General features: G+C 49.5%; 59 protein-coding genes and 1 other annotated feature (1 of these 60 only partly in view). Of the genes, 20 read left to right on the top strand and 39 right to left on the bottom strand.

The window, feature by feature from the left end:
* Together BBB58_RS05470 and BBB58_RS05465 are read left to right on the top strand one after the other, a co-directional pair.
* On the top strand, positions 1–1601 hold the 3' portion of the coding sequence (locus tag BBB58_RS05470; protein ID WP_074036026.1) for an alginate lyase family protein. It extends 481 nt beyond the left edge of the window; 1601 of the gene's 2082 nt are visible here — the last part of the coding sequence; its start codon lies off the left edge, out of view; its stop codon occupies positions 1599–1601.
* A gap of 119 nt (positions 1602–1720) precedes the next feature.
* On the top strand, positions 1721–2827 hold the full coding sequence (locus tag BBB58_RS05465; RefSeq protein WP_074036024.1) for an acyltransferase family protein: 1107 nt from the start codon (positions 1721–1723) through the stop codon (positions 2825–2827).
* Between the two features lie 106 nt (positions 2828–2933).
* On the opposite strand, the gene BBB58_RS05460 is transcribed toward BBB58_RS05465, so the two are convergent.
* The 13 genes from BBB58_RS05460 to BBB58_RS05405 form a co-directional block, all read right to left on the bottom strand.
* Positions 2934–3350: a hypothetical protein gene (locus tag BBB58_RS05460; RefSeq protein ID WP_143180226.1), complete on the bottom strand. Its 417-nt coding sequence runs from the start codon at positions 3348–3350 to the stop codon at positions 2934–2936.
* Positions 3351–3585: 235 nt separating this feature from the next.
* Complete coding sequence (locus BBB58_RS05455; RefSeq protein WP_074036020.1) at positions 3586–4539, bottom strand: SH3 domain-containing protein; 954 nt, start codon at positions 4537–4539, stop codon at positions 3586–3588.
* On the bottom strand, positions 4496–4954 hold the full coding sequence (locus tag BBB58_RS05450) for a hypothetical protein (protein ID WP_074036017.1): 459 nt from the start codon (positions 4952–4954) through the stop codon (positions 4496–4498). Before BBB58_RS05450 ends, BBB58_RS05455 begins: the two co-directional genes overlap by 44 nt.
* Complete coding sequence (locus BBB58_RS05445; RefSeq protein ID WP_074036015.1) at positions 4955–6400, bottom strand: hypothetical protein; 1446 nt, start codon at positions 6398–6400, stop codon at positions 4955–4957.
* A complete protein-coding gene (locus BBB58_RS05440; protein WP_074036013.1) occupies positions 6381–8495 on the bottom strand; it encodes a hypothetical protein in 2115 nt (704 codons plus the stop codon). Before BBB58_RS05440 ends, BBB58_RS05445 begins: the two co-directional genes overlap by 20 nt.
* Before the next feature lie 145 nt (positions 8496–8640).
* Positions 8641–8790: a hypothetical protein gene (locus tag BBB58_RS15160; protein WP_167365507.1), complete on the bottom strand. Its 150-nt coding sequence runs from the start codon at positions 8788–8790 to the stop codon at positions 8641–8643.
* 345 nt (positions 8791–9135) lie between these two features.
* Positions 9136–10473: a trypsin-like peptidase domain-containing protein gene (locus tag BBB58_RS05435; protein WP_074036011.1), complete on the bottom strand. Its 1338-nt coding sequence runs from the start codon at positions 10471–10473 to the stop codon at positions 9136–9138.
* A 234-nt stretch (positions 10474–10707) separates the two neighbouring features.
* Positions 10708–12363 carry a hypothetical protein gene (locus BBB58_RS05430; RefSeq protein WP_074036009.1) on the bottom strand — a complete coding sequence of 552 codons (1656 nt, stop codon included), beginning with the start codon at positions 12361–12363 and terminating at the stop codon, positions 10708–10710.
* A gap of 188 nt (positions 12364–12551) precedes the next feature.
* Positions 12552–13925, bottom strand: a complete 1374-nt coding sequence (locus BBB58_RS05425; protein WP_074036007.1) for an Ig-like domain-containing protein — start codon at positions 13923–13925, stop codon at positions 12552–12554.
* A 550-nt stretch (positions 13926–14475) separates the two neighbouring features.
* Complete coding sequence (locus BBB58_RS05420) at positions 14476–17196, bottom strand: hypothetical protein (protein WP_244150682.1); 2721 nt, start codon at positions 17194–17196, stop codon at positions 14476–14478.
* Positions 17197–17947: 751 nt separating this feature from the next.
* On the bottom strand, positions 17948–20581 hold the full coding sequence (locus BBB58_RS05415) for a S8 family peptidase (RefSeq protein ID WP_074036005.1): 2634 nt from the start codon (positions 20579–20581) through the stop codon (positions 17948–17950).
* Between the two features lie 204 nt (positions 20582–20785).
* Entirely contained in the window at positions 20786–22096 is a 1311-nt protein-coding gene (locus tag BBB58_RS05410) for an Ig-like domain-containing protein (RefSeq protein ID WP_074036003.1), read from the bottom strand.
* Positions 22097–22270: 174 nt separating this feature from the next.
* Positions 22271–22645 (bottom strand): nuclear transport factor 2 family protein, encoded by a 375-nt coding sequence (locus BBB58_RS05405; protein WP_143180225.1) that lies wholly within the window; start codon positions 22643–22645, stop codon positions 22271–22273.
* A 169-nt stretch (positions 22646–22814) separates the two neighbouring features.
* On the opposite strand from BBB58_RS05405, the gene BBB58_RS05400 reads away from it, so the two are divergent.
* Genes BBB58_RS05400 through BBB58_RS05390 form a run of 3 tightly spaced genes read left to right on the top strand, consistent with a single transcriptional unit; the run spans position 22815 to position 25639 of the window.
* Positions 22815–25040: a C40 family peptidase gene (locus BBB58_RS05400; protein WP_244150681.1), complete on the top strand. Its 2226-nt coding sequence runs from the start codon at positions 22815–22817 to the stop codon at positions 25038–25040.
* A gap of 12 nt (positions 25041–25052) precedes the next feature.
* Positions 25053–25313: a DUF2651 family protein gene (locus BBB58_RS05395; RefSeq protein WP_074036001.1), complete on the top strand. Its 261-nt coding sequence runs from the start codon at positions 25053–25055 to the stop codon at positions 25311–25313.
* Positions 25314–25372: 59 nt separating this feature from the next.
* Positions 25373–25639 carry a hypothetical protein gene (locus BBB58_RS05390; protein ID WP_074035999.1) on the top strand — a complete coding sequence of 89 codons (267 nt, stop codon included), beginning with the start codon at positions 25373–25375 and terminating at the stop codon, positions 25637–25639.
* A 49-nt stretch (positions 25640–25688) separates the two neighbouring features.
* Positions 25689–25920 (top strand) — a binding site (T-box leader).
* Here BBB58_RS05390 and BBB58_RS05385 read toward each other — a convergent pair.
* Complete coding sequence (locus BBB58_RS05385; RefSeq protein WP_074035997.1) at positions 25917–26495, bottom strand: DUF3885 domain-containing protein; 579 nt, start codon at positions 26493–26495, stop codon at positions 25917–25919. It overlaps the preceding feature by 4 nt.
* A 44-nt stretch (positions 26496–26539) precedes the next feature.
* Here BBB58_RS05385 and trpE point away from each other — a divergent pair, with 44 nt between their 5' ends.
* Both trpE and BBB58_RS05375 read left to right on the top strand, forming a co-directional pair.
* Positions 26540–27871 carry an anthranilate synthase component I gene (trpE, locus tag BBB58_RS05380; RefSeq protein WP_074035995.1) on the top strand — a complete coding sequence of 444 codons (1332 nt, stop codon included), beginning with the start codon at positions 26540–26542 and terminating at the stop codon, positions 27869–27871.
* Positions 27868–28443: an anthranilate synthase component II gene (locus tag BBB58_RS05375; RefSeq protein ID WP_074035993.1), complete on the top strand. Its 576-nt coding sequence runs from the start codon at positions 27868–27870 to the stop codon at positions 28441–28443. The genes trpE and BBB58_RS05375 overlap by 4 nt, the downstream gene beginning before the upstream one ends.
* Positions 28444–28446: 3 nt before the next feature.
* Here BBB58_RS05375 and BBB58_RS05370 read toward each other — a convergent pair whose 3' ends face one another.
* From BBB58_RS05370 to BBB58_RS05340, 8 genes are all read right to left on the bottom strand, one after another.
* Positions 28447–29142: a ferredoxin--NADP reductase gene (locus BBB58_RS05370; protein ID WP_074035991.1), complete on the bottom strand. Its 696-nt coding sequence runs from the start codon at positions 29140–29142 to the stop codon at positions 28447–28449.
* A 17-nt stretch (positions 29143–29159) separates the two neighbouring features.
* The gene (locus BBB58_RS05365; protein ID WP_074035989.1) at positions 29160–29912 is read right to left on the bottom strand and encodes an iron ABC transporter ATP-binding protein; all 753 of its coding nucleotides are present in this window, start codon (positions 29910–29912) and stop codon (positions 29160–29162) included.
* Positions 29909–30967, bottom strand: coding sequence for an iron chelate uptake ABC transporter family permease subunit (locus tag BBB58_RS05360; protein ID WP_074035987.1), 1059 nt, complete (start codon positions 30965–30967; stop codon positions 29909–29911). The genes BBB58_RS05365 and BBB58_RS05360 overlap by 4 nt, the downstream gene beginning before the upstream one ends.
* Entirely contained in the window at positions 30964–31968 is a 1005-nt protein-coding gene (locus BBB58_RS05355) for an ABC transporter permease (protein ID WP_074035985.1), read from the bottom strand. The genes BBB58_RS05360 and BBB58_RS05355 overlap by 4 nt, the downstream gene beginning before the upstream one ends.
* Positions 31969–31977: 9 nt before the next feature.
* A complete protein-coding gene (locus BBB58_RS05350) occupies positions 31978–32988 on the bottom strand; it encodes a siderophore ABC transporter substrate-binding protein (RefSeq protein WP_031422513.1) in 1011 nt (336 codons plus the stop codon).
* Positions 32989–33264: 276 nt separating this feature from the next.
* Entirely contained in the window at positions 33265–33438 is a 174-nt protein-coding gene (locus BBB58_RS15155; protein ID WP_167365516.1) for a hypothetical protein, read from the bottom strand.
* A 5-nt stretch (positions 33439–33443) separates the two neighbouring features.
* Positions 33444–33731, bottom strand: a complete 288-nt coding sequence (locus BBB58_RS05345; protein WP_074035983.1) for a hypothetical protein — start codon at positions 33729–33731, stop codon at positions 33444–33446.
* Positions 33728–34294 carry a zinc dependent phospholipase C family protein gene (locus BBB58_RS05340; RefSeq protein ID WP_074035981.1) on the bottom strand — a complete coding sequence of 189 codons (567 nt, stop codon included), beginning with the start codon at positions 34292–34294 and terminating at the stop codon, positions 33728–33730. Before BBB58_RS05340 ends, BBB58_RS05345 begins: the two co-directional genes overlap by 4 nt.
* Positions 34295–34410: 116 nt before the next feature.
* On the opposite strand from BBB58_RS05340, the gene BBB58_RS05335 reads away from it, so the two are divergent.
* The 6 genes from BBB58_RS05335 (at position 34411) to BBB58_RS05310 (ending at position 37200) form a co-directional block, all read left to right on the top strand.
* Positions 34411–34938 carry a TetR/AcrR family transcriptional regulator gene (locus BBB58_RS05335; protein WP_074035977.1) on the top strand — a complete coding sequence of 176 codons (528 nt, stop codon included), beginning with the start codon at positions 34411–34413 and terminating at the stop codon, positions 34936–34938.
* A gap of 1 nt (position 34939) precedes the next feature.
* Positions 34940–35248, top strand: coding sequence for a DMT family transporter (locus BBB58_RS05330; protein ID WP_074035976.1), 309 nt, complete (start codon positions 34940–34942; stop codon positions 35246–35248).
* 11 nt (positions 35249–35259) lie between these two features.
* Entirely contained in the window at positions 35260–35592 is a 333-nt protein-coding gene (locus BBB58_RS05325) for a DMT family transporter (protein ID WP_012727175.1), read from the top strand.
* Positions 35589–35948, top strand: coding sequence for a nuclear transport factor 2 family protein (locus BBB58_RS05320; protein ID WP_074035975.1), 360 nt, complete (start codon positions 35589–35591; stop codon positions 35946–35948). The genes BBB58_RS05325 and BBB58_RS05320 overlap by 4 nt, the downstream gene beginning before the upstream one ends.
* A 69-nt stretch (positions 35949–36017) precedes the next feature.
* Positions 36018–36617 carry a short chain dehydrogenase gene (locus tag BBB58_RS05315; RefSeq protein ID WP_074035974.1) on the top strand — a complete coding sequence of 200 codons (600 nt, stop codon included), beginning with the start codon at positions 36018–36020 and terminating at the stop codon, positions 36615–36617.
* A 118-nt stretch (positions 36618–36735) separates the two neighbouring features.
* Entirely contained in the window at positions 36736–37200 is a 465-nt protein-coding gene (locus tag BBB58_RS05310) for a hypothetical protein (RefSeq protein ID WP_047794923.1), read from the top strand.
* A gap of 41 nt (positions 37201–37241) precedes the next feature.
* Here the strand turns inward: BBB58_RS05310 and BBB58_RS05305 are convergent, their stop codons facing one another.
* From BBB58_RS05305 to BBB58_RS05290, 4 genes are all read right to left on the bottom strand, one after another.
* The gene (locus tag BBB58_RS05305) at positions 37242–37604 is read right to left on the bottom strand and encodes a VOC family protein (protein ID WP_047794922.1); all 363 of its coding nucleotides are present in this window, start codon (positions 37602–37604) and stop codon (positions 37242–37244) included.
* A gap of 3 nt (positions 37605–37607) precedes the next feature.
* Positions 37608–38375, bottom strand: coding sequence for an ABC transporter permease (locus tag BBB58_RS05300; protein WP_074035973.1), 768 nt, complete (start codon positions 38373–38375; stop codon positions 37608–37610).
* Positions 38375–39076 carry an ABC transporter ATP-binding protein gene (locus tag BBB58_RS05295; protein ID WP_047794920.1) on the bottom strand — a complete coding sequence of 234 codons (702 nt, stop codon included), beginning with the start codon at positions 39074–39076 and terminating at the stop codon, positions 38375–38377. The genes BBB58_RS05300 and BBB58_RS05295 overlap by 1 nt, the downstream gene beginning before the upstream one ends.
* 212 nt (positions 39077–39288) lie before the next feature.
* Positions 39289–40005: a GntR family transcriptional regulator gene (locus BBB58_RS05290; protein WP_012727186.1), complete on the bottom strand. Its 717-nt coding sequence runs from the start codon at positions 40003–40005 to the stop codon at positions 39289–39291.
* A gap of 174 nt (positions 40006–40179) precedes the next feature.
* Between BBB58_RS05290 and BBB58_RS05285 the strand changes: the two genes are divergently transcribed.
* The 5 genes from BBB58_RS05285 to BBB58_RS05265 are packed head-to-tail and all read left to right on the top strand — an operon-like array spanning position 40180 to position 44122.
* The gene (locus BBB58_RS05285; RefSeq protein ID WP_074035971.1) at positions 40180–41499 is read left to right on the top strand and encodes a 6-phospho-beta-glucosidase; all 1320 of its coding nucleotides are present in this window, start codon (positions 40180–40182) and stop codon (positions 41497–41499) included.
* Positions 41496–42815, top strand: coding sequence for a PTS sugar transporter subunit IIC (locus BBB58_RS05280; protein WP_012727188.1), 1320 nt, complete (start codon positions 41496–41498; stop codon positions 42813–42815). The genes BBB58_RS05285 and BBB58_RS05280 overlap by 4 nt, the downstream gene beginning before the upstream one ends.
* Complete coding sequence (locus BBB58_RS05275) at positions 42812–43144, top strand: PTS sugar transporter subunit IIA (protein ID WP_084156011.1); 333 nt, start codon at positions 42812–42814, stop codon at positions 43142–43144. Before BBB58_RS05280 ends, BBB58_RS05275 begins: the two co-directional genes overlap by 4 nt.
* Positions 43141–43434 (top strand): PTS sugar transporter subunit IIB, encoded by a 294-nt coding sequence (locus BBB58_RS05270; RefSeq protein WP_012727190.1) that lies wholly within the window; start codon positions 43141–43143, stop codon positions 43432–43434. Before BBB58_RS05275 ends, BBB58_RS05270 begins: the two co-directional genes overlap by 4 nt.
* A complete protein-coding gene (locus BBB58_RS05265; protein WP_074035970.1) occupies positions 43427–44122 on the top strand; it encodes a carbohydrate deacetylase in 696 nt (231 codons plus the stop codon). Before BBB58_RS05270 ends, BBB58_RS05265 begins: the two co-directional genes overlap by 8 nt.
* Positions 44123–44157: 35 nt before the next feature.
* On the opposite strand, the gene BBB58_RS05260 is transcribed toward BBB58_RS05265, so the two are convergent.
* Complete coding sequence (locus BBB58_RS05260) at positions 44158–44718, bottom strand: AAA family ATPase (RefSeq protein WP_074035969.1); 561 nt, start codon at positions 44716–44718, stop codon at positions 44158–44160.
* 102 nt (positions 44719–44820) lie between these two features.
* Positions 44821–45951, bottom strand: coding sequence for an AI-2E family transporter (locus BBB58_RS05255; protein ID WP_074035967.1), 1131 nt, complete (start codon positions 45949–45951; stop codon positions 44821–44823).
* Between the two features lie 170 nt (positions 45952–46121).
* On the opposite strand from BBB58_RS05255, the gene BBB58_RS05250 reads away from it, so the two are divergent.
* Complete coding sequence (locus tag BBB58_RS05250; RefSeq protein WP_074035965.1) at positions 46122–47279, top strand: S1 family serine peptidase; 1158 nt, start codon at positions 46122–46124, stop codon at positions 47277–47279.
* 11 nt (positions 47280–47290) lie between these two features.
* On the opposite strand, the gene BBB58_RS15150 is transcribed toward BBB58_RS05250, so the two are convergent.
* Together BBB58_RS15150 and BBB58_RS05245 are read right to left on the bottom strand one after the other, a co-directional pair.
* Entirely contained in the window at positions 47291–47455 is a 165-nt protein-coding gene (locus tag BBB58_RS15150; RefSeq protein WP_012727200.1) for a hypothetical protein, read from the bottom strand.
* A 19-nt stretch (positions 47456–47474) separates the two neighbouring features.
* Positions 47475–47699: a hypothetical protein gene (locus tag BBB58_RS05245; RefSeq protein WP_074035963.1), complete on the bottom strand. Its 225-nt coding sequence runs from the start codon at positions 47697–47699 to the stop codon at positions 47475–47477.
* A gap of 119 nt (positions 47700–47818) precedes the next feature.
* Between BBB58_RS05245 and BBB58_RS05240 the strand changes: the two genes are divergently transcribed.
* Positions 47819–48694, top strand: coding sequence for a hypothetical protein (locus tag BBB58_RS05240; RefSeq protein WP_074035961.1), 876 nt, complete (start codon positions 47819–47821; stop codon positions 48692–48694).
* 35 nt (positions 48695–48729) lie between these two features.
* On the opposite strand, the gene BBB58_RS05235 is transcribed toward BBB58_RS05240, so the two are convergent.
* The 9 genes from BBB58_RS05235 to BBB58_RS05190 form a co-directional block, all read right to left on the bottom strand.
* The gene (locus BBB58_RS05235; protein ID WP_074035959.1) at positions 48730–49479 is read right to left on the bottom strand and encodes an SDR family NAD(P)-dependent oxidoreductase; all 750 of its coding nucleotides are present in this window, start codon (positions 49477–49479) and stop codon (positions 48730–48732) included.
* A 113-nt stretch (positions 49480–49592) separates the two neighbouring features.
* Positions 49593–51257, bottom strand: a complete 1665-nt coding sequence (locus BBB58_RS05230; RefSeq protein WP_084543040.1) for a methyl-accepting chemotaxis protein — start codon at positions 51255–51257, stop codon at positions 49593–49595.
* A gap of 233 nt (positions 51258–51490) precedes the next feature.
* Positions 51491–53335 (bottom strand): methyl-accepting chemotaxis protein, encoded by a 1845-nt coding sequence (locus BBB58_RS05220; RefSeq protein ID WP_074035957.1) that lies wholly within the window; start codon positions 53333–53335, stop codon positions 51491–51493.
* Positions 53336–53459: 124 nt separating this feature from the next.
* Complete coding sequence (locus tag BBB58_RS05215) at positions 53460–54437, bottom strand: hypothetical protein (RefSeq protein WP_074035955.1); 978 nt, start codon at positions 54435–54437, stop codon at positions 53460–53462.
* Positions 54438–54455: 18 nt separating this feature from the next.
* On the bottom strand, positions 54456–56192 hold the full coding sequence (locus tag BBB58_RS05210) for a hypothetical protein (protein WP_074035954.1): 1737 nt from the start codon (positions 56190–56192) through the stop codon (positions 54456–54458).
* Between the two features lie 124 nt (positions 56193–56316).
* Entirely contained in the window at positions 56317–56529 is a 213-nt protein-coding gene (locus tag BBB58_RS05205; protein WP_074035953.1) for a DUF2922 family protein, read from the bottom strand.
* A gap of 27 nt (positions 56530–56556) precedes the next feature.
* Positions 56557–56769 carry a hypothetical protein gene (locus tag BBB58_RS05200; RefSeq protein WP_074035952.1) on the bottom strand — a complete coding sequence of 71 codons (213 nt, stop codon included), beginning with the start codon at positions 56767–56769 and terminating at the stop codon, positions 56557–56559.
* 26 nt (positions 56770–56795) lie between these two features.
* Positions 56796–56936: a YvrJ family protein gene (locus tag BBB58_RS05195; RefSeq protein ID WP_074035951.1), complete on the bottom strand. Its 141-nt coding sequence runs from the start codon at positions 56934–56936 to the stop codon at positions 56796–56798.
* 68 nt (positions 56937–57004) lie between these two features.
* The gene (locus tag BBB58_RS05190) at positions 57005–57214 is read right to left on the bottom strand and encodes a hypothetical protein (protein ID WP_074035949.1); all 210 of its coding nucleotides are present in this window, start codon (positions 57212–57214) and stop codon (positions 57005–57007) included.
* Positions 57215–57250 lie beyond the last annotated feature (36 nt).

Below are 57250 nucleotides of genomic sequence, written 5' to 3'. Positions count from 1 at the left end.
GGCACCGGGACATCCCGAGCTCGTCGAGCAATTCCTATCCGTTCCAAATTCATTATTTGACGGTGCTCAATCAATTGACCCAGGCGTATAACGAGACCGGCAATACCGCTTATTTGAAGTACGGGGTACGGGTCGTTAAAAGTTGGACGAAAGCCCATCCGATTGCGAACTACAAACAGTACCGTTGGCCATATAACGACCACGGCACGTCGATCCGGACGTTCCATCTCTTGAATTTTTGGGATGCCTATAAATCTTCTTCACTCTATAAAGATACGGCGTTCACCGGTCTGATGTTGCGGACGCTCCACGACCATGGCACGTTACTCGCGACGTCTAGCTTCTATAAAAATGATCACAATCATGGGATATTCCAAGACATGGCGCTCACCGCCATCGCGCAGACGTTCCCACAGTTCGACCGGAGCAGAACGTGGAAGACGCTCGCAGATAGCCGCCTCGACAAACAGATCCGCCACAGCATCACGTCGGACGCCGTCCATCTCGAGCATTCACCCGGCTATCAATCCTATATGTATCATGTGCTCGACCGCTTCCTCATCTGGGCAGAAGCGAACCGTTTCTCACTCCCTTCGAGCATGGCACGGGTCGAACAGATGCCGAAGCAACTGACGTATATGATCAAACCGAACGGGACACTCCCGATCTTTGGAGACACGTCCGGTGTCAGACGGAACACCTCGATCATTCCGCATATCGAGGATTTCCCCGAGCTCGTCTTCGCCCTCACCCAAGGGAAGGAAGGGACACGCCCGCCGGTCACGGCGAAACGGATCAGCAACCAATACAGCTTCATGCGCGAATACTGGGCATCTCCACCTCGCGCGTTCAATCAGGCGACCCAGGTGATGATGACAGCCGGTTATCACAGCAGTGCCCACAAGCATGCCGATGATTTGAGCATCGACCTGTACGGCCTCGGCCGCGACTTCATCATCGAGACGGGTCGCTACGGCTATACGAATCGCCCCGAACGTCAGCGCGTCTTCGGTGTCGATGCCCACAATACCGTCCACCGTGACGGGGCGAATCTCGACCTCCGTTCTACGATGCGTGGGAAGAGCAACATCAAGACCGTACAAAATCTTGGTTCGACCCTTCTTACGATTGGGGAGAGCCAGCTCATCGGGAACGGGGCGACGCATCGACGGACGCTCGTCTACGACAGAGAACAGACACTCATCGTCTACGACCGGATCAGTTCACCCGCAACCACGAAGTTCGTGCAGCGGTTCCATCTCGCCGAAGGTTTGAAACTCCTTCAGAGTTCGATGGCGACCCAGAACGTCGTCTACGGTGATACGAACGGGCGAACGATCCAGCTCATGCAGCTGAACCTTAAAAATTCATCGATGCGCAACAGCACGAGCTTCGTCGCCGTCGAGGATTACGAATGGAAGCCGCGTCCACAAGTCATCTCGTATAATACCGGGAAAGACGTGCGCTACCTCACGCTCATACGACTCGACCAGTCGAAGACGACGATTCGGTCGGCCAGTGTGAAAGTGTCCGGTTCGAACTACATCGTGACCTATACGCTCTCGAACAAAGAGACGAGACAGATTCGCGTGCCGATTTAACGAGAAGTATATTTTACAGTTTCAACACAAGTGTCTGAATCAAATAGACACACCGTCAACAGCGTGATAGATTGTTTAAAGAAAAGAAAAATAGGAATGTATAGAGGAGATTACATCAGTTGCAGAAGCTCAGTTTTTTAGATGCCCTTCGCGGTTATGCCATCCTCGGGGTCGTGTTGACGCACTCGACACGGTCCCTTCAACAATTGCCCGATTGGTTATACCATATCGGGATACAAGGGTCGCGCGGCGTCCAACTCTTTTTTATCGTCAGCGCCTTCACGTTGTTCTATTCATTGGAGCGCTATACGGTATCGCGCCAGATTCCGCTTCAGGACTTCTACACGAAGCGCTTCTTCCGAATCGCACCGATGTTTTACGCCGCACTGCTCTTCTACTTGAGTTTTGATCTAATCAATCAATTCATCGGGGTTTCGACGGCTTATCCAGACGTGACACTTTCCCTCTTGGTCTCGACGTTGACGTTCACGAACGTCCTGCATCCCGAGTGGTTATTCAGTCTCGTGCCGGGCGGTTGGTCAATCTCGAACGAATTTTTATTTTATGCATGTGTGCCGTTCCTGTTCAAATGGATCAAGACGGCGCGTCAAGGGATTGTGTGGACAACATCGACGCTCGTACTCAGCATCGTCCTGCACCTCCTGACCGAACAGCGTCAGCCATTCATGGACGTGAAGAGTTTCGCCTTTTATTGGTTCCCGAACCAGCTGCCGATCTTCTTGATGGGGGTCACGTTGTATCTCGTGTGGCGCGACCAATCGTGGTCCGTGCGAACGCACTATGCGATGACGTTCGGATCGATTGCGTTACTTATCATACTCGGGATTACTCCATATGATGTCTATAGCGCATTTCCGAAACATGCGCTGTTCGGTCTCGCCTTTTGTCTGTTGGCTCTCGGCTTATCCGGCATTCGGGGACGTATCCTCAATCATCCGGTGATGCAGTACATCGGGTATATCAGCTTCAGCCTGTACCTCGTCCACTTTTTCGTCCTCGATTGGGTCAATCATCTCTTCAACGAGACGTGGACCCAGCAATATAGCGTGACGACGGTATGGATGTTGACGTTCCTCGTGACGCTCGTCGTCTCTGGCGTGATTGCATCCGTCACGTATCAGGTTATCGAGCGACCAGGGATTCAGCTTGGACGTTCAATCATAAAGAAACGCCTTTCTCAGAAACAGAAGAACCAAGTCGCATGACAAAAGGAGCTCCAAAAAGAGCTCCTTTTGTCATGTATGTTTTAAAATGATTCCTGTAATTCCACAGTAAAGACACCTTCATCATTTTGTATGACAAACATTCACATCATTCTTCAAGCAACTGACTTTTAACTCCAATGGTAAGTAGTGAGGTGCCAAGCGCAACAATGGATAGAAAGTCAGTGTTCACCTGACTAAAACGTTCTTCTATCAAAGATGAATCCACGATGAGGAGCATAAACAAAAGTATCCCAACAAAAAAACAAAAAATAGTGATGAAACGACTGATCCATGTTTTATGGGATAAGTAGGTCGCCAGTAAATCTCCAATCACAATCATGATGGACAATATGGAGACAATAAAAATAATTTTAGAATCAATTACACCGTTGTCAGAGTTCACGTTGTTTGATGGTAGACTCCACCACCCCATTAAGAAGGTACCAAATGACACAATTAAAACAATCATCCCAACAATTGTTATGATATTTAATTTTCTATAAAAAACAAACAACTCCAACACTAAATAGATTACTAGAAACAACATACTGTAAGAAACGATAATTCCAAGTTTTATAGGAAACGCTGAAATCCAAAATAAGAAACCCCCGATTACCGCCAGAGCAATGAATCTATTTAAATCACTTTTAAAAAACTTAATCTTAATCTACCTCTTTCTGAATTTTCGATACACCGAAAGAGGACACCCCAATCTCGTACTGTGAAATGTCCCACATTCAATTCGATATCGAGTTTTTTTATATCACCTGTAATACAATTTGAGCTGCACCCAACACACCCAACCCAATCAAAATCCATCGATTCTGCTTGAATCGGGCTTCATTCTGCTTGGCAAGTGCCTCATTCTCTTCTCTCAGCTGGATGATCGCAGCTTCAGCAGTTGCGTTCACGTCATCGAGCAACTGTTTCCGCACCGCCGCTTCACTGACTCCTCGTTCGGTCATCTCTTCTGCGATTGCCTCCTCCCAAGTAAGGCGTGACGCATTACTATCGGCAACGGCTTGGAGGAACTCTTGTTTCGTCGTTTCACGTAACTCATTCTGTCGCTGTTCTAATCGATGCATTGTTGCGTCCAGTTCACTGGCTCGCTGGGATAGTTCTTCCTGTCCAGTTTGAAAATGAAGTTGTTGCGCCTCGTTCGCCGCATGGAAAGTCTTCGCCTGTTTGGCAAAATCGTCTTTCATTTCATTTAGTGCGAGAAGCCAGCTATCATATACCTGTTCTAGCTTTTCGAAACGTACATCGACATATTCCATTGTCGCCTTTTGCTGTACTTGTAAATCATGCATCCGACTCTCAGCATTGCTCATATACTTTGCAACTAGCTGTTCGGTTAAGGAAACCGAAGATGCCGACGCACTTTTCAACTGCTCGATCTCTGTCGTGAAATGACCATAGAAGTCACGAAAATACGACCGCACCTGCTCATCTAACTGCTCGACCCGTTCAACCGAATTTGTGCTATCTGAATGAACGACCTGCTTCAAATTTTGGATAGTCGAAGAAAGATAGAGTTGATCCTCTTCAAGTTTTGCTTTTAAATCATCTACTTCTTGTTGGATCATCAGGATGGTTTGTTTTAACTTCGTATCGAGATCGTTTAAGAATACCTCTTGATTCAATTGTCGCAGGGACGACAATGCTTGCTCATAAAGCGCGTCTTCCACTGTCGTGGCTTGTTTCGTTTCCATTCGGACACCCCAGTGCTTGTATAATTTCCTCGGCATCTTGTCCGAGCGTGTATAAATAAAGTCCAGCGCTGTAACGTTCTTCGGTATTGTCGGACGTTGCTTGTTGCAATAACGCTTGCTGACGTTTCACGAAGTGCTCAATGAAGAAACTTCGGTATTGTTGTGCGTGATTTATGTCTTCTTGCCAACGTTCTTTCGTCTTCGTCAATCGTTCATGTAGTTGGATCACGCTGTGCTCGGCTTCATTTAGTTCAGCCTTAAGCAAATCCATCTCATGCGTGAAACGAATAACCAATCGCACTTGATCATTCGAAAACGTTTCGGATATATCCTGCAATTGATCGTAGATATGTTTCACTTCGTGATACACTAACTCACTCAGTCGCGTTGACTCTTCGAGGAGGTGTTTTTTCATTTAATTCATCTGCGTCTCATAGTTCTTTTGGGACAAATAACGGTCTACTTTCGAGAAATCCCATGAAAAAAATTGAATCTCCCCCGGATGTGACACGTGTAATCGAGATGAGTCAACTTGATCGAGTTCGAAATAAATTGTATCTAGTAATCGATTCATGGTTTGTACGCCTTTAGTCAATGACTGATCTAGTACTGTGATTGCTCGAGAGAACGCAGTATTCAACGCCATTTTTGATTTGGCATACTTTGCATGTATTAACTCCGTTTCAATCATGGCTTCTTGGATTTCACGATGATGAATCCGTTCGAACGCCTTTTTGAAGACATCAATCTTTTCAGCCAACTGTATTTCTTGGCTTCCAAAATCCTCAATCCGCTTTTTTTTTTCTTCCTCTAACTTCTGCATTCGTTCCTTCAATCGAACGAGTTCCCGTTCTGCCACATCTAAATCTTCTGTGATATGGCGAATCTCTTCATCGCTCTGACGCACCACTTCCGCATAAAAAACTGTCAAAAAACTAAAGGACACATGCCGATAATCAGTCTGTTCAATTCGCTCTCGTAACTCATTCAAAATCGACTGGGCCATCTCACGCGTGTCCGGCTCAAGCCGATGCATGCTCGCCCCAATCTCGACCGGATACACTGTCCCGGGCGTTCGACCGAGAATGTCGCCAATTTCACGATGATAGTAGGCACGGAGGTCTGTCTCGTTTGAAATCGATTTGTCCCGCAATCGTCGTTTGACCGATTCCGGAGAGTACGCACGAGTCAAGACGACATAAAAATTATCCGGATAGTCATACCAATGCTGCAAGTGCGTCATACCGATGTCCCGAAGGAACGTCAGGTCACCTGCACCATTGACGATGAGACAGATATGCGATCGAGGAATCCAATGATTGACACAACGTTCGACGTGACGAAGTTCTCGTTCCTCCGCTGACTCAATCCCAGGCAGGTCAAGTAATTCGATGGCAACGTCTGCTTGTTCAAAGTAAGACTTCGGCAAGGCGATGCGCACAGGAGCGAGTGAATCAATTCGTCCCGCCTCGACATCGACTCGAAGTGTGGATAATCGATCTTCTAAGATGTCTGTCGACTGAATCACTTCGGGTTCTTGATTCGGCAAGGTAAGCACATAGTCTTCTGTGGCAGATACACTGTAACTCGTCACAGTTACCGTCGCAGATTGACCAATCTCCCGTTTTCCTCGTAAAAATGACGAGATCTCGTCAATCGCCTCTTCTTTCACCCTAAGTAAGTTCAAGATGAGTGTCGTTTTACCGACCTGTGTCGGTCCATATACCGATAGGACGACTTTCTCTTGGTCCGGCGTCACACCTTCAGCATCATATAGTTGAAATCGGCTCATAAAATCATGCTTGGCGTCAAATGCCCACTCATACCGATTCTTTTCAAATTCAATAAATAGCTCCCGCATTGCGGAACGCCTCTTCCCGGAGTTTGCCACACTCATTCTTCAAGCGATTCACGCGTACTTCAACTTCTTCATACAAACCAGAATTCACATCGTCCTGCCGACGGGCATAGTAGGCATGCACTAATTTGTCACGCATCTCATCCATAACGTTATTGACGAGCGCAATCGTCGACTCGCGTTGATAATCAGCTGTCGCCTTTAGCACTTGTGTCGCATAGTCATGACGCTCGAACTTGAATTTTTTAATCTTTTCCGAACCTCGCTTAATGGCAAGTAGACCAACCACGCCACTGACACCAGCTGCCGCAACGCCTGTTGCCACTCCGGCTGCCACACCTAACGCCTCAAGAGCCCCTACAATAGCTCCAAAACTGTTGAAGTTCCCATCGAGTGCATCGACACCAAAGAAAATGGCTGTCCCGGTCACCATGCGGTTGGCATCAAGCACGAGTCCTGAATACTCTTGATGAAATCCTTCCATGTTTCCGATTTTAGCTTTGAGTGTCTCATATTCTTCGATCCCACCAACAACAAGGTCCGCATCCCCCTCTTTCCCTTTCGTCAAGATCAGATGCTGTACAATCGCTCCAGCAATCACTGGGAGTTGTTGGGTATGTTGTCCCCCAAGTGAGACATCAAGAACAGTCGGATCTAAATAACGATCCACTTCCGTCAATGTCTCACTAAACGCTTCCTGCATCGTGTCCGTGGCTGCGATTTCGAGTTCAGGCTGGTTCGGCACGAGTTCATTTGGTTTCGGCTCCATAAAGCTGAGAGCCGGTTTTGGCACCGCCTGCTCAATTTGCTTCTTCTGAGACACATGCGGCTTATGGAGGCTAAGACGTTTCCTTGTCATTGTCTCAATCGACTCCATCATCAAAATGTCCAATACACGTGGATTTTCAGTCGTATAGACATGTTGGATGGATTCAAGCAACTCGTGTCGCTCATTGAACGTCATATCTTTTTTGAAAGAAGCTCGTGCTTTGTCCCATAACGTATGATTTTCTTGTCTAATAGTTTCCGTCACTTCATCGATACAGCGTTTTACATGTACCTCTAAACGTACTTTTAACGTTTCGTCTAACTCTTGAATGTATTTATCACGAGCCGCATCAAATAAACGTTGCATCGTCCGCAACTCGCGCTGATTGTTCTTTCGGTCCGATTGTGCGATGAGCACATGCTCAAGTTTCATGAGTTCACGTGTTAACGTCTCACCAATCATCATGAGTTTCTCGTGATGGAGTTGGAGTGAGTCTTGAGTGAATTGGCTGTTCGATTTGAGCAATCGTTCCATTTCTTGAGGGACGTTATCGATGTCTGTATCGGCTAAAATGATTTGTGACTCGTCTGCCATACTGAACTTTTGGAACAGGGCTTGTGAAATCATCGTTCTTTTCTCTTCTGTCAATTCACTCGCATGCGTGAGGACGAAGCCAGGTGCCTTGTCTTTATATGTCGAAGCGACTTTCTGTAGTAGCATCTCTTGATCCATCTGAGCGAGTCGAGCATGGTTCAAGACAAGAATCATTCCCGTCGAGCATTTGAGGAAAAGATCGAGGAACTTTTGTGAATCCGAGCGAGTGCTCCGTTCGAACCCCGGTAATAAAGCGAGCGTCAAATGACCGAGCACACGGTTGTTCGGTAAAATGATCTCGAACCAAAGCATATCGCCGCTTGGATTTTGAATACCGATATTGAGTTCTTCTTTCGTGATGGGTTCATCCTGCAATTCAAAGCTTCCCGAAGCTGTCTTGACAGTGCGGGTCACTCGATAAGCAATCGTTGTCGCAGTCGCGTCAGACGAAAGAAGGACAGGACGTTTTTCTCCGACTCCGACTTCTGACAACAAGAGGTCATCCGGTAAATCGAGCGTCCGCTTGACAACGAGCGTTTTGCCAGCACTCTGCAAACCAGCGACACTGACGATATGACGGTTAGAGAATAGGTTTAAGACGTTTAAATCCTTATACACGCCTTCAATCGTCGTCGTGTCGAGGTTTAGTCGATTCGCTTTCGCAATCAACTCGTGCAGTTCATGCAGCATCGTCTGCATCGTGAATTCTTGTTTAAAATCAATCAGGTGGTCCATCTCATCGTCTCCTTATATTGACTCTCGAATAGTGTCGTTCTATCCAAACACTGATTCGATTCCATACATAACTTCAAAAAGCGCGTCCTCAAAACCACTGAGAAACCCGCTCACCATGTACGTGCTTCCTTGCTCGATGTAGAATTTATTTTCGTTCAGACTCTTTACGAATCGTTCCGATTTTCTTATCGCTTCGCGTGTCTCTTCCATCTGGATTCCGAATTGTCCCAGGAGGAAGACCGTGCTTCTTCTCAAAAGTACCTACCGTGCAATCACTTCTTGTTTTACGCGCCATTCTCTCACTCCTCATTCTTCATTACTCGTTTCATTTTAATACATAATCTAACAATCAAAGATGATATTTTTTTTTTTTTATGGAAATGTTTCAAGACAAATCTAACTTCTTAATTACCTTTTACTGAGATGGCTACAAGTATGATTTTTTTTTGTTTTTTGATAGATAATAAAACAGAATGATAAGTGACCATTTATTAGTCCATTTCTGTATACTTTTTATGACTCCAGACAACACCAAAAAGCCATGTGCATTCGTCCTAAAACAAATACACATAGCTCTTGCGACTATTTTTATATTGATTTTTTTAAATACTCCCGATACTCATCCCACTAAAAAGATATGTTATTTCAATTCATAACTTATTCGATAGGACTGATTGTAATATTCCGAATCGGCCAAACCGGACAATGGGAACGAGGCCAAGTAGTACTCGCCGGCGGGAATGACGAGGTCTAACGTTCCATAATAGCGTCCTTCATTCGAGAACTCTTCACTGTAACGAATCGCATCACCGTTCGCGTCAAATAGACCGAACGCCCAGTATTCACCTTGCCGGTTGTTCATCCATCCTCCAAACACGGATAGCGTCATTCGTTTGTCGGTCCGGAAGACGAATGTATCGACATCTTCTAAATCATAAACAGAACCAATTAAATCACCCGAGGCATAAGAGATCACATCTGCATCCGCAAACGCATCATTCAATTCCTGTTCTCGTGTGTCACCTTTGCCTGATACGACGGGTAACTCATATCCGGGTTCGGTCGGCAGTTGTACATTTGCAATCGTATCGCGTCCGTATTTCAAATTGCCTAGCTCTTGAATGGGTACCGCATAGTTCATGTTTTGTGAGTCAGGAAGCCCCCACGTGACGACTCCGATGACCTGCCCGTACTCGTTAATGAGAGGACCGCCTGAATTTCCATGTGTCACACTGGCATTAAATTGAAGATATGGTTGACCACCAAAGAAGACCTCACGATTACTTAGAATCCCTTGTGTAATCGTATTATCGACACCCTTCGGACTTCCCAGTGCGTAGACAGTTGAGCCTGTACTTCCCGCTTTTGCCGTCGACAATATCGGAATAGATTGAAGGGAAGGAACGTCTAAGACTGCCAAATCTAGTGCGTCATCAAAGCGTTTTAACTTAAGCGTCTCAACCTCGGTGCCGTTTGCGAATCGAATGCGAGCGTATCGATTCGCTTCACCTGAGACGACGTGGAAATTCGTGATGACCTCCCCTTTCTTCGTCACGAATCCACTCCCTGTCGAGGTAAGTCGATCGGAAGCATCGTACATCTCAATTGTCGCAACCGATGGATTGACTAACTTAAACGCTTCTTGTGCGTTTAGTTTTTTCGGTTTCTTCGTCACACTAACGGTCGACTTCAACTTCGTCTTTTGAACAGTGACCGTGATTGTCACTTTCCCGACGGCCTTCGCTGTAATTTTCCCATTTTTCACAGTTGCTACTTTCGTGTTTGAAGATTTCCATACATACACCGGTTTTTTCACGCCACTCGCTTTCGCCTGTACCGTTTTCGATTGACCGACCTGTAACGCCACACTCTTCGGAGAAACCGTTAAACTTGCCGCGGCTGCCGTGGTAGGTAAGCATGTGCTCAATAACATGAATAGAATGGCAAAAAGAGAAAACTGTGTCACGAACCGTTTCAAATCTCTCGACCTCACTTTCATCTTTAGTCATTTCATATGAATCTTGTCTATCATCTTGATAGTATCAACTTAGTTCTTTTGTTGTAGTAAACATATGTTATTCAAGTCAATTAGAAATTTAAAATTGAAAAGGAATCGTTCGACATGAACTGACAATCATCAAAAAAAGTCATCCTTCTTAAAAAGAAAGATGACTCGAACCATTTTTAAAATTCGTTTCGTTACCTTTACACCTTATTTCGGTACTTTTTCAAACAGACGGAACATGCGTAACTTTCCACCCGTGTCATAATACATCCAGACCGTATGTTTTTTTTTTTTGCGATATGCCGTAATTTTTCCCACAGAGCGTTTCTCCCACGATTTACTTCCGTTAATTGTTTCAAATGTCTTAGATTTCTTGGTCCATGTTTGAATCGGTTTCCCGAAAGCACGTTGTACGCCCCGTTCAGTAATGTTTGGGCGCTTGTAGTTCCAAAATGAGAAGACAATCTCATTCACACGCTTTGAACGGTTCGTCGCAGCATATATCCAACTTCCTTGGAACTTTCCTCGTGTCGCTACCTTTTTGTCTAACAAAAGTTTGCCAGCAGTTCCTCTTACTTTTGCATATAAATCTCCGACACGATAATCCGCGCCTTCAAACGTTCCGTTTTGATCAAGTGCTTTCTTCTGTTCTTTCAACCATTCATGATCTGTTAGTTGAGGGGCCGGTACGACTTTTATATAAAGTGAGGCAGTGTGATCTTCATAGGTTGCGTTCACTACAACTGGCCCTGATAGTTTCCCGACAAAAAGACCGTTCTCAATCGCTAAACGTTCCTTCGAAGTCGTCGTCCACGCCACCCCTTCCGTGATAGTCTCTTTCTTACCGTCCGCTCGAATTACAATCAGACTCGGTCGGACCTTCGTGTCGGATTCGATTATTTTCAACTCTGGATTGACTGCAATGGAACGAATGCGTTGGTTGAGTGAAGACGTAGCATAGAGTTCGATGCGTTCCCCAATCGAAACAAACCGCGTTGAATCTGGTGTGAAGACGACACGCCCCGGTTGAATCGATGAATAGACTCGCTTGCCCGTCTTAAAGTCATAAAGAGATGTTTCGTTCGAGAAAAACGTTCCGGACGAACTGACCATGATTTCTCCATGGACTCCGATTTCTCGTAAAGTCCCTCTCTCTGTGCTCGGGTTATATTCATATAAACTGCCATCCGCTCTTATCATCACAACAATATTGTCGTCCGTCACATCGAACGATTCGATCGATTCTTCCATGTCGAACGAGGAGGTCATTTTCCCTTCATGAGTGTATAACGACATCATCCTCTTCTCCCCTACAGCGATGAGTTGTTTTGACACACGAAGCGTCTGAGACGATGGGGCAGAGCGCCCATCTCGAACAATAAAGGTTTGCTTTTTCACTTGATCGGTAGCAACATCATACCAAACGAGACCTGATGACTCCGTTAAGATGACGACGACCGAAGATTTCGGCAAAAAGCGGGCTTGTACGGTCTCATCTTTAAAGGATATCATCATGTGTTCCCATTTCGCTTCATCTAACGTATGATGTTCAATTCCCTCGCTATCGTATGTCACGAGTCCAGATGATTGTTTAGTAATGACCCACTGTTCATCATCACTAACATCTAACACATCAGTAGCTTGTCCTTTTACATCAAGATTTAGGGTCCCGTCCGACAAACGATATGCCCGATATCCCTCTTTCCCACCAATATACATTTGCTCGTTTCCTACGATATAGTTCGTTGGGCGACTCACGTCGATCGAACTTACCGGTTCGATGACGAGGGCTGCCTTTGCTGTTGAAAACGAGAAGAGACTAAACAAGACTATCAGTCCAGTTATGCGTAACCATCGTTTCATATTCCCCACATCCATTCTTTTGGTTTACGTTTTTACCATCTTTCAATTACCCAGCTCATGAATTTGAGAACAAATCATTCTTCTTTCAAAAAAGAGGATCCGACATGCTGCCGAACCCTCTCTTCATCTACACTCGTTCACAATTCACTTTACCTATTGATGCATCAAGTAATTCGACACACATGTACTCATTTCGATACCTTCACCGACTTCACAGATGTCCCATACTTATTTTTTCTCGAGATCTTGATGCTCGTCCCAGCCTTTTGCTTGCTGATGGAGAATGAATAGTTCCCTTTCGCATCGGCTGTACGCTTATAGGACTTCTTACCAATCGTCATCGTGACGGTGGCACCCTTCTCAGTCTTGCCACTTACTTTTGTGGAACGGGCTGTTACAGAGTTTACTGTCACAACCGGAAGCAGATGACTTGATGTGACTTTTAGCAAGTACTTCCCCGTTTCACTCTGCCACGGACCATCACTAATAGAGAGATAGTACGTACCGCGTGTGAGCGTCACGGATTTTTTAGCTCGTCCCGGTGCCTTTGTAGAACCATAGACATAGTCCTCAATCACTTTAATATTATCTACATCGTAAAGCGTAAGAATCGCTTTTTCATCAACATAAGATGTGAAATCAATTCCGACTTTGCTGGTCTTGGGAATCACAATTTTATACACATCGACGGAGTCGTTCCATGACAAAAATCCGGTACGCGATTGATAAAATGGGAATAATTTTGCTTCAACCGATCCGTTGTTTGGTTCGGCCTCTTGATTCAATGCAGGAACGAACGTTGATTTGAGTTGGTACATCCCTGTATCCGTACTGTAGGGTCCACCATCTTGAATGGAGATATGATAAGTACCCGCCTCTAAATCAATATAACGAACAAACTTGCCTGGATTTTTCTTCGATCCCGAAATCGATTCGTAGAATGCTTGCTGATTCATGTCATCCGTGAGGGACACGCGTAACGTGTCATCTACATATGTCGATAAATTGAGATGTAAACGTCCTGCTTTCGTCAGTTTGACTTCATAGACGTCCACCTCGTCTTGTACGGAAAGGAATCCTTTCGTTGTTTGTCCGAATTTCAACAGTTGTGCTTCAGCGGTTCCATTGTTCGGTTCGATGTCATCTGTTTTGACTGATGTGAACGAAGTCTTGATGGTGAATTTCCCTTGATTTGTCCGATAAGAATCATCGTATACGATAAATTGATACTCACCTGCCTCAAGATTCCAAGACATTACTTTCCTTCCTGGTGAAGAAGCACTTCCACTAATCCATGTATCATAGATGGGGTTGTTCATCCCATCTTGGAATACGATGTTCACTGTATCGTCTACCATTGTTGTAAAATCAATTGTCACGTTGCCCGTTTCTGTTACCTGCAACGTGTAAGTTTGTCTATTCTGTTCGGCTGTCAGTTCTCCATGTACCACACCATTTAACGGTAAAGTACGTTCTTCTGCCGTAACCATCTGAGGTCCTAATGCCACTAGTAAGAAAACCCCTGTCACAATCGTCAACCAGCGTTTCAAATATGAGATCATTTCTTTTTCTCCTTTTTATATCATAGATGTCATGAGTCCATCCATCCCATTCTAAAATTGACTACGCCTTATTGTAGCCAGTCCTCATATCTCAGTGCGCATCGTTTTAAACGATATGGAAAACCGTTTTTTTTTTTTGTTTTATTATCGTTCGACAAGATTCGTCACGTTTCCAATATTGCGTATCCTGAACGGAAAGTGATTTCGAGCTACAGCATATTGAATTGAAACTATTCCTCGTCCCAGGCTGACGACGAGGAAATCCTTTCCGATCGAGTCCATCCAAAATTTCTTTCACGAGCGTCTAGCCGTCATTCGACCAATCAATAGTTTGACCTTTATAGCAACTATTCTCTTCATTGATGGGCGTGACGATGCCGACACACTTTTCAGATTGATTCGGTTTCATTTTTTTGATCCTTCAGACATAAAAATACACCCTAAGCCATGATGGTAAGGGTGTATCAAAAATACTACACAGTTGAAAATATAATTATAAAGGGATACGCATATTAGCGTATCCCAAAATTCCCTAAAGAGAGGATAAGAATTATTGTGCTACAGTTACTGTTCCAACTGAAAGTACGTTATCGTTAGCATCCATGATATCAAGTCCGTCAACCGACTTGATTGAAAGACCTTTAGCAAGATCTTCAGCTTTAAGCGCTGTACCACCGATAGTTAAAGTCAATGTGTTTTTAGCAGCTGCTTGTAACACATCTTCTGTATCAAGAGTTGTTGCAGTCACTTTAACTCCGCCAACGTAGAGTTCGAAGTCATCTCCAGCTCCATCAGCAGCGTTGTATACAGCTTCACTGAAGTTCAATGTGATAACGCCTGGTGCAGTAAGCTTAGCAGACGAAACTGTAGGAGCAACATTTTCCACAAGCGATTCTTGTGTTGTTACAGCATCCATGACCAAGCCGTTTTTAGCTTGAACACCGCTGATTGTTACGTTACGAAGACCTGTGAATACGTTAGATCCAGCTTTAAGAGTCAATGTAACATCTTGTTTACCAGCAGCAACTGGGCTGAGAACAGCTTTTTCGACTACTGCGCCATCAAACTTGTAGTTAGCAACATTTGTAGCTGAAGCTCCATCAAGTTCTTGGTTGAAGCGAACTGTGATTGTCTTATCAGGGTTCACTTGAATACCGTTAGTGCTGAACGAAGTATCAAGTGAAGCTTTAGTGTTTGAAGGTGCTGTTGCATCTTCAGAGCGAACTACGTTAGCTTTGAATGTGCTTGGACCAGCGTTTTCACTCAAGTCACTAACAAGCGCAACTGGAGTTGCAGTGCTGTTTCCAGCAATATCCAACGAGTATGATGCACCTTTAGTTGAGTTAACCCCAAGTAAGTCAGCAAGTGTTACGCGATAAGATTTCTTATCTGTCGACACTTGAACAAACTTAGCAACTGGAACTGAAACAGGAGTGATGTTTGAAGTTACAAAGTTAGAAACTTTAGTTCCAGTAACTTCGAGAGTTGTAAGAGCAGCAGCAGTTTCAACGATTTCATCGAATGACACTTCAAGGTATTCTACGCCGTCGATCTTCACAACTTTTGTAGAAGCAACTTTTGGTGCAACAGTATCAACATCAAAGTTGAGGACTTTAGAGTAAGCAGCTCCAACTTCTCCACTCAAGTCAGTGTACCCAGCTGATACAGAAACAGCTTTCAATCCTGTGTTAGCAGTGTCTGAAGTGATTGTGTATTTTGTTTTATCTGAAGCGTCTTGTTTGAACGTGAGCGCTCCATCGAATCCTGTGATTGCAGGGTTTGCTTGCAACTCTTCAGTGAACTTAACTTCGATTGTTTTGTTGTTGACTGCTACCAATGAAGTTACAGCAGGAGCAACACCATCTTTGTCACCTTTAACAAATGATGCAGTTGCAGGGTTTGGAGAAATGATGTTCAACGCTTGGTCTTGTGCTCCGACAAACGTCACAATCACTTGTTTACCTGCAGCAACTTCAGAACCTACAGTGAAAGTAACTTCTTGCGCTCCAGCTGTGAAGTCATTTTGAACTCCAGTTGCAGTTGCAGTTACAGAAGTACCGTCAGCAAGCTTGTAAGATACTGATCCGAGGTTGTTCATTGGTTCAGAGAATTTAACTGTGAATGTGCTAGCAGTCTTTTTGACTGTAGATACAACCATTGGCGCCGTAGTGTCAGCTGCAAATTCAACAACTTTGTTGTATTTAGCGAACGCTTTAGCTTCTTTAGTTTTGATTCCGTCAACAACAACATCATAACGTTTTGAAAGTGCGTTAGCAGATGTAATTGTTAAAGTTTGTCCGTCTGCACTTAACTTACCAGTCAACGCGCCAGAAGTAATACCGTCGATTGATGTTAATGTAACAGTCGCACCTGCATTAAATGCACCGCTAACACCATTAGCAAACAATGTAGCAGGATCTACTGCTTTGTTGAATGCAACTTCAACTTGAGTAGCGTTAATTGCTTTAACGTCTTTAACCATTGCAGCTTCGATTGTGAAGTCTACAACTGCAGATTTCACTTCACCAGAAACGAGTTGGAATGAGTGAGTTCCAGCAGGAAGTTTCTGAGAAACAGTCAACTTGCCATCTTTGACAGTTGCGTCTGCTTTGATTGGTGTAGCTGACATGTCTTTACCTGGGTAAACAACGAGTTCAACTTTTTCACCGTCTTTGAGGTTCTTCACGTCAGCTGTGACTGAGAGAACTTCAGCTGCTTGATCTACTGAAGAAGAAACGTTTGAGATTTCAACTTCTGATTTCACAACTTTGTATTTAACTGTTTTTGTTACAACGCCGAATGCTTTGTTAGAGTAAGTGAATGTTCCTTCGAACTCTCCAGCTTTCTCAGTTGAGAAACCAGCGTATGTGACAACTTTGTTGTATTTCACGCCGTCTGCGAAGAGAACTGGCTGAATACGAAGACCTGATGCAGGAACGCCTTCTTCGAGGACGATTTCTTCAGGTTGGATATCTTGTGCGTGGTTCAAGACGCGAAGTTTTTTCTCAACGCGGATGCCTTTGCCTTTTACAAAGCCTTTAGCAGTTTGGAACACGCCAAGTTTGTTCATGTCGACTGACGATTTGTACCAGTAGATCTCGCTACCTTTGTACTCTTTGTCAAGTGCCGCGTCGAGGTCCCCGCCGCGTACGTAGTCCGATGAAAGTTGGACTGTTGTTGATGCTGCGTCTGCTGTGATTGCAGGCGCTACTGCTGATGCTGCTACTGCGAACGCTGCCGCTGCAGTAACGAATTGTTTCTTCTTAGCCATCTGATGTAAATCCTCCCTTAGGTAGATAGGTTTTTCTACCGTCCTCGCCCAACCGATCTCGTTCGGAGTCATGTATCCATAACAATGAATAAAGTACTAATGATTATGTAACCGACTCTTCTTTAGACCGGGCGTTCTCCCCCGGTAGAAGTCTTTGCAAGAATCATCTTGAACAATTTACCAAGACTGTTCTTGGAAAACCTTACATCCATAATATACATAACACTTCCAAGCGACACAAGCGTAATTTTTCGTTTAAATGGTAACGTTTTTGAATTTTGGAGATTTTAGTTTAATTCATTTTTAGATTTACCTTTTTTGGAAATGTCGAAACACGTCGATTTTTGTTGATTTCATGCGTTTTTGGCGGAAATAATAGTTGAAAACCATTTTTATACCATTAATTACCTTTAGTATTTAATTTACAATGTTGATTCTCAAAGTCCAATGTTTACCTTAGTTATTTCCAAACCATAAAATCATTGACCTGTTTAACAAAACCAAAGTTATCCAAAAGTAACGGGTTTGTTCCATTTTAGGCATCTGCGCCTCTCGTTTCAACCTTCTCGCGTGCCGTGAGGACTTTCGACCCATCCGATTACAGACGAATCGTATCCTCATGACGGCCTTTTCTCTGCGAGAACCACTTTTCCATCATTCGAACCTTGTCAGGTCACCTCGTCCGTTGCATTCACTCCATACAAAAAGACGGATATGCCCATCGGCATACCCGTCTCCCGTTGTCACTAGCTTATTTGACGATCGCACGTGTCATTTGTCCGGCACGGCCGTTCAAATCTTCCACGTGGACGTAGATCGATTCTCCTTTACGGAGAGCCCGCGTCTTGACGCTGTACGTGCCGTCCGGACGGATCATCGCCGTCCCGAACAATTGACGCTGCGCATTGCGAACGACAACCGTCATACCCGGTGTCGCTTTACCAGACACTGCTCTCGCGCCAGCACGGAGCGTTGTGACCGCTGGACTAGCCGGACGTTTGCCCGCCGTCACGATCAACCGTTCCGTCGACTGATACTTGCCGTTCGTGTAAACGACGCGCAAGACTGTCCCTGCAGGTTGTGGTTTCATCTTGAACGATGCGACCGCTTGCTTCGCTGTCCCGCGTCCGACGACTTGATCGCCGTTATATACGGAGACGACCGTGCCAGACTTCACGTTCACTTTGAAGTTTGCTGCATTTTCAGCCACGACCGCACGGTTCGCGTTCAAACGGAGCATCGACTCGGCGCGGTGAAGGTTCACCTTCCCGTAACCGCCTAACATGTCGTAATACGCCACTGGTAACGTGAACTCGACACTCATGTCTTCAAATGCCCATTCGTCTTCCTCATCCACCGGTACTTCCGGCACATCTCCGCCTGAGAAGGCGACCGGGTCAGCCGTCCGTTGCAAGAGCGTACGGATCGACTCGACCGAGAGGGTCGGGTGTTGTGATTTCAAGAGGGCCACGACGCCAGCGACGTGTGGAGTCGCCATGCTCGTTCCGTCCAAATAAACGACATTCCCATCTGGGACAAGGCTTGCGATTTTCGAACCTGGTGCCACGACATCGACGCCGTATCCGAAGTTCGAGTAATCTGCGACGATTCCGAGGGAGTTCGTCGCTCCGACCGAGATTGTATACTTCGAAGAGGCCGGATAAGATACTTCCGGTTCACTTTCGTTCCCCGTCGCTGCAACGACGACGACACCGCGGTCATAGGCATACTTCAACATATAACCGATTGTACGACTTTCGCCGCCACCGAGACTCATGTTGATGACTTTTGCTCCAGCGTCGACCGCATATTTGATTCCGAGTGCGATTTGATCCGTATCACCCGTCCCGTCTGCTCCGAGCACTTTAACCGGGAGGATCGATACGTTCGGTACCATCCCGCGCATCGAGACACCGTTGTCTCGTACTGCCCCGATGACACCTGCTACGTGCGTCCCGTGACCGTTCTCATCGCGAGAGCTTCCATCCCCGTTCGGGTCCGTGAAGTCTTTTCCGTTCGCGACATCGACTTTTCCTTTAAAGTCGAGCAGACGATCATCTACACCTGTATCGAGTACGGCTACTTTGATTGAACGACCTGGAAGGCGGAGTGCCTCATAGCCTTCTAATCCGACACCCGCATACTTCATCGGTTGAAGGACTGATTTTTTATTTATTGCCCATTGATACTCATAGCTCGAATCTGTCGCAAACGCTTTGTACGTCTGGACTGGCTCGATGAACTCGACGTTCGAATCGGCGTTCAACGTCGCTTTCGCTTTTGCTTGCATCTTCGTGCTTGCCGACTCGACGTCAACGAGCGCGAAATAGTCTCCCGGACGACCGATCGAGATACGCTCTGCCGATACATCCGTCATCGCGTTCATCTTGCCGATCGATGTCGATGGTTGTGATTTGTATTTGACGATATAACGCGGTGTATCCACCGTTTGAAGCTCCATTCCAATCTGTGCGAACACGTCTTCCACCGTCGAGCCGGCGAGGCGTGTCATATCGACCGATGAAGCCAAGTCATTGACATCCGACTTGATTCCGCTCGGTACGCTTGATTTGACCAAGGCGTGCATGCGATTGATCGCAGCCGCTTCATTTTTCGTGATAGTGTGACTTTCTTTGTTGACGAGTGACGTGATGAGCGGACGTAACGTCTGAAGGTCCGTTAACGCCTCTTGGCGTTTCTGTTTGTCGAATGCCAACTTGCGGACGATGTACGGGGACGACTTGTAGTAAAGTGCCTCCAATTGACGTCCTTCTTTCGATCCACCAAGGATCTCTTCTTGCAGGCGACGAATCATATCGAGCAACCCGCCATCTTCTGGCAAAGGGAGCAACGATTCGACCGGACACATCGTTCCGTTTCCTTCTTCATACTTCACTGGGAGTTTCACTGATTTATAACCAAGTGAGACATCTGCTGCCGTCGGTGGAATCACCGCGCCCTCTTCATCGATTGTCTCGAGTGGCATGTATTCCACTTTGATGTAATATGGACCTTCCCATGCGTATGGGAATTGGATTTTTGCGACTGACGTCTCTGCGTCCGGAGAAGCGCTCGCCCGGTAGCGATCGAACGTCTCATCGGCCGCTGCCGTCTCAGCGCTCGGATAGACCGAGATGTTCGTCACGGCAGACGCTTCCATCGCAATCTCCATATGTGTCATAGCCGAAGCTTCTCGCTCCATCTTGAACCAATACGTGTTCACCGGATCTGTCCCTGTCGTGAAGTCGACAGTCTGTCCTGGTGTAAGTAATGTGGCCCCGCTCACATCGGCCGCGCCTGCTGCCATCGTCCGCATTGGGACGAGCGACACGACGAGCGCAAGGACCGATACAAATGCAACGAGGCGTTGCAAAGCTTGTTTCATACCTTTTCCCTCTTTTCTTAAATAGTGAAGCACTTGGCTCCACGTTGTTCTACGTTATTTATCGGTTTATGTTTCAAAAAAAAAACAAAAAGATTTCGGAAATATTTCTTCCTAGGTGGCAGATGGTAGTCGCCACTTCATTTATATAGAAGAGAATCGAATCCGTGCATACAAAAGACCGGTGTCTCCACCGGTCCTAAAGAATTAGTATCCTGCGTATTGGAGGGATTGGATGAATGCGCGTTTCTCCGCACCCGATAGGTTGAACTCGAGGTCGTAGTCCGTTCCTTGGACCATGACCGTGATCCGGTTTTCCGGACGGACGTACTTGTCGACGAAGCTGATGAGTTTCGAATCTGGTTGGAACAAGTATGACTCTTCGACCGAACCGTCCTCATACTCTTCGTAGTAGACTTCGTAATCATTGATGTTTTGCGAATAGGTCGCACGACCGACACGGAGCGTTAACTTCTCGAAACCAGCGACCGAGCCATCCTCCGTGTAGCTGCTGAGGAGGAAGCCGAGGCCCGACTTCGACGGATGTCCGACGAAGAGTGGCACGAACGTGTCCGCGTATTTCGTCGTCGAATCTGCATAGAAGACTTCTTTATGAACCGTCAACTTCATACCATCCACGTAGACACGATGGAAGTTGTTGTAGAGCGCGTGCTGTACTGTGATTGTCTTCGATTGGCTGACGTTGCCTGCGCCGTCACGGATGACGAGTGACATCTTCTGCCCCATCGCTTGACGCGGGATCTTCACGATGAACTTCCCAGTCGACATAACCGGTGCCGTGTATGACTTCGTGCCAATCTTGACGATGGCCGTCGCATACGGTTCGGCTTTTCCGAAGACACCGTATGATGCCGCCGTCACGGACTGTGTCAATGTCGCCGTTCTCGGTGCGACGCGGTCTGTGTAGACGCTACGTTTCGAGACGTCGCTCGTCGCGCCTTTCGTCGAGATCGTCTTCGCCGAGAGCCATGAGTGGGCCGGTTGCGGTGCGATGCCACGACGGTAGAGCCCGTTCGCATCGAACTTCCCTTTATACGTGCTGCTGCCGATCGAGAGCTCGACATATTGTCCCGGCTCCCCGACGACGCGCACTTCACGTGACGTCTCCGTCAACGGTTTGATGACCGGTGCGTCTGGACGTGCGTTCGGGTCTTCGGCGACGATGGCACGCGTCGTGTCACTCACGTTGCCGCTCGCGTCGACGAGACGGACGTCGATGACCTTGCCGACCGATTGTGGTGACATCTTGAAGACGGCCTCGCCACCTTCGAGGATTGTACGGACGTACGTCTTGCCGTTGATCAAGATCTCCGCTTTCGCAGCCACTTCACCAGTAATCGTGAGTGTTGTCGACGTGTGGAGTGGTGCCGATAATACAGGTGCGTCAGGAGCAGTCACGTCTTCCGTCGTCTCTGCGTTGACGATTGTCGAAGGCGCGATACCTCCGAATGCGAGTGTGGTAGCTAGGAAAAGTGCTGCATATTTCGGTTGTTTCATAATAAGTAGGGTCCCCCTCAAGAATAATGACAATCGTTTACAAAATTATTATAATCTGTCCTTTTTTAAAAGGGTACATAATTTTTCTAAAATAGGCATATATTTTTCAAATTCACATTTCCTAAAATTTATAAAAAAAAGACACTCCATCGATTCGGAGTGTCTGAACGTTTATTAACCTTCGTTGATCATCGTCGCTTGGCCGCCTTGCCATAACCAGACGCCATCTTCTTTCACATAAAGATGAAGCATCCAGAAGCGACCTTCGTACGCGTTCGTGCCGAGAATGAACTTCTCCTCGAGCAAGAGTTGGACGACGGCGAGGTCACCGCGTACCGTCTCATCGAACGTGACCGTGTCCTGTGCGATCCATTGAATCGCTGTCGGGTCGACGAACTGGTCTAAGAACGTCTCTTTATCGAACTGACGCCCGCTCGAATCGACATATCGGAACGAGTCGTGCATGAGCGCCCGCATCGCGTCGAGATCGCCGGCTACCTGATGGGCCGATCGGTCGTCAGAAAGTTGTTTCATGTTGAGTGTCTCCATAGTTGTCCCTTCCTTTCCCCGTCCATCATAGCACAGATGGTCGCAAACGAACGAGTGGAATGCTGAGCACGGATTCCTTCAATCATTTCCCTTTTATCGAAATAAGCAACCTTTTTCATCTCCACTATGTATATACTAAAAACTGTAAATTTCATGAATCGAGGTGGAAATGTTGAAACGAATCTTCAGTTTGCTCTTTCTCTTTACCTTCTATTGGACACTCACCGCTCAAGCGGTCGGATCTGAGGCCATGCTTCGTGCCGGCACGACCCTCTATGCCGATTCAGAGGAAACGGTCGTCCTCCTGGTCACAGACCAAGCGGAGCGTGTGGATATCCATGAGGTGACCGAGACCCATGCGTCCGTCACCGTCGCTTCACAAAAAGGATTCGTCCGAAACGACGCCTTATCATACGCTGTCACCCGTTACGTCCATACGGAGACGGATGCACGCGACGCTGCTGGAAATGTAGTCGCAACACTCGCCATCGGGACAGCGGTCGACGTCTTCGACATCGAAGGCGACCTTCTCCTCACGACGGACGGGACATATGTCTCCAGTGACGCTCTCGGAGAGACGGTCCCGGCGGCAGTGACCCGCTACGCAAAAGAGGGAGCGACTCTCTCGTCTTCACCAGATGGTGGAACCATGACTCCGCTTGAAGCCGGTCAAACCTTGAACGGCTTCCTCATCGACGGACAGATGCGTGTCGATCTAAATGGAACTGTCGGATACATCCCGCTCTCGATGACAAATCGAATCCCGTTCAAGACGGACTCGCAATTCGTCTTGACGACATCCTCTTATATGAATGAGGACGGAGAGATCGTCGGGACGATTGTCCGGGGCAAACGAGTAAATGTATATGGCACAAATGGCTCGATGGCCCGCCTTTATCAAAATGGCATGTACGTGTATATGAAGCGAGACGCACTCGCTGCCAAGATGCCCCGCTACGCTAAAACGGGGAGCCGTTATGCTCAAAAAGAGACATCGATTTATTTAGACACAGACAAGAAGCAAGTCGTCGGTTCACTCAAACGGAGTCAACTCGTCAGCATCTATGGGACAGACGGTCTCTTCACCCGTGTCTATTACAACGGACAATATGTCTTCGTCGAATCCGCATCGCTTGGGACGACGGAGCCACCTTATCTTAAAACCGGACAACGGTACATCACGAAGAACACACCGGTCTATGCTCGGACGATGAAATCATCCAAGACGACCTTGTCCCTGAAGCGGGGTCAGCTCGTCTACATCTATGGCACCCGTGGAAGCTATACCCGCATCTTCACGAAAGGGAACTATTACTTCGTCCCGACGAGCGTGACGAGTACGAAAAAACCACCTCGCTTCGAAGCGACAGGGAAACGATACAGCCGTTATAACGAGGTCGAAGTATACGCCTCGACCTCAATCGCGAAACAAGTCGGTTCATTGAAACGAGGTCAGCTCATCGAGACATATGGGACGAGCGGTTACTACACGCGCATCCGATTAAACGGAGCCTATCGCTATGTCGCGACTGGCTACCTCGCTGTCTCGAAACCGACCGCGAAGCCGAAGGTAGGAACGGTCTTCTATACACAGTTCAACGGGACACCTTACTTCTCGGCTGACGTCGCGTACGGTCGTCCGGCCGGCACTCTGCCCCGTGGGACGAAACTCGTCGGGCTCCGCTCGATTGATGCCGACTTCTGGCACGTCCGTCTTCCGTCCGGGAAACGCGTGTACGTGTTGAACCCCTATATCGCCGAGACGAAACCGAAGGCGATTCAACCGGCGAGCGTCTATACGGCCGCCCACTATGGGACGACGAAGAAGACGCCGTTCTACGCCAACCCGAACGACACCCGTCCGATCGGGTATCTCGATGCCGGACGTCGCATCTACCCGCGTGGGAAGAGTGGCGACTCGTACCTCATCCAATACGACTGGCGTCCCGTCTACGTCAAGACGAAAGACATCCGCATCAAACGAGATGCCTTGTTGAAGAAACGGGACAACTCACAAAAAGAACGCATGATTGCCGTCGCGGTGAAACATCTCGGGACACCGTACACGTGGGGCTCACAGTCTCCGCTGAACGGCGGTTTTGACTGTTCCGGTCTCATCCACTACGCGACGAATCAAGCCGGTAAAATCGGCGGTCGCACGAACGTGTCAGGTTACTGGCATAGCGGCCATTTCAAGAACAAACGGACGGGTATCACGAGTGGCCGTCGCGGGGACATCGTCTTCTTCGCCGGCACGTATAAATCCGGTCCATCGCACATCGGCATCATGCTCGATGATGAGTTCTTCATCCATGCCGGGGGCGAGATGCTTCAAATCAACTCGATCCATGACCCGATGTGGCGCCCGTACTTCCTAGGGTACAAATCGTTATAAGGAGGATGCTCCATGTTTCAATATATCGACCCGTTCCTATGGCAACTCGTCATCGTCCCGTTTCTCACCATCGGCGGTGGTGTCGTGGTCGCCATGATCATGAAACGTGTCTGGGTCGGCCCTGTGGTGACGTTCTTGTTGAACGCCATCATCGAATTGACGTACTTTGCCGTCTATTATGACCACAGTCCGTTCGATGTCAGCCATCTCAGTTCGTGGAATGTCATCTTCCCGCTGATTTCGCTCTTGTTCTCGTTCATCTTCGTCGGATAAATGAAAACAAAAAAATCTGCCTGATGTGTCGTGATTAATCGTTATAAGGAGGACTCTCCATGTTTCACTATATCGATCCGTTTCTATGGCAACTCGTGATCGTTCCAACGTTTACGATCGGACTAGGGGTCGCCATCGCATTGCACTTGAAGCGCTTGTCTATCGCTCCCTTGATCACGCTCTTCGCCTACTTGGGCATGGAGTGGTTCATGTATCGGGGCACCCTCTTCTTCTTTACGAAGTGGTGGCTCCTTCCCCTTTTGGCATTGGGGATCACGTTCACGTTCATCGGGAAACGTCAGGTGGGGCACGCTTCGGTCAAATGATGCTTGACAATGCATCTTTATCCCGTTAAAGTAACGATAACATTCATACGAACTCGCGATGAGAAAGAAGAGTAGCGCGAAGGGACGTCTTCAGAAAGCCGGTGGTCGATGCGAACCGGTGTCGTGCCTTGCGTGAATGGGCTTTTGAGCGTTCAGACCGACATGTAGGCTCTGACGGGTCCTCCCGTTATCGGGGACAGCGAATGATGGTTCGCGATGAGTGGGAAGACAAGGCGTCTTTCAACGAAGGTGGCAACACGGGGAATCTCCTCGTCCTTCATGTCCAATTGGGCATGCGGGACGAGGAGATTTTTTGTTTGTGCGATTGGAGGTGGGCTGGTGACGTACCACGGATATATGCACCGCGGTCATCGTATACGAACAAGACGTGACCCTCTCGTTCGTGGATGAACTGAACGAACGGATACGTTGTGAACTCTCCGTTCAAACGAGGCTTTGATTTTGTATAAAAATCTTGATAACAAATCGCCTCGAGGAGTGGTCGCACACGGATTTCGGACTTGTCTGCTACCGGCACGGTGAACATCCATAACGGTTCGTCCTCGAATGTGCACGATGTGGCGGCCGTCTTGAAGCGCACCGATTTGTCTCGGATATAACGGAACAAGAGGGTCGGTTTGACGGGCTGTCCATTTACATGCCAAACGATTCGGATGGGGTCGCCCTCTTCGAACAACGCATCAAACAATTGCTGGGCATGACGAACGACTGCCTCAAAATATTCAAGATTCAGTTCATATGATTTGATATCAACGTAAGGTGACAGCGTGTCCTCGAGTTCGATGTGCTCGGTCAACGCTTCACCTGAAAATTGGTCAGGTCGTAAGACTGACATCGGCATATCCCCTTTCTATTACCCATTATAAGGAGGTTCTTTCAATGCAACAACGGATCATCAATGGTGACGAACTCACACCGGTGGCAATCTTCCACCGACTACAAGGTGAACGAAAAGTATTACTCGAAAGTCGCGCGGAAGGCAAGCACGGTCGCTACTCCATCATCGCGGCGAACCCGGTCGAGACGATCCGAGTCGATGGGAACGACGTGACAGATGCAACGGGGACAATCTATGCAGACGACCCGCTCCATGCCTTATCCGAACGCATCACACGTGACGACCTCACTGCACCGTACCCGTTCATCGGCGGTGCCGTCGGCTATATCGGCTACGACTTGCTTCGGGTGTATGAACCGATCCCGAACACGCCGACCGTGACGCGTGATTTGCCAGACGCCCTCTTCCAACGCTATGAGACGGTCGTCTTATACGACCACCTCGAGGAACAGGTCATCCTGATCGATACGAGCGAGACGGATGCTACGATGCGACTCGAGTCCATCCGGGAACAGCTCGAGACACCGGAGACACACGCCCTCGAACGGGTCGTCCGGACGAGCGAGCGCATCTTGACGCCGAAGGACGAATTTATCGACCGTGTGCTCCAGGCGAAAGAGGCGATCCTTGCGGGCGAGGTGTTTCAACTCGTCTTGTCGCAACGAATCGACGCGACGTTCACCGGGGACCCGTTCCACTTTTACCGGACGCTGCGGAAACAAAATCCGAGTCCGTACTTGTTCTACATCGACCTCGGGGAAGTGATTGTCCTCGGTGCTTCTCCTGAAAGTCTCGTCCGGGTCGAGAACGGCAAAGTGACGACGAACCCGATCGCCGGGACACGCCCTCGTGGGAAGACCGTCGAGGAAGACATGCGTCACGCGGAGTCACTCCTTCAAGACGAGAAAGAACTCGCCGAGCATCGGATGCTCCTCGACCTCGGACGAAACGATATCGGACGGGTCGCCAAAGTCGGCACGGTCACCATCCCGAAACACATCGAGCTCGAACGATTCAAAAACGTGATGCATCTCGTCTCCGAAGTCGAAGGGGATTTACGTGACGATGTGACCCCGATCGATGCCCTCCGTGCCTGTCTTCCAGCCGGGACCGTCTCCGGAGCTCCAAAGATTCGGGCGATGCAGTTGATTGACGAGCTTGAGACGGTGAAACGAGAAGTCTACGCCGGGGCGGTCGGCTATCTCGACGTCCGGGGCGGATTCGACTTCGCCCTTGCCATCCGGACGATGGTCGTCCAAGGTGACACGGCCCACGTCCAAGCCGGCGCCGGCATCGTCTATGATTCAGACCCAGTTTCGGAATATGAAGAAACGCTGCATAAAGCCAAATCCCTATTGGAGGTGTTCGCATGATTCTCCTCATCGACAACTACGATTCGTTCACGTATAACGTCTATCAAGACGTCGCCCGTTTCAGTGACGTCTGCGTCATCCGGAACGATGAACATAGTATAGAAGAAATCCGTCGTATGAACCCGAACGGCATCATCCTCTCTCCTGGTCCCGGCGGTCCACATGACGCCGGTGTGTCGCTTGCGGTCGTGCGAGAACTGTCCGGCTATATCCCGATTCTCGGGGTCTGTCTCGGTCATCAGGTCATCGCCGAGGCGTTCGGTGGGGTCGTCGGACGAGCGAACGAGGTGATGCATGGAAAAGTCTCACGGATCAATACGATTCCAAGCGTCCTCTTTGAAGGGCTATCGATGGACGTCATGCGCTATCACTCGCTCATCGTACAAGAGACCGAACTGACGGTCACGGCCGAGACGACAGACGGTGTCATCATGGCACTCGAACACCCGACCCATCCGACGTACGGTGTCCAGTTTCATCCCGAGTCGATCGGGACCCCGGATGGACGTGGGATCTTCGAACGATTCGTCAAGTTGTGCACGAAAAAACCGGGGCACGTGTCCCCGGTTTGAGTATCAACCTAAAAAGTCTTCTCGTTGAAAATCATGCTTGTCGATCTTGATGTTGTCACATGCCACCCCGTTCGACCGGAGCACCTGAATCGTTTCACGCAACAGCTCATCACTACCAACGATATAGAACAAGGCGTCCTTGTCGGATGCCATCATCTCCACGCGTTCGTAGTAATCTTTACGACTCGGCACGAACTCTGACGTGAAGTGCTCGTTCGATTCGAAGACGTCACCGAACAAATACGCCTTCGACGAATCGACGTTCAACGAATGGAGATGCGGGACACCTTCCCCGTTCGCCAAGTACTCGAGGACGACCGGACGGAATGTCGCGAGTCCGACACCCGCCGATAAGAGGTAGACGTTCTTCCCACTCCGTTCGAGCGGGACGTTCGAATGTGTCTTGAACAAGGCGACCTTGTCCCCCGGTACCATGTCGCGAAGGATCGATTTGAACGTCGAGCATTCGGACTTGATGCGGGTCGTGATGCCGATCGCTCCTTCGTGCGGCAATGTGGAGATCGACATATGGCGGACGAGACTTCGGTCCGGCTTGTCCCCAGCGTTGAACCCTTCGAGCGCGAGATGCGTGTGCGCCCCTTCCTGCCACGTGAACTCAGGTGGCAAGGCGAGATGGAACGTGTATGTATCTGGTGCCTCGTTTACGACTTTAGTGATCGGTGTCCAGTCAATTTTCATGTGAATTCTCCCTTTCGTTAATACACCGCAATCGGCCCATACGGCCCTTCGATGATTTCCAGTTTCGTCTCAAAAATTTCGGATAAAATTTTCGCGTCCATGATCTCATCGACCGTTCCAAACGCAGCGATTTGTCCGTCTTTCATCGCACAGATGCGGTCCGAGTATTTCGCCGCGAAGTTGATGTCGTGGAGCACCGTGACGATTGTCCGTCCGAACTCGTCGGCGACGTGGCGTAAATACTCCATCATCTGTACCGAACGAGCGATGTCCAAGTTGTTGAGCGGTTCATCGAGGAGGACGTATTCCGTCTCCTGACAGAGCACCATCGCCACGTAGGCACGCTGCCTTTGTCCTCCTGAGAGCTCGTCGAGATAGCGGTTCTCGAGCGCGGTCAAGTCGAGGAAGTCGATATATTTCGAGATGATGGCCTCGTCCTCTTTCGTGAGGCGCCCTTTCGAGTAAGGGAAACGTCCGAACCCGGCGAGTTGTCGGACCGTGAGCCTTGTCACGAAGTGGTTCTCTTGGCGCAGGATGGTGATGATTTTCGCCAAGTCTTTCGACTTCGTGCTCGACACGTCCATGCCGGCGACTTGGATCTGTCCCTCGTCTAAGTTGAGCAATCGTCCAATCATCATGAGCGTCGTCGATTTGCCCGCTCCGTTCGGTCCAATCAATGAAGTGAATCCGGCTTTCGGGATGTCGAGCGTGAGCGGTCCGATGTGGACATCGTCTGTATACGATTTTTTGACTTTTTCGATTTGAATCATAGCGACCTCTTCCTTAGAATGACGGCCAAGAAGATGAGTCCGCCGAACAGTTCGATGATGACGGAGACGACACTTGGCGTCTGGAATATGTGATACATAAAGAAATATGCGCTCGTCAGGACGAAGAACCCTAGAGCGAACGCCATTGGAAAGACGTACTTATGGTCATACGTCGAGGCGACCTGATAGCTGAGCGTCGCGACTAAGAATCCGAAGAACGTGAGCGGCCCGATGAGCGCCGTCGAGACGGACATGAGGAGTGAGATCAGGACGAGCGTGTAGATGACACTCCTCCGATGGTTCACCCCGAACGTCGTCGCGACGTCCTTACCGAGCGCGACGATATTCAATCGATTCGAGAACAGGAACAAGAGTGTCCCGGCGATGACGACGATCGGGATGACGATGGGAAAGTACGCCACGTCGGCATTCGTCACCGAACCGAACAGCCGCGCCTGCAGGATATCGAACTCGGACGGGGCGAGCATACGGCGCATGAACGATGACACCGAGTTCAGACCCGTCCCGATGATGATCCCGATGAGCAGCATGAGCTGCAGGTTGGCGTATTTCCCTGACAAGAGCCATCCGTAAAGGAGGAGACTCATCGTCACCATGAGGCCGACCTGTGTCAAGAAGGCGCTTGTCCCCGAGAAGCCGATCAACGCCCCTGCCCCGAAGAAGAAGACCATGCTCGTCTGAATCGTCGAATAGAGCGCGTCGAATCCAAGCAGCGATGGCGTGATGATGCGGTTGTTCGTCACGGAGTGGAATGCGACCGTCGCAAGACTTTGACAGAGTGCCGCAATCAACATCGTGACGATGGCGACGATTCGCCGTTCCACGACCGGCACGAATGACGGAGAGTCCATCGGAACCGGATTGTTATAAAGGAGAAGCCCGAGCGCACACAACAGTCCGCCGAGAATGAAGGCACTTAAGAAGAGCCAATAGCGCCTGCTCGCCCGTTTCGATTGAAATGCTGAAGCGTGACGTTCTTCTCTCAATACCCCAATCGAGACTTCAACACCGTCTCGTTCTATGACCGTACTCATCGAACCCCTCCCTTCTTCCGTTGTCGCATCAAGATCATGATGAAGACGACTGCCCCGACCGTCCCGAGAATCAGTGAGACCGGGAGTTCGAACGGCATGATGATTGTCCGTGAAATCAAGTCACTGACGAGAATCGCACCCATCCCGACAAGACAGACCCATGGAAGGTTGCTGCGCAAATCATCCCCGCGGAACATCGAGACGAGGTTCGGGACGATGAGTCCAAGGAACGGTAAATTCCCGATGACCGTCGCCACGACACCGACCGATAAGGCGATGAGCCCCGTCGCCATCATCATGAGCTGGTTATAGTTCACGCCGAGACTCGTCGCGATGTCTTCACCTAACCCCGCGAGCGTCAAGCGATTCGCCAGTAAGAAGATGAGTACCGTCACGACGATGATGACCCATAGATACTCGTAGCGCCCGATTTGCACCGAGGCGAACGAACCGACGAACCAGCCCTCGATCGCCTGGCTTGCCCGGAAGAACAGACCGAGGAACGTCGAGATGGCGGAGATGACCGCCCCTAACATGAGCCCGATGATTGGCACGATGAGCGATGAACGAAGTTTGACCGAACGTAAGAACCAGAAGAAGACCATCGTCCCGATAAACGAGAAGACGATCGCCCCGGTCATCCGCATCATGAGGCTCGGTGCCGGTACAAGTAAGTAAACGGTGAGCAGTCCGAGTCCCGCCCATTCGAGCGTCCCCGTCGTCGTCGGTTCGACGAGTCGGTTTTGCGTGATGAGCTGCATGACGAGCCCCGCCATTGCCATCGCCGCACCCGTCAACATAAGGGCGACCGTCCGTGGGACTCGGGTGATCCAAAACATATCGAAGCCGTCTGTCCGTGACAAATCGTACACCCCGGTAAAAAGCGACAGCACCGCCAAACCGAGGACGATGATTACGGTGAACACGAACGACTTCGTCCACAATCTAGAAAAGGAGGGCTGAGACATCGTCTCAACCCTGGCTGTCAATGGTTTTTGCATGACGGAACCTTACTTCGCGAGCGCTTCCGTGACACTGTTGAAGAATTCCGCGTACGTTTGAATCGATTCGTTCAAGTACGTGTCTTTCGGTGCATAGACGATTTGCTCTTTCGACACAGCCGTCGTCTTTTGAAGCGCCGGTGCGTTGTCGATTACGTCTTCTGCTGGTACTGCGCCTTCTGCGTCACCGAGTGGTGCGTCACGGTCGAGAACGAACAACCAGTCTGGGTTGCTTTCTGCGATGGCTTCGACGGATACTTCGTCACCTTCGTGGTCACCTGTCTTCTTCTCGACTTCAAGAGCTGGGACCCATCCGAAGATGTCGTACATCGGTCCGAACACGCGTCCCGTTACCGGTGCTGAGAACCCAATGTCTCCACCCGATACGATAACCGACATGATTGTATCTTTTCCGTTGTATGCCGCTTTCGCGTCTTCGATCGATTTGTCGAGGTCCGCGACGATGGCTTCGGCTTCTGTGTTTTTGTCAAAGATTTTCCCGAGTGTAAGCGTCGTGTCTGTCAATCCTTTGACTAAAATCTCACCCGGTGTGCCTGAATCTTCTGGGATCTCGATGTTCAAATCGATGACCGCTGCTTCCGGTACCAACTTTTTGATGTCCTCGTAGTAATCCGCGAAACGTTGACCGACGATGACGACGTCCGGGTCAACTCCCGCAATCGCCTCTAAGTTCGGCTCGAAGTGCATGCCGACGTCCGCGATGTCTTTGTCTGATGCATATGGCGATTCCGCTGGAAGGAGTCCGATCGGTGCCGCCACCAAGTCGATGTCCCATGCTGCCAATGTTTCAAACGTCCGGTTATCAAGGGCGACGACCTTCTCCGGGTTGACCGGTACCTCGATTGTGCCATGTGCGTCTGTAATTTCGACCGTCTCTGTCTTTGTTGCGCCGTCGACGTTTTCTTCTTTCTTCGTCTCACTCGTTCCGCCACATGCGGCGAGTACGAAGACGAGCAACGTCAACATGAGTGAAATCTTGAATTTCCCCACTTCATCCATCTCCTTCGTATGTAAGTTTCAATGAATCTCGCACCAAAAACGAGCCACGTTGGTTATGTATGTCTAATATCGCGTTCTCGTTATCAGTGATAATGATTATCATTGTCGTTTTCATCAAGTAGCATAACAAACAAAATGTGGATACGCAATGCCAATTTGACAAGATTCGGATAGGAAAATTTTTCTTTCTATAGATGCACGCACAAAAAAGAAAGTGGGAGGTCCACTTTCTCAAACGAAGTAATAGATTATGCCATCCGTAAAATAATCGAGAGCCTAAAGTAACGTGAAAAAGATAGAGACGATCAAATAGATGATTCGTTCATCGCGTTCCAAGCGTCTCCAAATAAACAATAAGATAACCAATCCGATTGGTCCGAAAATCAGAAAAAAAATCAAAAATGGGACTGCTTGCGCCATAAAAGGTAATTTTTTTTTGTTCTCTGTCATTCAACTCATGCCTCCGAGATCCCGTTCGCCAACATCAACAAGAAAATCCAAATCGACAACGGGATCATCAATCCGATTGTCGCAAGAAGCGTGTACATTTTTATGATTCGATCCTTCGTGAACAGTCCCCAAATCAACGTGGCGAATAAGGCGATGTCAATCGCGAGATATACCCAGATGACCGTCATCAAATCGAGGTTCGGAAACACTCGACCGTTCAAGGTGAAGAAGGTAATCACCGTCACGATAAATAGTCCGAGCGTCGCGTAGAGTGGTGCGTATCGCCTCTTCATACGAGCATCGCCCGCTTCCGTTTGACCATCTCGAGGCAACGGCGGACACACGTATCAACGTAACCATCCAATTGATGCGGGAGAAACATCGTGTACGTCCCCTCCTCCGTCATCGCGGCGTCCCGCTCGACTTTCTCGACCAGTTCAATGAGCTCTGGATTTCTTTTCAAGCGTTCAAAATCGAACGTCCCGAGGCGTTCCGAGAGACGGACATTGTACGCATCAAAGTCCGCATAATAGGCCGCCTGTTTCGACGGGTCCTGGGTGATGAGTTCTTTCAACCAACCTTTATAAAACCCCTGCAACCATATCTCATCCGCGACGAGATGCGCGTAATAGCCGAGTCGATATGAGAAGTCTTCCTCCTTGCTGTCAATCCAATATTGGGACAGATCCAAGCGTCGAGATAAATCATCATGGCGTCCTGCGTAATAATGGGATGCCTCTTTTTTTTTCGTCGCATCCGGTGCGAGACATCCAAGCAAAAATGCGACCTCATCAATCTCCGATAACGCCGGTAACATCTCGTTCGCGATGACGAGATGCATCAAATGTGAACCCATGTCACGCCCCCCTTTTCCCTGATTATTCCATCAATGTTCTATCTCGACAACCCCTCGCAAATTTTGATAGACTAACTTCACTGAACGGTCAGTAAAGTGAAGAGAGGTGTGAAAGGATGAGTAAAAAACAATTGTTGCTACAGACTGCCGCCCAGATGATTCGAGAGGACGGGATCAGTCAGTTGTCGCTCGAACGATTGGCGACGAAAGCAGGAATCACGAAAGCCGGGGTCCTCTATCATTTCGACAATAAGGCCAACTTATTGCGACAGATGAACGAATTCGCCATCGAGACGTTCGAGAAACGAATCACCGCCCATCTATCGGACGGTCCATATTCGTTTACCCGTGCCTATGCGCTGGCGACATTGGATGATGTCGATCACGGAGATATGGACCTCGTCGCCGTCTTTATCTCCTCGCAAGAGGATGCCACGAGCGAGTCGATTTGGAGTGACGTGTCGACCGGTTGGGACGAGCGATTCGCTGTCGACGGGCCGGACCAGGATGCGATTTTAAAACTTCGCCTTCTCTGTGACGGCTTTTGGTTCGCTGTCTTGTATGGGTATAGCGAATCGTTCAAGGACCGTGCGGCGACACTCATTCGGGAAGCATGTGACGAGTTGCTTCAAGGAGGATTGTAATATGGGATTCATCTATTTGATCGGGGCCATCGCCTCGGAACTTTTCGGGTCGAGCATGTTGAAAGTGAACGCCACCTCGACGAGTCGACTCCCGATTCTCGGGGTCGCCTGCGGTTATGGGACGGCGTTTTATCTCTTATCACTTGCCCTCTTCACCATCCCGCTCAGCTTCGCGTATGCGTTTTGGAGCGGGGTTGGGACGGCACTCACGGCAGTGATCGGGTTCGTCGTCTTCCGTGAGCAGATCAGTCGTCAAAAAATTGCAGGGATTGGGCTCGTCATCATCGGGCTCGTCTTGATGAAAGTGTGAGGTGAATCGGAATGAAAGCCTATCTTTTACTCTTCTTTTCTATCGGATTTGAGGTACTCGGGACATCGATGTTGAAACTGTCGGATGGATTCACGAATCTCGTGCCGAGTGTCATCCTCTTGGTCAGTTTCGCCGCGTCGTTCACCCTCATGGGCATCGTGTTGAAGACGATCCCGCTCAGTATCGCCTATAGCATCTGGGCCGGACTCGGGACCGTGGCGACGGGACTCATCGGGGTGTTTGTTTACGGGGAAGTTCTTTCGGCGTTGAACGGAATCGGTCTCTTGTTGATCGTCCTCGGCGTCATCGTGATGAATCAACGGAGAGAGGAAGTCGTGACATGAACGAGTTGGCAAATCATCTTCAAACACTAGAAGAAGCGTTATTGACGACGGAAGTCAGGCAGTCGACAGAGCGATTGCGTGAACTATTGACCGACGACTTCTTTGAAATCGGTAGCTCGGGACGGTTGCTGTATCAAGACTGGGATCAGACGACACTCCAGCTTGACCCGATTGAGGCCGAGTTATCCGAATTCACGCTGTATCCGTTGACGGAAGGTCACGTTTTGGTGACGTACCGTCTCGTTCAACCGGTATTGAATCGCGAAACACGCCGTAGCTCGATTTGGGTATTCGTGGACGGACGTTGGAAGATGCGATTCCATCAAGGCACGGTCGTCCCGCCAGAGGCAACTTGATTGCCGAACGTCCTCGCCATCCGCTACTCTGAAATGGAATCTAAGCGTGACGAAAGGGGCAGTTTCTTTATGAAAATTTTACTCGTTGGGGCAAGCGGTACGGTCGGTCAGGCCGTCGCAAAAGAGTTGGAGAAAACACATACGATCATCCGGGCTGGACGTAACGGGGCGGACGTGCAAGTCGACCTCACTTCCGAAGACAGCATTCGCCACATGTATGAAACGATCGGTCGGGTCGACGCGGTCATCAGTACGGCGGGCAGCACGCATTTCGGTCCGCTTTCCGAGATGACGCCGGCAGATAATCAGAAGAGTATCGACAGCAAGATCAAAGGACAAGTCAACCTCGTCCTTCTCGGGCTCGATCATGTGAACGATGGTGGTAGCTTCACACTGACGAGCGGAATCTTGATGGACGACCCCATCAAAGAAGGCGCATCGGCGGCACTAGCGAACGGGGCCATCAAAGGATTCGTGACCGGTGCGGCGATTGAGATGCCACGGGGCATCCGCATCAACAACGTCAGTCCGAACGTCCTCGTCGAAGCACTCGATGCGTATGGTCCTTATTTCCGTGGTTACGCGGCGGTACCGGGTGAACGGGTTGCCCTCGCTTATGTGAAGAGCGTCGAAGGCGCGCAGACTGGACAGACGTACGAAGTGTATTAACCTCGAAGCATCTCTTCAAGAGGTGCTTTTTTTGTACCTTGCACTTTATTTTGTCTCCCTCGTCCGGAAGATTCCGCTATACTCGGGGCATCTTATGCCCGAGAAAGGTTGAAGTTTCATGAAAGACAAAACGTTTCGCGCCCTTTATCATATCCCTCCTTCTTTCGTCGAACACCCACTCCAAAAGCGCGTCCTTCAGGCGATTGGTCGTCCTCAGGAATCGATGGTCGAGGTCATCTTCCGCGTCGGTGGGTTCGGCACGTATGATGTGAGTACGATCACCTTTTTTGAGAGGGGCACCGTCCTTCGTCACATCGAGCGGTCCGACCGATCCATCACCGAGCCCTTTGAATTCGAATACTATGAGGGCGAGGAAGCGAAACAGATGCGTGTCGCGTTTCATCTGCTTGGAACGAATTGGTGGCCAACCGTCTTCGAAGAACTGGAAGGTGTTCGCACGCTAGATGGTACGCAGTGGAGCCTCAGCGTATACACGAACGGGACACTCATTCACGAGCATCATGGCAGTAACGCCTACCCGTCCGAATGGGAGCAAGTGACTCGCCTGTTCGGTATTTCTTGAAGAACGACAAAGGGAGCATCCGCTTTGGATGCTCCCTTTCGTCAGAGCGCTTGAATCATCTCGACCCGATTGCCGAACGGGTCTCTGAACTCGAACCGCTCGAATCCTGGAATCGGGATGCCTTCGGAGTAAGAAATCTCATTCTCTTGAAGCGCTTCCTTCCAATGAGCTAAATCCGTCACAGCGTACGCGATATGCGCTTTCGTCTTCTGTCGTTCCACGTCGTCCTCTGCCCCGACATGAACGGAACGGTCGCCGACCTGAAGCCAAAATCCACCTCGCCCCTTCAATGAATCCGGCTTCTCGATTTCACGTAGACCAAGAAAGTCACAATAGAACGCCTTCGCCTCTTGCTCCGCTCCAGTTGGAATCGTGAGCTGCACATGATGAATCCCTGTGATCATGTTTCATTTCCCCTTCCGATAGGTCAGTCCGATATACTGCATCTTCTCATTGAACAGTCGTGGGTACGCGAGATAACCGACGAGCGTCGCCGAGATTGAGGCGGTCGTCAAAATCAAGAACAGGATCAAGAGCTGATACAGGACCGCTTCCATCGGGTCGGCCCCACCGATGATGAGACCGCTCATCATTCCCGGTAGTTGGACGAGCCCCATCGTCTTTTGCGCCTCGACAGTCGGAATCATGCTCGTGCGAATCGCATTCTTCAAGCTGCGGTCGATGGCCACTTTCGGTGTGCCGCCGAGTGAAAGAATGAGTTCGATGACGTCGTCGCTCCGCTCGACCTCGTCTTTGAACTTGTTCAAGAACAAGAGCGACAACACCATGCTGTTCCCGATGACCATCCCACTAATCGGAATGACCTTTTCCGGCTCAAATGGGATGATACCGAGCCCGAGCATGAGTCCCATCGTCAGCGCTTCGATCGTCACGAGCGTCAAGACGATAATCCACATGATGCCCGGAATCCCGTCCCCTTTCCGTCGGATGTTTTGTGTCGCTGCGACAATCATGAGTAAAATCATCAACAGCATGAAGATCGGACTGTCGCTCTCAAAGACGAACGTCAGGATATAGCCGATGATCAATAGTTGAATGATGGAGCGGACGGTCGCAATGATAATATCACGCTCGAGTCCAAGTCGTAGGACGAGTGTCAAGGCAAGCGGGATGACAACGAAGATGAGCGCCGTCGCGAGTTCAATATATGACATCAATCTTCCCCCCTGACAAATCGTTGGATGACGGGATTGTCCGACTCATCGATGAACGATGCGTCCCCAAATGCAAGTAGTTCCCCGTCCTTCAAGAACCACATGTCGTCACTCACCCGCCGTGCCTGGTCGAGGTCATGGGTGATCCAAATGACGGTCACACCGTATGATTGTTGCAGTTTTCGAATGAGTCGCTCGATCTCTTTCACCGTCCGGTAATCAAGGCTCGCCGTAATTTCATCGAGTAAGAGCACGTCCGGTTTATTGACGAGCGTCCGGGCGATGGCGACCCGACTCCGTTCCCCACCCGATAGTGATTTGACGGGTTGGTCGAGGAGCGCCTCACTCAAGTCGACGCGATGGAGCAATTCGGAAGCCCGGTCGCGGTCAAGTGTCTCGTCGAAGATGGCTTTCGGGAGATTCAAGTTGTCGTATACGGTCCCTTGAATCATCGGCGCACTTTGGAACGCCATCCCGATTTTCTTTCGTAGCTCGAGGATGTCCATCTCCGCGATGTCTTCCCCTTTAAAAAGAATCGTGCCGGTGTCCGGTGACAGCAATCCGTTGATATGCTTCAGACACGTTGTCTTGCCGGCGCCGCTCGGTCCGACGAACGTCGTGATTCGTCCTTCTCGAAACGTCCCGGACACATGGTGCAGAATGTCTTGATGACTCACATCTTTGAATTCAATGATTGACATGCTTCTCTCGCCTCCTGGTTCAAGTGTACAAAAAAGAGAGGATGAGGTGGTCAAGAATGCAGTCTGTAATCGGTTGTTGCGAATATGAGAGATTCGTACTCAGTTTTGTTGAACATAGTCATTTCCACTCAAAATGACCATATTTCTTTTTGTTTTTGGTTAAACGAACAAAGCGCTCGACCGTTTCCACACGAAACAGTCGGGCGCTTTTGTTAGTTATAATCCCGTTCGATGACGAAGCTCGTCTTGTCCCCGCGGAAGTAGGAGCGTGAGTATTCAATCGCCCGTCCCGACTCATCCTCTGTCACCGTCTCGATATGGAAGCACGGTGATCCGAGTGGACAGTCGAGGAGCGCACTCACCTTCTCATCAGCTAAGGCAATCTCCAATGCCTCCGTCGTCTTCGCGACATGAACGTCATGGACCTCCGCTAGTGTCCGGAAGAGTGAATGCTCCGCCTGTTCTTTCGTGATCCCCGGTGCGATCTGCCACGGGATGAACGAGACCTCATACTGCGTCGGTTCCCCGTCCGCATGACGGATTCGCTCAATCTTTTGAATCGGGGCGTTGTCTTCCGCTTCAAACACCGATGCGATTTGACCGGAAGCCGAGATGACCGAGATGTCGATCAAGGCGACTTGCCCACGTTTCCCTTGAACGGCAAGCTGGGCCGCATAGTTGTTCGGCGTGTACGACAACGTCTGTTGTACTTTCTTCCCGGCGACGAACGTCCCGCGACCTTGTTGACGGACCAGATAGCCTTCCGTCGTCAACTGGTTGAGGGCGCCACGCACCGTCGTCCGGCTCACATCGAACTCCTCGCAAAGCGCGTATTCGGTCGGAAATTTTTCCCCTTCTTTATAGTGCCCACTCTTGATGCGGGACAGCAGTTCATCCTTGATTGCGGTTTGGAGCGTCGATTGCGACATGTCTCCATCTCCTTTACGTTGGGTTGGTTCCTTTATTGTGATACAGCAAGCATACAAAAGCAAATACAAAAACTTATTTGTATTATTTGTATTTTTTTTTTTGCTGAAAGTTGTATCATTTGTTATATTTGTTACGACAAAAAGAAATCGCTTTCAAAAGGAGGAGTTGGCACCATGGCAGTCAAGGTCGTCATCATCGGCGGTGGGTCCAGTTACACCCCGGAAATCATCGAAGGATTGATTGATCGACAGGCAACGTTCCCCGTTCGGGAGATCGTGCTCGTCGATATCGAAGAAGGGAGGGAGAAACTAGAGATTGTCGGTCGTCTCGCTCAGCGGATGATTGAAAAGGCAAACGCCGAGATCACACTCAGTTGGACGCTCGATCGAAGAGCCGCACTCGTCGGCGCAGATTTTGTATCCACACAGATTCGGGTCGGTGGACTCAAGGCACGCGCGCTCGATGAACGCATCCCGCTCAAGCACGGCTTCATCGGGCAAGAGACGAACGGCGCAGGCGGATTATTCAAAGCATTCCGTACCATCCCGGTCTTGATCGACTTGGCAAATGAAGTCGCCGAGATTTGTCCGGATGCCTGGCTCGTCAACTTCACCAATCCGGCGGGCATCGTCACCGAGGCCGTACTCAAGCACTCATCTCATAAGAAGGTCATCGGTGTATGCAACATCCCGTTCAACATGCGAAACTCGGTCGCTGAGATCCTCGAGACACCTGTCGAACGAGTCGCGATTGAATTTATCGGATTGAACCATTTCGTCTTCGGTCGTCACGTATGGGTCGACGGCGTGGACCGGACGAGTGACGTCCTCGCCTCGCTCAACTCAGGCAACGATTACTCGCCGGCGAACATCGTCGGTCTCGGTTGGAGCGAATCGTTCCTATCGTCACTCGGCATGTTACCGAACCCGTATCACCAGTATTACTTCCAGACGAAAGATGTGTTGAAGAAAGATCTTAAGGCGTACGCACAAAATGGCACCCGTGCCGAAGTCGTGCAACAAGTCGAGACACAGTTGTTCGAGAAATACAAAGACGTCGATCTCGCCGTCAAACCGGAAGAGCTTGAAAAACGTGGAGGCGCCTACTATTCAGACGCCGCCTGCAACTTGATGGACTCGATTCACAACGACCGCGGTGACATCCAGACGGTCAACACGCTCAATAACGGCACGATTCGAGATTTACCAGACGATGCGGTCATCGAAGTGAACGCCGTCATCACGAAGTCGGGGCCTCGCCCAATCTCCATCGGCGCGTTGCCGCTACCGATCCGTGGGCTCATCACGAACTTAAAAACGTTTGAACAGCTCGCCATCCAAGCGGCTGTATCCGGCACGTACGAGGACGCCTACCTTGCCTGCCTCATGAACCCGCTCATCCAGGACGAGAAACGGATCGACCCGCTTCTTAAAGAGCTGTTCACAGCGCACGAGGCGTACCTACCCCAATTTAAGAAGGAGGTTTACTCATGAACAAGTTTATTGAAATCGCGGGACGTATTGGGTCCCAAAGGCACTTAGTCGCCATCCGTGACGGATTCGTTTCCGTCATGCCACTCATCATCGTCGGGTCGCTCGCGGTCCTCATTAACAACTTCCCAGCCATCAACATCGGTGGTCTCTCACTCGACTTCGTCGGCTCGATGAACAGCATGTTCGGCGAAGGTAATTGGCAAGGGCTTGGCGGTAGCATTTGGAACGCGTCCTTCGCGATACTCGGGCTCCTGATCGCCTTCTCGATCGGGTATAACTTGGCCCGTTCATACGGGATTGACGGGCTCGCGGCGGGGATCTTGTCGCTCGCCTCGTATATCATGCTCGTACCGGTCACTGCTGACTGGGGTCTCAACTTCGCATGGCTCGGCGCACAAGGTCTCTTCGTCGCCATCATCGTATCGATTGTCGTTACAGAAATGTTCCGCTACCTCATCAATACGAAACTGACGATCAAGATGCCAGAAGGTGTACCAGGTGGGGTCACACGTTCATTCCAAGCGCTCATCCCATCAATGATCATCTTGACGGTTGTCGCAGGATTCCAGCTCTTCATGACGCTCGTCGTCGAACTCAGTGTATTTGAAGTCATCTTTAAAGCGATCCAACAACCGCTCCAAGGATTCGGCGACTCACTCCCGGCTGCCTTGCTCATCGCCTTCTTGAACCACATCCTTTGGTTCTTCGGGCTTCACGGGACGAACATCATCGGCTCGGTCATCGAACCGGTCTACCTCCCGCTCATCGAGCAAAACTTGGCTGCCTTCCAAGCTGGAACGTCAGCGTTTGATGTACCGTACACGGTCACAAAACCGTTCTTGGATGCGTTCGTCTTCATGGGTGGATCGGGTACGACGTTCGCGCTCTTACTCGCGATCTTCATCGTCGTCCGCAAACAACGGAATCACCCGTATCACCAAGTGGCAAAACTGTCGACACCAGCCAGTCTCTTTAACATCAACGAACCGGTCATCTTCGGTCTTCCGATCGTATTGAACCCGATCATGCTCGTACCGTTCATCTTAGTGCCGGTCACGCTCACCATCGTCTCTTATGTCGCGCTCTCGACAGGCATGGTTCCGAAGACAGTCGCCATCGTCCCATGGACAACACCACCAATCATCAGTGGCTATTTGGTGACGGGCGGTAGCGTTCGCGGCGTCTTGCTCCAAATCGTCAACTTGTCGATTGCGACAGCGATGTATATTCCATTCGTCATGGCAGGAGCGAAGGCGATGACAGCCGAAATCAATAAAAACAAAGCTGCTACTGAGGAAGGAGAAAAGATTTCGTGAAAACCGAAACCATCCAAGAACTCTCGTTTATGATTATCTTACATGCCGGAAATGCACGCTCATCTGCATTCGAGGCTATCGCTGCCGCGAAACGCGGTGAAGCGGACGAAGCGGCGGCAAAGTTGAAAGAAGCCGACGCGGCCTTCTTGGACGCACACAAGCTACAAACGGAGCTGTTACAAGAAGAGGCACGGGGGACGACGAGCGACATGAGCGTCCTCCTCGTCCACGCACAAGACCATCTTATGACGGCGATGACCGTGAAAGAACTCGCCGTCGAAATGATTGACATGATCACCCGTTTGAATCGATTGGAGGAAACGACATGAACATCTTACTCGTCTGCTCGGCAGGAATGTCGACATCAATCTTAGTGGAAAAAATGCGGAAGGAAGCTGCCGCACGCGGACTCGACGCATCCATTGACGCGATTCCGGAGTCGCGCTTGAAAGAACAGTCGAACGTCGACGTCATCTTGATCGGACCACAAGTCCGCTACCTCGAAGGCAAAATCAAGTCGTCCGTCGACGTCCCGGTCGCGGTCATCGATAACATGGCGTATGGGATGATGAAAGGCGACCTGGTCCTCGACCAGGCACTCGGTCTCGTCAATGCTTAAAACGTTCGTCCTCGTCAACGCCGATGACTTCGGCTTGACGACGGGTGTGAACGCCGGCACACTCGACAGTCACGTGAATGGAATCGTCAATTCGGCGACGATGATCATGAACGGGTATGCCGTCGAGGAAGCGGTCCGACTCGCGAAACAACATCCGTCGCTCCGTGTCGGGGTCCATCTCGTCTTGTCTTGGGGCAAACCGCTCGCCGACACGAGTGCTCCCCTCACGAAAGAAGATGGTACGTTCCGCTACACGAGCCGCTTCATGACTGAAGACTCGCCTGACCCGGGACTCGTCTATTTGGAGTGGAAAGCCCAAATCGAGGCGTTCCTTGCGACAGGACTTCCACTCGACCATCTCGACAGCCACCATCACATTCACGGTTGGCCGGTCCTGCACGACGTCATCATTCGTCTCGCTGAAGAATACGACACGACGTTTCGGGCCTTAACAACGCTCGGGTCACGCCGAGACTTGTGGGTGACCGAACGGTTCAGTGATCAGTTCTACGCGGATGGCGTCTCCCATGCGACGCTCGATGCCATCGAACCAGGACGATCCATCGAAGTGATGGTCCATCCGGCCGACCTCGATGATCGTCTTCCGAACGTCACCTCATATCTTGTACCACGCCTCCTCGAAAAACAGGTGTTGGTCGACTATGAACGCCCCGAATGGTGGGCATGAGAAAAGCGAGTTCCCTTTGACGGGGACTCGCTTTTTCATAGGTCAAATGCTTGTTGAATCTGTGCCGCTGTCTCCTCTGGACTTAAGTTCGTGTTATCGATCCGGAGATAATGCTCGACGTCTAACTCCGCGGGACGTGAGTTCAATCGGTACATCGTCGCCGTCTGCTTCAGTTCCGCTTCGGACCAAGCGATGTCACGTTTCGACGGTTTATGGGTGAGGCGGTTCTCCGTCGTATTGCGCGCAAGGCGTTCCTCTATCTCGGCTTCGAGCTCGACATAGTAGATGTCCGCCCCGTGTGACTCGAACAAGCCCGTCACCTTCTTCACGTAATCCCAGTCCTCCTGCATGTCAAACGCCCAGACGAACGTGAAAATCATGCCGGGTAAATCACTCTTGGCGACCGCCTCGAACAGTTCTTGACGAAAGTGTTGGACGAGTCGCTTCCCTTCCGGCGTCCCGTAATTGAAGAACGGTCCGACGAGGTCGATCGTCATATGGTTGTGGAATAATTTCAGTCCGGTTTTGTCGGCGAGCGCCTGTCCGACCGTCATCTTGCCGACGGCTTGCGGACCAAATAAGATGATGAATTTCATGAGATGAGCCCCTTTTGTGTCTGTTCATTTCATTTATCATACTAAAGCCGGCGCCGATTTTCATGCAATTGACCAAATTTTCCATGGAATAATGCGGGAGCATCATTTTACTGACCGATCAATTTGTGATTTCGACGATTTACGTAACTGATACAACTTTTGAAGGTTAAGAAATGTGACTTTTAACACGGCGTAGAAAGGAACAGCAAGCAACATACCGACAATACCGGCTAATCGACCTGCGACGAGTAAGACCAAGGTAATCGTGATGGGGTGGACCCGTAGCGACTTTCCTTGTACAAGAGGAGAGATGACGTTGGCATCTAATTGTTGAATGATGGTAATCGCGACAATGACATAAATCGCTTTGACCGGTTCATCGATGAACGCGATCACGACAGCTGGAGCGGCCCCGAGAAAAGGACCGAAATAAGGAATGATGTTCGTAGCAAAGATAAAGATTCCGAGCGGCAAGAAGAACGGGACATCGAGTAACCAGAGCGCAATTGTCGCAAAGAAGCCGACAAACGTACAGACGATCAACTGGGCTCGAACGTATCGTTTGATTGTCTCATGCATGTCATGAAGGATTTGACGGGCATCTTGTTCATAAGTTCCTGGGACCCAGCGCACAATCGCACTCGCCAGTTTTCCTCCATCAATCAGCATAAACACATACAAGAACAAGGCGATAAATAGGGTGAATAATCCCGAGATGATAAACGCGAGAACACGACCGAGTGACCCGGCTACACTACCAATCACTGCGCCGACCGTATCCGTCAATTGACGAATCCACGTGTCAATGGAGGTCTCATTTTGATTGATATAGTTCTGGAACCACGTATACTCTTCCAAGGCTCGATACAAGTTGACAAGTTGCCGGTAACTCGCTTCCGCCACTCGTGGAAAGGCATCGAGGAGAGCAAAGAGTTGGCGAGTCAAGATCGGACCGAGGGTGATCACAAACAAGACAGCGAGAAGGAGTAATGACAAGAGAATAACGAGAATCGCAAATGATCGTCGCTTTAACCTACTTTCGAGCCAATCGACGAATCCGACAGTGAGATAGAATAAGACTCCTGCGATTAGAAATGGCGTGAAAAAAAAAACAAAAAAGATTCCGAGCGGGTAAAAGATAAATTCGACTTGCTTCAACATAAAAAGAATCGTTAAGATGAGCAGCACCCAAATCCCGTTACGAAAGGCAGGGGTGAGCCAGAAGGGTTGCATGGCATGTCTCCTTTCATGGAATCATACCTACTTTTTCCCCGATTCCTAAAAATCATTCTTTCTCAGGAAAACAACATCATTCATCCGAACACCCTCCAAAATATTTGTTTACCTCTTTCCAAATGAAGGAATAAGCATAGCATCGAACTTTATGGAAAGAAGGTGCCCCTGTGACTTGTCCCCACTGCGGAAAGAAGACACGATCGAAAACGATCTGTCCGACGTGTGGCCGTCGCTCACGTCGCACGATTTGGTTATTTGCCACTCCATTCGCTATCGCACTCATTGCCTTTGTCACCTTCATTGGAAACGCCTATTTCAAGGACGTGCTGCGTTCGTCCGACTCGCTCGCCGATCAGGTCAACTTGCCGATTGGGGAAGATACGGTCTCCGCTGACGAAGCGACACCGGTCGACTTCGCCGCCTTACAGGATAGCCTCTTCACCGTCAGTTACGGAACGGGATTTTTGGTGAGCTCACGCGATGTCGTCACCGCCGCCTCGAATGTGGCCGGGTTGACGAATATCATCATGTACCATGATGGTGAGGCCGTCTCCGGCACCGTCGTCGGTCGGACGAAGCTCATTGCCGTCATTCGAATTGAAGAGACGGAGAACACACCATACACACTCACGCAAGCGATCGCCGCAGAGGACGAGACGTTGACCACATTGACGATGCAAGAACGCATCAACGGTACGGTCACATTCGCCGAGAACGGCTATAGCCGAAACTTTGAATTGCCACGTCATGCGTATGGCAGTCCACTTCTTTCAGCATCCGGGCGAGTCGTCGCCATCCATTTGCGTGGGATTGCCTTGCCGACCGCATTATTTGAACAAGACATCCGTACGTTCATCGCAAAAGATGCACCGGCACCACCCCCTATCGAACTCGCACCGGTTGAACCGATCAAACCGGATTTGACAGAAGAACCGGTCGTCGTTCCGGAAACACCTTCTATTCCTGAGGCACAACCTGAAATCCCACCTGTCACTGAACCGGAGGCACCGGTCGAGGAAGAAGTCGAAGAGGAGGTTGTGGAAGAGCCCGAACCGACGACACCTGAAGTGACGCCAGAAGAACCTGCGGAACCGCCGAGTGAATCGGAGGAACCGACGGATCCACCGGAAACGGAAGAGCCGATTGAAGACGATCCTCCGGTGACTGAGCCGGAGGAACCGAGCGAACCGGAAGAGCCAGCGGAGCCAGAAGAACCGACGACGCTCGAACCAGACGGGGATGAGGACTCCATCGTCGAAGACGATCCGGACACTGAAGAAAACATAAATGAAGAAGAAAACGACACAAGCACTCCATCCGAATGATGGAGTGCTTGTTATTCGTCACGTGTGAAACGTCGTTGGAGATTGCCGAGCACCGCTCCTAGTCCGAGTAGTAGAATCGACAGCGCCCAGAACGGGAGCGCGTCTTGCAATAACCAGACGACGAGGGCACTGAAGCCGACGACGGCTCCAAGCCATAGAAAGTTCCGTTGTCCCATGTCATTCACCTCGTCCTCATCATAACACATCGACCCGATGTGCCGTCGCTTGCGGTGGCAAGGAGCGCGTCAACCGTTCATTATGCTCGACTCGAACCTGTTGTCCGATGAGAAGCGGTGTCTCATCCAAAAGAGGTCTCGGTACATGAAACACGATGCCGTCAAACGGTTCTGCCTCCCGCGTCGGCGTGACGCGGATTTTCTCATCTATCACCTCTGCGACATATCCAGTGAACGTCGCCATGCCGTTCCCCTCCTTTCCAGTCCTTACTTTCCATTTCCCGTTTTTGCAAAAGATGCTACTCGACTGTGACAAGAACAAGTATAATAGAGCGACACTAGTACTTGTGAGGAGGACACCCTATGACACAAACGATCGATTTACACACCCCAGAGTTCCAGCGCACGTTCCTTGAGATGATGCTCCTCGCAGAATTAACGGAAGCTTATAACGCTGAAGCCATCAATGACATGGCGACACGGGGCGAGACCGCGTTCCCGGACGACCCATTCTTCCCGGCGATGCGTGCTTATCCATATATTCGAGAAGGTGACACCGATTCGGCCAAACCGTGGCTCGAGAAAGCGAGTTCGCTCGGTGACCACTACATTCTTCATATGTTAAAAGGATTTGTCAGTGAAGACACCGGGTTCACGTTCGAGGCGGAACAACACTTTCTCCGTGGCGTCGAACGCTATCCGGATGTCCCAATCATGCATCGCGCCCTTGCCGTCCACTACTTCGACCGCAAATTCCATGGTGAGGCCGGTCTTCATATCATGAACTATGTCCGGCTTGCCGGATTTGGTCCGGACACCGTCCCGATGTTGCTCGAATTTTTCCAAGTGTATGACGACATTCCGCTCGATATGGTCGATGAACTGATGAAGACGGCGAGCGGTTACTTAACATTAAACCCGCATGATCCGCATGCCCATTCCTTATACGCGTCTATGTGTAGCCATCGTTTCGCTGCACTGACGGCCGAGTTGAAGGACGATGACCCGCTTACCGATGAGATGATTTGGATGCTCCTTGAAGTCGAGAATCACGGGATGTGGAGTGCGACCTATGACCGCAGTGAAGAGCGGATGTTCCGCCATATGTTCGCCGAATACGTCGACAACGTCATTCTTCCGAACACGTCACAGTTTTATGTATGGCGCCTTCGGTTACGTTACTTGACACGTCGCCTGACACACCGCTTCACGGGTGGCTACTCTGTACCGACATCCTAAAAAAACATCACGCCAACAGGGCGTGATGTTTTTGTTTATCCGGCATACGGTTTAATCGGTCCACGCAGGCTGAACGAGTAGTCCTCCGGATCGACAATTCCGACGACTTCGTCGCCTTCAAGTAACTCCCATAGGAACTCCGCCATCTCGCGCGCCGTATGATATTTCGCGACGTTCTCACTGTAGTCGAATCCTTCCGTATCGCGAGCCCGGTCGGCGAAGCTCGTCTCCGTTGCGGCCGGCGCGAGTACTTTCGCCCGAAGTTTGGCCCCACTCTGCTTCAACTCTTGTGCGAGTCCTTCCGTATATGCACTCACGAAGAACTTCGTCGCACAATACGTGACCGAGTTCGGGACGATTCGATATCCCCCGACAGACGACACGTTCAACAGCTGTGCCCCTTCGATATCATGATAATCTCGAACGTATAGACTCGATAAGACGGTGAGCGCCTCGATATTCAAACGAATCATGTTCTCGATTTTACCGAGGTCGACGTCCTTGATGAGATCTGCATCCCCGAATCCCGCATTGTTGATCCACGTCTCGATGTCGAGATCCGCAAGCGATTCATATAATCCGTACACGTTCTCGCTATATGATAGGTCGGTCGATTTGATGATGACGTCACTGTCCGACGAGATCGATTTGATTTCATCACGCAACGATTCGAGCTCTTCTTTTCGTCTTGCGACGAGCACGAGCGACTTTCCCTTTTCAGCGAGCAACTTCGCTGTCTCATACCCGATACCTGAACTGGCTCCTGTAATGACCGTATACTTCATATAATCCACTCCTTTTTGTCTTTTATCTTGTTGTTCATTCCCCACTTTCTTCATCGCAAATCGTTTCGATGTGAACGAAAAAGCCCTGACTCCAAGGAGACAGGGCTTTCAACTTATGTCGTGAATCGACCAATCAGTGTCTGCAGGTCACTCGTCATATTGCCGAGTGATTCGGCGACACCGTTCAATTCTTGAATCATCGCGAGTTGGGCGTCAGCCGTCTCACCGACCGTACGCATCGTGTCGGCCATCCCTTCACTGTCTTGTGACATTTGAAGAGAGGACGTCGCAACTTGTTTCGTCGTCTCCGCAATCTCATGCGAGGCGATGCGGATATGTGACGTATTATCGACTGATGTCTCGAGCTGACTGACAATCTGTTCGAATGCGCGTGTCGCTCGTTCGAGCAACAACGTGTTCGTCTCGACGCGTTTCGCACTGACGACGTGTTGGTCGAGAACAGCGTTCGACTGTGTCTGAATCGACTCGATCAACCCGGCGATCTGTGTCGCCGACTGTTTCGACTGCTCGGCAAGTTTACGCACTTCTTCTGCAACGACGGCGAACCCTTTTCCTTGCTCACCGGCACGTGCCGCTTCGATGGCCGCGTTCAATGCCAACAAGTTCGTCTGGTCGGTGATCGATTGAATGACCTCGGTGATAAGGGCGATCTCGTCAGACTGTTGCTTCAATGCCGAAATCGATTCTCCCGTCAGACGTGTCTCCCGCTCCAGTGCGAGCACCTCGTCTTTCGCCTGAGCCATCGTCGCACCACCTTCTTCGGCGAGCTTCAAACTCTGTGACACGTCATCGTCAATCGAGCCGATCGAGCCAGCGATACGACCGATGCCTTCATCGGCAGCAGCCACCGCTTGAGATGTTCCCGTCGCTTCTTTCGCCTGCGCGACCGTTTCTTCCACGACTCGGTCGATGAGACGTGTCGTTTCCTCCGTCTGTGACGCCATCTCTTCCGTACTCGCATACAGTTCTTCCGATTGTGCTGTGATTTCCTGTGCGTTTTGGGTGACGCGGTCAATGAGTTCACGCAAATTACCCTTCATGCGGTTGAATCCGGTCATCAATTGTCCGATTTCATCTTGCGTGAGCGCCTGAAGGTCATCGCGGGTCAAATCACCTTCCGCGACTACTTCTACCTCTTTCGCTAGGAATCGCAACGGGGTCGTGACCATATGACTAATGGCATATCCGGCACCAAACATCAGTATCAGACTGACAACTGCGATGACGACCGAGTACCAAAAGGCACGCTCACCTGCCTCCTGCAATTCGGCTTGCATCGCAATTAACTGCTCTTCTGTTTCGGCTTGTAACGTCTCACCTGTCGATGAGATGGATTTGGTCACGTCCGGCATGAGACGGAATACTAATCGATCGATTGCTTCTTGATCTTTTGAGTCTATCGCCGCGATGGCTTGTGTCGCCAACTCATCATATCCTGTCGCGTATCCGAGTAACGATTCATATTCCTTTCGTTCGGTCTTATTGTCCGCGAGTTCAATCAACGATTCGATGGCGGCTTTCTTCTCTTCTCCGCCCCGGCTGATTTGTTGTTTGCGCTCATCATCCTGTAGGAGCACATACCCGCGGACACCATACGCTTGACGGACCATCCCGAGCGCCAAGTCGTCTGCCGCTTTCATCTTCATGACATCGTTTGAAATCATGTGTTCATATTGACTCGTCATCCGGTCGAGCGTCCACAGATTGTATCCCATTCCAACGATTGTCAAAATTAGAATCAAACCGATACTCGTCATGATTTTTCTTTATAACGTCCATTCGTTCAACATCTTTTTCACGTACTACGAGGAGTAATCTCCTCTTCCACCTCTTTTTCTCTTTATTTTTATGTATTGCCTTTTCTTTATCGGACACAACAGCCTAATTTGTACCAACAATTTGAAATTAATTTATGTATTGACCTATCTTTTTTTTTTTTTTTACTGTGCACAAAAAAAGAACCAGACATCTGCCTGGTTCTGAGTCTTGCTTATAGCTTGAATTGCGCCACGCGATTCGAGAGTTCGGTCGCCCGTTGTTCTGTTTCGCCCATCTTCGCCTGAACGTCGTTGAAACGCTCGACTGAGAGTTGAACTTTCTCTGAAATCGACTGCGTTCCGTCCGCGCCTTCTGTCACGGTCGTCGCCACTTCTTGAATGACACCAAGAATGTTGTCCGTCATATGGCGAAGTTGAAGCGCGTTACCTTCGAACGTCTTCGCTGTCTCCCCGAACACTGTCGCATCCTGTTCATATTGCGTTGCCGACTCTTCGAGACGATCGTAGTCGGCCATGACTTTCGTATTGAGGAACGTCAACATATCTTCCGAACTCGTGTTGAGTCGTTCGACCGAATCGATGACCGTGTTTGACACGTCACGAATCTCGTTGACCGTCTGACGTGAGTTTTCCGCTAATTTGCGGATTTCTGATGCAACGACCGCAAAGCCGCGACCTGCTTCCCCAGCACGTGCCGCTTCAATCGAAGCGTTCAAAGCGAGTAAGTTTGTCTGGTCAGCAATCGCAAGAATAGCTGTCGTCAAGACACGAATCTCTTCAACCGACTGTGCTCCTTTGATGGCTTCCGCGAGCTCGACCTGTTTCTTCTCGATAATTGCCACTGCTTCTGTTTTCGAAACAACGGCTTGTTCCCGCATCTCGTGCGCTCGAGCTTCGACACGATTTGCCGTTTCGGCACTCTCGTTGGATAAGTCGACGATTGAATCGATCGAACTTCCCATTTCTGTCGTCGAGGCACTCATTTCTTGCGAAGAGGCTGCCGTTTCTTCCATACCGGCCGTCAATTCTTCGACCGTTCCAGACGTCTCTTCCATATAGTGACTGAGTCGCGTCACTTCAGCAGATACGTCTTTTGAAGACGAGAGAACGACTTTCGCTGTCTCGTCGACATCAATCATGATCTCACGTAGTGTCGCGAGGAACGTGTTGAATGAACGACTGACTTGTGCAATCTCATCATTCGACGTGACCGGAATCGTCATCGTCAAATCGCCACCTTGGGTCGCGAGTTCATCAAAGCGTGTCTGAAGTGTGCGCATCGGTCGAATAATCGAGCGTAACAGGCTGAGGCCAAGGAACAAGAGAATCGCCACAGCCCCGACCGTCACGGCAATCAATGCCATAAGGGACTGCATGAATTCACTTTCCATGTTCTGTCCGACACGTTGTGAGCCTTCCGAGTTGTAGTCGACAAGGTCCGCTAGTTTTTGTGTGAAGTTGTCATATGTAGACTTGGACTGCGCATCATAGTATGAGCGCGCCATCCCTGTGTTACCGGTCGAGCTGAACGTCAACATGTTGTCCGAGACGCGTTGATACATCTCCCATTGACGCGAGAAATTCTGGAATAGTTCTTTGTCTTCCGCACCTGAAGCCGTTTTTTTATACTTTGGTGCAATCGTATTGATTTCTTCACGAATCTCTTTCATCCGTGTCATGAGCTCTTCTTTTTTGGTCGCATCCTCTGTCACGATGTGATCGAGTTCGAGTGTTCGATAGTTTGCGGCGAGTGTGTTGAGTTCATGAGCATAATCGAGCCCTTTGTTCCAGTTATTGACGATATCGTCCGCTTGACGGTTCGCGTCACTCATTGAAAACAGTGCGTAACCACCGACGCCAAAGACCATGACGAGCGATATGATGACGAGCCCCCATAATTTTTGACGAATCGTCAAATTCTTTCCAACGTTCGCTCCGAAAGATGTCGTGCGTTCACGCTTCTCTCCGCGCTTCCATTTGAGTGTCGGTTTCCACGTCCATGTCGGTTTTCGTTTGATCCGGCTCAGTGCCTTAGACCATGTTGATTTCCATGCCATCTATGTATTCCCCTCTCAATCATGCAGTGTTTCCTATACTATCGACAATTTTCAGAAAATAATGAAGAGAATTGACCAAACTTAAAAAAGGTGACTCAAACTGCAAGAGTCACCTTCTGACTATTCAATACACAGATTTCGTTGTTTGATTCGTTCGATTCGCAGGTGTCACGACTTTGAATGTCAGTTTCGACCCACGTCGCTGCGTTCCGATATAGACGTTGGTCGTCGTCGAGCCGATGGACTTTTTGGCGACTAACTTACTGCCGTTGTAGACATACAGCGTGCCATACGGGACGTTCGTTCGTACTGCTACCGATTTTGTCGTCGAACGGATGGTCCCTGCGCTGATTGTCGGACGAATCCCCGACTTGACCACAACTGATTTCGCGTCACGATGAATTCCAGACTTCGCCTCGAAATAGAGCTTCGTTCCAGCACGAGGACGGCTGAACGTGAGCGTGTAGGACCCATTTGCATTCGATTTTGTTGTCGCGATGATTTTCGAGCCATTCTTTAACGTCACGGTCGCGTTCGGTAGTGTCTTCCCGACCCGTTTCGTCTGTTCGTCCGTCAACGTCACCGATGGGATTGTCGCACTTGGTAGCCTATACGTTAGCGTCTTTCGTTTCGATCCGTATGAAGATTCGATGATGACTGTTGTTCCCGGTTTTGCCGAAATATGATATCGATTCGTCCCGACAACGCGAGTATAGAGTACGACTCCGTTTGAGATGAAATTGATATCCGTATTTGGATCGTGTGCCAACGTGAACGTCGCGGATGAAGACGTGAGGAGAACATCTTTCACCGTCAATACTTTTGGTGTGTCACTCGTCACTTTTTTTTCTAGCGTTTGGGTAAGTTCTGGACGAAAACTCGCAACAAGTTTAATTGTCTGGCCTTCGCGTAGCGGTTCTTTCAAGTTGATGACGTTGAGACCTTTCGTCAGGCGTTTCGCCGATTCGGATCTACCGTTACGAGAAACAGCGAGAACCGGGTCTAACTTGTCGTTAAATACGGTAATCGTCGTGTCACCTGTTTTTGGTTGTTTTGTCCACGTAAAAGATGGCATCGGATAGTCTTTCGTAACGTAGACCATCTCGTAAGGACGTTCTTGTCAAAGGACACGGAAAAAGATCCGGTATGACCAGGGTTGGTCAGAACTGTATGTCGTCAATTGCGCCACACCGTGTTCATCCGCCTGAACTTCTTTCACTTCAAATGCTGTTTTCGAATTTAATTGTCTTACTTCCACTTTTGCGTGAGGTTCTGTCTGGATAGAGACCCCTTCCATTCGCGTTTCTGTCAGAACTTTTGTTGGATTGTTGATTACCGGCTGTCCAAGCATAAATCTCTTTTTGACAGACGCTTCTGTTGCTTGACGGTAATCCCATGCATCAGAAACATATAGCTCGATTGTTTGATTTCCTTCAATGATTCCACTCGAGAGCGTGAAGCGCCCGGTCTCGTCTGCTTGAACGGGACTCGAACACGTAGCGAACGACGCTTTTTCACACGAAAGATATACGGTCGCATTCGGTGCCGTTATTCCGCTAATCTCCCCGACTGCTCCGTATTCGAACGAAGTGTCCACTTGAAGCGGAAGTTGTTTGATCGGTTTGAACGACTTCCAATGGTCCAGCATGGCAAAGCTGACCTTAGCGGAGAACGATTGATCAAATGATGGAATCGTATAGCCTTCCGCGAACGATTGTGCCGACTCGACTTGTGTCACATCCGTCGGCAATTCAGCAACAGGCACCTTATGTTCGATTCCATCAACGGTTGTGATGGTCGCCATGAGTTGATATGCATGATTCAGCCACGTATGCCCCTCCTCCGAGTTGCCAGTAGCTTTCAACCACGTGTACATTTCTTTCGGTTTTTGCCCGAAACGTTCGATTGACAACAACCACTGGTCGTCTTGCACGAAATACCCATTCTCGATTAAATCGAACTCGCTATTCGTGTTGCGCGTGCGCAAGCTCGTCTCCGTGATGCGACCTTCCGCCAAATCAATCGTGACCATCGAATCATCAAACGTCACACCATAGTAAAGCCCATCGTGATAGACCAATGACGTGAGATCGTAGTGGACCTGCCCGTTCAAATTGAGCGTTTGAATCGTTCGGGTTGCGAAATCGTAGACGTATAAATGATTGGATCCTTTCATAAAGAGTCGATCGGTCTTCGACTCAAAATCGATGGACAACGATTCATTCGGATACGTTGTCTTTTCTAGTTCTTCTCCCGTTTCAAGTGAGAGATGTGTGATCGACTTGTCGGACGTGTTGAATGCAATCAATTCATCAAGATTCGTCCCTAACATCAGACTTTGTCCCGAAATGAGCGGGTAAGTCCTTTTGACCGTTCCTTTCATATCCGTCAACGCCCATTCGTTTTTGTACGAATCACGCCAGAGCATCACGTCTCGACTGGCATCATACGATACGAGGTACGCCCGATGTGGTGATTCTAAGGAATCGATTCGAGATGTCGTTCCGTCTCGTTGGACGCGGATGAGGGGTTGGTCATATTGCGGAACGGCAATCCATTCCTGTCTGTCTAGACTCGCAATCCACGAGCGGACACCTCCGTAGCTCCCCTCGTCACCAGATGAATGCGTCGTTAAGTCCCCTGGATAGTCAATGATAACGGTGGACTGATTATTCGGGTCATGCAGGCGCGTCTTCCCGTTCAGATAGTCTAGATAAAATGGTGACTGCGGGATGACTTTAATCGATTGTTCAAGTTTTGTCCCGGTCTCGATTATAGAAGTGGCCCATGCCTCCTGCTTTGGCAACATAAGCAACATCATCATCATCAGCATGATGGCATATAGATATCGTTTCAACTTTTTACAAACCCTTCCTTAATTTATTTATTTTTTGTTTCTTTAAATATAATTGTTAATTATGATTTTTGAAAGATAATTATGTAAATAAAAAGAAGCATCGCCATGGCGATGCTTCTCGACCTCATTTCTCACTCAATACGGTCTGCGTACCTTCAATCATCTTGATTTCGGTCCACTCCATCACGTTCTTCGCGAGCGGATCGTTGGCGACCATGAAGTCAGCAAGCGCTTCTACTTTTTGGGCTTCGACCGGTTGTTTCACGTTATTCAAGCGGAAGCGTACGACCTTGTGGAATGCATCTAAAAATGAGATTTCAAGTTTTGTGTCAGTCATGGGTTATTCTCCTCCTTAAGATGTGGGTTAGACTAAATCGTATTCACGGACGATGCCGAGGTCTGCTCCCTCTTGAATGACGAGATCAATCAAGAGACGACCGAACGCATCAATCGTATCTGCCGTCAGGTCGGCACGAATTGGACCGAACCGTTGTGCTTTTTTTTTTTGTTTCGCTGTTTGTACGTCATGATGCGTCGTCAAAACGAACGTTGCTTTCTTCTCTGTTAAGACAGCCATGGGGGATGGCTCCTTTCAATAGGGGATTAGGTTTCTGATGCGGTCGAGGTATCCATTCGTTCGAGCAGCTGGATCATACGATCGAGCTTCGTCTCAATCCGATGAAGCAAATAGAGCGAGACAACGATAGGGAACCCCAAATTTGAGATGAGTTCGGGCCAACTCATGTGACCACCTGCTCATCGTGCCGAGGATTGGCAGCGGGACGAGTGAGGTTTTTCATAAGTCCTCCCTGTTAATACACTAGAAATTCTTGGGCCACGACGTAGTTGGCGGATTCCACATCAATCAGTGCCTTGATCAAGTCAGCAAACTGTTTCATCCGCGCCTCATCCATCCGACTTCCAAGCGGTCCATAGCGGACGAGTTGCTTTTTTTTTTTTCCGTCGAGTTGTCGTCGGGTGTCCAAATAAAGCATCGTCGCCGTTTCTCGATATGCTGCCATTTGTCTCACCTCCTTCGTCCTTATTAACCGCTTACA

The sequence above is a fragment of the Exiguobacterium profundum genome, from assembly GCF_001909285.1.
GTDB classification, from domain to species: Bacteria; Bacillota; Bacilli; order Exiguobacteriales; family Exiguobacteriaceae; genus Exiguobacterium; species Exiguobacterium profundum.
This window is presented reverse-complemented; position numbering and strand designations above follow the sequence as displayed.

Excerpts from the sequence above, each read along its gene's own strand:
- BBB58_RS05350 (WP_031422513.1), bottom strand. The coding sequence starts at position 32,988 with ATGGATGAAGTGGGGAAATTCAAGATTTCACTCATGTTGACGTTGCTC.
- BBB58_RS05285 (WP_074035971.1), top strand. The coding sequence starts at position 40,180 with ATGGCAGTCAAGGTCGTCATCATCGGCGGTGGGTCCAGTTACACCCCG.
- BBB58_RS05420 (WP_244150682.1), bottom strand. The coding sequence starts at position 17,196 with ATGGCTAAGAAGAAACAATTCGTTACTGCAGCGGCAGCGTTCGCAGTA.
- BBB58_RS05445 (WP_074036015.1), bottom strand. The coding sequence starts at position 6,400 with ATGCGGGAGCTATTTATTGAATTTGAAAAGAATCGGTATGAGTGGGCA.
- BBB58_RS05220 (WP_074035957.1), bottom strand. The coding sequence starts at position 53,335 with ATGGCATGGAAATCAACATGGTCTAAGGCACTGAGCCGGATCAAACGA.
- BBB58_RS15155 (WP_167365516.1), bottom strand. The coding sequence starts at position 33,438 with ATGACAGAGAACAAAAAAAAATTACCTTTTATGGCGCAAGCAGTCCCA.
- BBB58_RS05300 (WP_074035973.1), bottom strand. The coding sequence starts at position 38,375 with ATGTCATATATTGAACTCGCGACGGCGCTCATCTTCGTTGTCATCCCG.
- BBB58_RS05260 (WP_074035969.1), bottom strand. The coding sequence starts at position 44,718 with ATGAAATTCATCATCTTATTTGGTCCGCAAGCCGTCGGCAAGATGACG.
- BBB58_RS05255 (WP_074035967.1), bottom strand. The coding sequence starts at position 45,951 with ATGCAACCCTTCTGGCTCACCCCTGCCTTTCGTAACGGGATTTGGGTG.
- BBB58_RS05405 (WP_143180225.1), bottom strand. The coding sequence starts at position 22,645 with ATGGAGACACTCAACATGAAACAACTTTCTGACGACCGATCGGCCCAT.
- BBB58_RS05215 (WP_074035955.1), bottom strand. The coding sequence starts at position 54,437 with ATGGTCTACGTTACGAAAGACTATCCGATGCCATCTTTTACGTGGACA.
- BBB58_RS05305 (WP_047794922.1), bottom strand. The coding sequence starts at position 37,604 with ATGATCACAGGGATTCATCATGTGCAGCTCACGATTCCAACTGGAGCG.
- BBB58_RS05365 (WP_074035989.1), bottom strand. The coding sequence starts at position 29,912 with ATGATTCAAATCGAAAAAGTCAAAAAATCGTATACAGACGATGTCCAC.
- BBB58_RS05315 (WP_074035974.1), top strand. The coding sequence starts at position 36,018 with ATGAAAATTTTACTCGTTGGGGCAAGCGGTACGGTCGGTCAGGCCGTC.
- BBB58_RS05410 (WP_074036003.1), bottom strand. The coding sequence starts at position 22,096 with ATGAAACAACCGAAATATGCAGCACTTTTCCTAGCTACCACACTCGCA.
- BBB58_RS05355 (WP_074035985.1), bottom strand. The coding sequence starts at position 31,968 with ATGCAAAAACCATTGACAGCCAGGGTTGAGACGATGTCTCAGCCCTCC.
- BBB58_RS05270 (WP_012727190.1), top strand. The coding sequence starts at position 43,141 with ATGAACATCTTACTCGTCTGCTCGGCAGGAATGTCGACATCAATCTTA.
- BBB58_RS05195 (WP_074035951.1), bottom strand. The coding sequence starts at position 56,936 with ATGAGTTGGCCCGAACTCATCTCAAATTTGGGGTTCCCTATCGTTGTC.
- BBB58_RS05310 (WP_047794923.1), top strand. The coding sequence starts at position 36,736 with ATGAAAGACAAAACGTTTCGCGCCCTTTATCATATCCCTCCTTCTTTC.
- BBB58_RS05400 (WP_244150681.1), top strand. The coding sequence starts at position 22,815 with ATGTTGAAACGAATCTTCAGTTTGCTCTTTCTCTTTACCTTCTATTGG.
- BBB58_RS05245 (WP_074035963.1), bottom strand. The coding sequence starts at position 47,699 with ATGGCGACGTTCACTGGATATGTCGCAGAGGTGATAGATGAGAAAATC.
- BBB58_RS05425 (WP_074036007.1), bottom strand. The coding sequence starts at position 13,925 with ATGATCTCATATTTGAAACGCTGGTTGACGATTGTGACAGGGGTTTTC.
- BBB58_RS05450 (WP_074036017.1), bottom strand. The coding sequence starts at position 4,954 with ATGAAAAAACACCTCCTCGAAGAGTCAACGCGACTGAGTGAGTTAGTG.
- BBB58_RS05325 (WP_012727175.1), top strand. The coding sequence starts at position 35,260 with ATGAAAGCCTATCTTTTACTCTTCTTTTCTATCGGATTTGAGGTACTC.
- BBB58_RS05205 (WP_074035953.1), bottom strand. The coding sequence starts at position 56,529 with ATGACTGACACAAAACTTGAAATCTCATTTTTAGATGCATTCCACAAG.
- BBB58_RS05395 (WP_074036001.1), top strand. The coding sequence starts at position 25,053 with ATGTTTCAATATATCGACCCGTTCCTATGGCAACTCGTCATCGTCCCG.
- BBB58_RS05375 (WP_074035993.1), top strand. The coding sequence starts at position 27,868 with ATGATTCTCCTCATCGACAACTACGATTCGTTCACGTATAACGTCTAT.
- BBB58_RS05200 (WP_074035952.1), bottom strand. The coding sequence starts at position 56,769 with ATGGCTGTCTTAACAGAGAAGAAAGCAACGTTCGTTTTGACGACGCAT.
- BBB58_RS05190 (WP_074035949.1), bottom strand. The coding sequence starts at position 57,214 with ATGGCAGCATATCGAGAAACGGCGACGATGCTTTATTTGGACACCCGA.
- BBB58_RS05390 (WP_074035999.1), top strand. The coding sequence starts at position 25,373 with ATGTTTCACTATATCGATCCGTTTCTATGGCAACTCGTGATCGTTCCA.
- BBB58_RS15160 (WP_167365507.1), bottom strand. The coding sequence starts at position 8,790 with ATGGCGCGTAAAACAAGAAGTGATTGCACGGTAGGTACTTTTGAGAAG.
- BBB58_RS05295 (WP_047794920.1), bottom strand. The coding sequence starts at position 39,076 with ATGTCAATCATTGAATTCAAAGATGTGAGTCATCAAGACATTCTGCAC.
- BBB58_RS05430 (WP_074036009.1), bottom strand. The coding sequence starts at position 12,363 with ATGAAACGATGGTTACGCATAACTGGACTGATAGTCTTGTTTAGTCTC.
- BBB58_RS05385 (WP_074035997.1), bottom strand. The coding sequence starts at position 26,495 with ATGTCAGTCTTACGACCTGACCAATTTTCAGGTGAAGCGTTGACCGAG.
- trpE (WP_074035995.1), top strand. The coding sequence starts at position 26,540 with ATGCAACAACGGATCATCAATGGTGACGAACTCACACCGGTGGCAATC.
- BBB58_RS05340 (WP_074035981.1), bottom strand. The coding sequence starts at position 34,294 with ATGGGTTCACATTTGATGCATCTCGTCATCGCGAACGAGATGTTACCG.
- BBB58_RS05440 (WP_074036013.1), bottom strand. The coding sequence starts at position 8,495 with ATGGACCACCTGATTGATTTTAAACAAGAATTCACGATGCAGACGATG.
- BBB58_RS05235 (WP_074035959.1), bottom strand. The coding sequence starts at position 49,479 with ATGAAGTATACGGTCATTACAGGAGCCAGTTCAGGTATCGGGTATGAG.
- BBB58_RS05330 (WP_074035976.1), top strand. The coding sequence starts at position 34,940 with ATGGGATTCATCTATTTGATCGGGGCCATCGCCTCGGAACTTTTCGGG.
- BBB58_RS05415 (WP_074036005.1), bottom strand. The coding sequence starts at position 20,581 with ATGAAACAAGCTTTGCAACGCCTCGTTGCATTTGTATCGGTCCTTGCG.
- BBB58_RS15150 (WP_012727200.1), bottom strand. The coding sequence starts at position 47,455 with ATGGGACAACGGAACTTTCTATGGCTTGGAGCCGTCGTCGGCTTCAGT.
- BBB58_RS05290 (WP_012727186.1), bottom strand. The coding sequence starts at position 40,005 with ATGTCGCAATCGACGCTCCAAACCGCAATCAAGGATGAACTGCTGTCC.
- BBB58_RS05455 (WP_074036020.1), bottom strand. The coding sequence starts at position 4,539 with ATGGAAACGAAACAAGCCACGACAGTGGAAGACGCGCTTTATGAGCAA.
- BBB58_RS05320 (WP_074035975.1), top strand. The coding sequence starts at position 35,589 with ATGAACGAGTTGGCAAATCATCTTCAAACACTAGAAGAAGCGTTATTG.
- BBB58_RS05280 (WP_012727188.1), top strand. The coding sequence starts at position 41,496 with ATGAACAAGTTTATTGAAATCGCGGGACGTATTGGGTCCCAAAGGCAC.
- BBB58_RS05360 (WP_074035987.1), bottom strand. The coding sequence starts at position 30,967 with ATGAGTACGGTCATAGAACGAGACGGTGTTGAAGTCTCGATTGGGGTA.
- BBB58_RS05265 (WP_074035970.1), top strand. The coding sequence starts at position 43,427 with ATGCTTAAAACGTTCGTCCTCGTCAACGCCGATGACTTCGGCTTGACG.
- BBB58_RS05370 (WP_074035991.1), bottom strand. The coding sequence starts at position 29,142 with ATGAAAATTGACTGGACACCGATCACTAAAGTCGTAAACGAGGCACCA.
- BBB58_RS05345 (WP_074035983.1), bottom strand. The coding sequence starts at position 33,731 with ATGAAGAGGCGATACGCACCACTCTACGCGACGCTCGGACTATTTATC.
- BBB58_RS05230 (WP_084543040.1), bottom strand. The coding sequence starts at position 51,257 with ATGACGAGTATCGGTTTGATTCTAATTTTGACAATCGTTGGAATGGGA.
- BBB58_RS05240 (WP_074035961.1), top strand. The coding sequence starts at position 47,819 with ATGACACAAACGATCGATTTACACACCCCAGAGTTCCAGCGCACGTTC.
- BBB58_RS05335 (WP_074035977.1), top strand. The coding sequence starts at position 34,411 with ATGAGTAAAAAACAATTGTTGCTACAGACTGCCGCCCAGATGATTCGA.